Source organism: Paenibacillus sp. FSL M8-0212, from assembly GCF_038004645.1.
GTDB lineage: Bacteria > Bacillota > Bacilli > Paenibacillales > Paenibacillaceae > Paenibacillus.
Genome location: NZ_JBBORP010000001.1, coordinates 3459905 through 3517575, shown reverse-complemented (window position 1 = coordinate 3517575; position 57671 = coordinate 3459905). Strand labels below are relative to the sequence as shown.

General features: G+C 46.6%; 58 protein-coding genes (2 of these 58 running past the window's edge). 15 read left to right on the top strand and 43 right to left on the bottom strand.

Annotated features, from left to right (window positions below):
* A protein-coding gene (locus MKX68_RS15520) for a sensor histidine kinase (protein ID WP_091038507.1) crosses the window boundary here: on the bottom strand, positions 1-986 show its 5' portion. Its footprint begins 805 nt before the window's first position; the window shows 986 of its 1791 coding nt (coding positions 1-986); it begins with the start codon at positions 984-986; its stop codon lies beyond the left edge, outside the window.
* 218 nt (positions 987-1204) lie between these two features.
* Positions 1205-2383 carry an MFS transporter gene (locus MKX68_RS15515; protein ID WP_340912757.1) on the bottom strand — a complete coding sequence of 393 codons (1179 nt, stop codon included), beginning with the start codon at positions 2381-2383 and terminating at the stop codon, positions 1205-1207.
* Between the two features lie 143 nt (positions 2384-2526).
* Here MKX68_RS15515 and MKX68_RS15510 point away from each other — a divergent pair, with 143 nt between their 5' ends.
* On the top strand, positions 2527-3138 hold the full coding sequence (locus tag MKX68_RS15510) for a TetR/AcrR family transcriptional regulator (RefSeq protein ID WP_340912755.1): 612 nt from the start codon (positions 2527-2529) through the stop codon (positions 3136-3138).
* A 98-nt stretch (positions 3139-3236) separates the two neighbouring features.
* Here the strand turns inward: MKX68_RS15510 and MKX68_RS15505 are convergent, their stop codons facing one another.
* The 5 genes from MKX68_RS15505 to MKX68_RS15485 form a co-directional block, all read right to left on the bottom strand.
* Complete coding sequence (locus MKX68_RS15505) at positions 3237-3659, bottom strand: OsmC family protein (protein WP_036606882.1); 423 nt, start codon at positions 3657-3659, stop codon at positions 3237-3239.
* Positions 3660-3937: 278 nt separating this feature from the next.
* Positions 3938-4684, bottom strand: a complete 747-nt coding sequence (locus tag MKX68_RS15500) for an amino acid ABC transporter ATP-binding protein (RefSeq protein ID WP_340399495.1) — start codon at positions 4682-4684, stop codon at positions 3938-3940.
* A 16-nt stretch (positions 4685-4700) separates the two neighbouring features.
* The gene (locus MKX68_RS15495) at positions 4701-5345 is read right to left on the bottom strand and encodes an amino acid ABC transporter permease (protein ID WP_017692207.1); all 645 of its coding nucleotides are present in this window, start codon (positions 5343-5345) and stop codon (positions 4701-4703) included.
* 32 nt (positions 5346-5377) lie between these two features.
* Positions 5378-6229, bottom strand: coding sequence for a substrate-binding periplasmic protein (locus MKX68_RS15490; protein ID WP_338588572.1), 852 nt, complete (start codon positions 6227-6229; stop codon positions 5378-5380).
* 114 nt (positions 6230-6343) lie between these two features.
* Positions 6344-6976 carry a TetR/AcrR family transcriptional regulator gene (locus MKX68_RS15485; RefSeq protein ID WP_338588573.1) on the bottom strand — a complete coding sequence of 211 codons (633 nt, stop codon included), beginning with the start codon at positions 6974-6976 and terminating at the stop codon, positions 6344-6346.
* A gap of 214 nt (positions 6977-7190) precedes the next feature.
* Between MKX68_RS15485 and bacA the strand changes: the two genes are divergently transcribed.
* Entirely contained in the window at positions 7191-8000 is an 810-nt protein-coding gene (gene bacA / locus MKX68_RS15480) for an undecaprenyl-diphosphate phosphatase (RefSeq protein WP_017692204.1), read from the top strand.
* 289 nt (positions 8001-8289) lie between these two features.
* Here the strand turns inward: bacA and MKX68_RS15475 are convergent, their stop codons facing one another.
* From MKX68_RS15475 to MKX68_RS15450, 6 genes are all read right to left on the bottom strand, one after another.
* Complete coding sequence (locus MKX68_RS15475) at positions 8290-8469, bottom strand: hypothetical protein (protein ID WP_133387174.1); 180 nt, start codon at positions 8467-8469, stop codon at positions 8290-8292.
* A gap of 223 nt (positions 8470-8692) precedes the next feature.
* Entirely contained in the window at positions 8693-9019 is a 327-nt protein-coding gene (locus MKX68_RS15470) for a thioredoxin family protein (RefSeq protein ID WP_017692202.1), read from the bottom strand.
* A gap of 85 nt (positions 9020-9104) precedes the next feature.
* Positions 9105-10013: an aldo/keto reductase gene (locus MKX68_RS15465; protein WP_340912748.1), complete on the bottom strand. Its 909-nt coding sequence runs from the start codon at positions 10011-10013 to the stop codon at positions 9105-9107.
* 179 nt (positions 10014-10192) lie between these two features.
* Entirely contained in the window at positions 10193-10363 is a 171-nt protein-coding gene (locus MKX68_RS15460) for a hypothetical protein (RefSeq protein ID WP_165980418.1), read from the bottom strand.
* A 216-nt stretch (positions 10364-10579) separates the two neighbouring features.
* A complete protein-coding gene (gpmA, locus tag MKX68_RS15455; protein WP_074096492.1) occupies positions 10580-11323 on the bottom strand; it encodes a 2,3-diphosphoglycerate-dependent phosphoglycerate mutase in 744 nt (247 codons plus the stop codon).
* A 73-nt stretch (positions 11324-11396) separates the two neighbouring features.
* Positions 11397-11969, bottom strand: coding sequence for a DUF420 domain-containing protein (locus tag MKX68_RS15450; RefSeq protein ID WP_074096493.1), 573 nt, complete (start codon positions 11967-11969; stop codon positions 11397-11399).
* Between the two features lie 376 nt (positions 11970-12345).
* Here MKX68_RS15450 and MKX68_RS15445 point away from each other — a divergent pair, with 376 nt between their 5' ends.
* Together MKX68_RS15445 and MKX68_RS15440 are read left to right on the top strand one after the other, a co-directional pair.
* The gene (locus tag MKX68_RS15445; RefSeq protein ID WP_340912744.1) at positions 12346-13536 is read left to right on the top strand and encodes a cation:proton antiporter; all 1191 of its coding nucleotides are present in this window, start codon (positions 12346-12348) and stop codon (positions 13534-13536) included.
* Positions 13537-14455: 919 nt separating this feature from the next.
* Positions 14456-15109, top strand: a complete 654-nt coding sequence (locus MKX68_RS15440) for a transcriptional regulator (protein WP_340912742.1) — start codon at positions 14456-14458, stop codon at positions 15107-15109.
* 528 nt (positions 15110-15637) lie between these two features.
* Here the strand turns inward: MKX68_RS15440 and MKX68_RS15435 are convergent.
* From MKX68_RS15435 to MKX68_RS15390, 10 genes are all read right to left on the bottom strand, one after another.
* Positions 15638-16123, bottom strand: a complete 486-nt coding sequence (locus MKX68_RS15435; protein ID WP_211084435.1) for a DedA family protein — start codon at positions 16121-16123, stop codon at positions 15638-15640.
* Between the two features lie 13 nt (positions 16124-16136).
* Complete coding sequence (gene pssA / locus MKX68_RS15430; protein WP_339788822.1) at positions 16137-16682, bottom strand: CDP-diacylglycerol--serine O-phosphatidyltransferase; 546 nt, start codon at positions 16680-16682, stop codon at positions 16137-16139.
* Positions 16683-16703: 21 nt separating this feature from the next.
* The gene (locus tag MKX68_RS15425; protein ID WP_340912738.1) at positions 16704-18452 is read right to left on the bottom strand and encodes a sensor histidine kinase; all 1749 of its coding nucleotides are present in this window, start codon (positions 18450-18452) and stop codon (positions 16704-16706) included.
* Entirely contained in the window at positions 18449-19129 is a 681-nt protein-coding gene (locus MKX68_RS15420; protein ID WP_036606855.1) for a response regulator transcription factor, read from the bottom strand. The genes MKX68_RS15425 and MKX68_RS15420 overlap by 4 nt, the downstream gene beginning before the upstream one ends.
* Positions 19130-19379: 250 nt before the next feature.
* Complete coding sequence (gene thiD, locus MKX68_RS15415; RefSeq protein ID WP_017692191.1) at positions 19380-20192, bottom strand: bifunctional hydroxymethylpyrimidine kinase/phosphomethylpyrimidine kinase; 813 nt, start codon at positions 20190-20192, stop codon at positions 19380-19382.
* Between the two features lie 105 nt (positions 20193-20297).
* The gene (locus MKX68_RS15410) at positions 20298-20996 is read right to left on the bottom strand and encodes an ABC transporter permease (protein ID WP_339788817.1); all 699 of its coding nucleotides are present in this window, start codon (positions 20994-20996) and stop codon (positions 20298-20300) included.
* A complete protein-coding gene (locus MKX68_RS15405; protein WP_076253550.1) occupies positions 20989-21912 on the bottom strand; it encodes an ABC transporter ATP-binding protein in 924 nt (307 codons plus the stop codon). Before MKX68_RS15405 ends, MKX68_RS15410 begins: the two co-directional genes overlap by 8 nt.
* A 126-nt stretch (positions 21913-22038) precedes the next feature.
* Positions 22039-22971 carry a sensor histidine kinase gene (locus tag MKX68_RS15400; protein ID WP_340912735.1) on the bottom strand — a complete coding sequence of 311 codons (933 nt, stop codon included), beginning with the start codon at positions 22969-22971 and terminating at the stop codon, positions 22039-22041.
* On the bottom strand, positions 22968-23684 hold the full coding sequence (locus tag MKX68_RS15395; protein WP_340912733.1) for a response regulator transcription factor: 717 nt from the start codon (positions 23682-23684) through the stop codon (positions 22968-22970). Before MKX68_RS15395 ends, MKX68_RS15400 begins: the two co-directional genes overlap by 4 nt.
* 153 nt (positions 23685-23837) lie before the next feature.
* Positions 23838-24689, bottom strand: a complete 852-nt coding sequence (locus tag MKX68_RS15390) for a DegV family protein (protein ID WP_340912731.1) — start codon at positions 24687-24689, stop codon at positions 23838-23840.
* A gap of 305 nt (positions 24690-24994) precedes the next feature.
* Here MKX68_RS15390 and MKX68_RS15385 point away from each other — a divergent pair, with 305 nt between their 5' ends.
* The 4 genes from MKX68_RS15385 (at position 24995) to MKX68_RS15370 (ending at position 28333) form a co-directional block, all read left to right on the top strand.
* Positions 24995-25771, top strand: coding sequence for an ABC transporter permease (locus MKX68_RS15385; RefSeq protein WP_340912730.1), 777 nt, complete (start codon positions 24995-24997; stop codon positions 25769-25771).
* On the top strand, positions 25768-26568 hold the full coding sequence (locus tag MKX68_RS15380) for an ABC transporter permease (protein WP_105601914.1): 801 nt from the start codon (positions 25768-25770) through the stop codon (positions 26566-26568). Before MKX68_RS15385 ends, MKX68_RS15380 begins: the two co-directional genes overlap by 4 nt.
* Before the next feature lie 22 nt (positions 26569-26590).
* Positions 26591-27559 carry an ABC transporter ATP-binding protein gene (locus MKX68_RS15375; RefSeq protein WP_340915395.1) on the top strand — a complete coding sequence of 323 codons (969 nt, stop codon included), beginning with the start codon at positions 26591-26593 and terminating at the stop codon, positions 27557-27559.
* A gap of 96 nt (positions 27560-27655) precedes the next feature.
* Positions 27656-28333 carry a succinylglutamate desuccinylase/aspartoacylase domain-containing protein gene (locus tag MKX68_RS15370; protein ID WP_340912726.1) on the top strand — a complete coding sequence of 226 codons (678 nt, stop codon included), beginning with the start codon at positions 27656-27658 and terminating at the stop codon, positions 28331-28333.
* Between the two features lie 88 nt (positions 28334-28421).
* On the opposite strand, the gene MKX68_RS15365 is transcribed toward MKX68_RS15370, so the two are convergent.
* The 11 genes from MKX68_RS15365 to MKX68_RS15315 form a co-directional block, all read right to left on the bottom strand.
* Positions 28422-29477 (bottom strand): serine hydrolase domain-containing protein, encoded by a 1056-nt coding sequence (locus MKX68_RS15365; RefSeq protein ID WP_340912724.1) that lies wholly within the window; start codon positions 29475-29477, stop codon positions 28422-28424.
* 165 nt (positions 29478-29642) lie between these two features.
* A complete protein-coding gene (locus MKX68_RS15360) occupies positions 29643-30044 on the bottom strand; it encodes a MerR family transcriptional regulator (RefSeq protein ID WP_340912722.1) in 402 nt (133 codons plus the stop codon).
* A gap of 26 nt (positions 30045-30070) precedes the next feature.
* Positions 30071-31558, bottom strand: a complete 1488-nt coding sequence (locus tag MKX68_RS15355) for an alpha/beta hydrolase family protein (RefSeq protein ID WP_340912720.1) — start codon at positions 31556-31558, stop codon at positions 30071-30073.
* Positions 31559-31642: 84 nt separating this feature from the next.
* On the bottom strand, positions 31643-33205 hold the full coding sequence (locus MKX68_RS15350) for a glycoside hydrolase family 32 protein (protein ID WP_340912718.1): 1563 nt from the start codon (positions 33203-33205) through the stop codon (positions 31643-31645).
* A 40-nt stretch (positions 33206-33245) separates the two neighbouring features.
* Positions 33246-34073, bottom strand: a complete 828-nt coding sequence (locus MKX68_RS15345; RefSeq protein ID WP_315939444.1) for a carbohydrate ABC transporter permease — start codon at positions 34071-34073, stop codon at positions 33246-33248.
* The gene (locus MKX68_RS15340) at positions 34073-34957 is read right to left on the bottom strand and encodes a carbohydrate ABC transporter permease (RefSeq protein ID WP_340912712.1); all 885 of its coding nucleotides are present in this window, start codon (positions 34955-34957) and stop codon (positions 34073-34075) included. The genes MKX68_RS15345 and MKX68_RS15340 overlap by 1 nt, the downstream gene beginning before the upstream one ends.
* A gap of 146 nt (positions 34958-35103) precedes the next feature.
* Positions 35104-36429, bottom strand: a complete 1326-nt coding sequence (locus MKX68_RS15335) for an ABC transporter substrate-binding protein (protein WP_338588588.1) — start codon at positions 36427-36429, stop codon at positions 35104-35106.
* Between the two features lie 161 nt (positions 36430-36590).
* Positions 36591-37571 (bottom strand): LacI family DNA-binding transcriptional regulator, encoded by a 981-nt coding sequence (locus tag MKX68_RS15330; protein WP_091038467.1) that lies wholly within the window; start codon positions 37569-37571, stop codon positions 36591-36593.
* Between the two features lie 92 nt (positions 37572-37663).
* Complete coding sequence (locus MKX68_RS15325; protein ID WP_340912709.1) at positions 37664-38107, bottom strand: FixH family protein; 444 nt, start codon at positions 38105-38107, stop codon at positions 37664-37666.
* A gap of 19 nt (positions 38108-38126) precedes the next feature.
* A complete protein-coding gene (locus MKX68_RS15320; RefSeq protein WP_124118173.1) occupies positions 38127-38576 on the bottom strand; it encodes a disulfide oxidoreductase in 450 nt (149 codons plus the stop codon).
* A 189-nt stretch (positions 38577-38765) separates the two neighbouring features.
* Positions 38766-40388, bottom strand: a complete 1623-nt coding sequence (locus tag MKX68_RS15315) for a copper amine oxidase N-terminal domain-containing protein (RefSeq protein WP_445259884.1) — start codon at positions 40386-40388, stop codon at positions 38766-38768.
* Between the two features lie 336 nt (positions 40389-40724).
* Here MKX68_RS15315 and MKX68_RS15310 point away from each other — a divergent pair, with 336 nt between their 5' ends.
* Positions 40725-40931 (top strand): hypothetical protein, encoded by a 207-nt coding sequence (locus MKX68_RS15310; RefSeq protein ID WP_017692174.1) that lies wholly within the window; start codon positions 40725-40727, stop codon positions 40929-40931.
* A 203-nt stretch (positions 40932-41134) separates the two neighbouring features.
* On the top strand, positions 41135-42241 hold the full coding sequence (locus MKX68_RS15305) for a stalk domain-containing protein (protein ID WP_340912704.1): 1107 nt from the start codon (positions 41135-41137) through the stop codon (positions 42239-42241).
* Positions 42242-42363: 122 nt separating this feature from the next.
* On the opposite strand, the gene MKX68_RS15300 is transcribed toward MKX68_RS15305, so the two are convergent.
* The 3 genes from MKX68_RS15300 to MKX68_RS15290 form a co-directional block, all read right to left on the bottom strand.
* A complete protein-coding gene (locus MKX68_RS15300; protein WP_340912703.1) occupies positions 42364-43020 on the bottom strand; it encodes a hypothetical protein in 657 nt (218 codons plus the stop codon).
* Between the two features lie 35 nt (positions 43021-43055).
* A complete protein-coding gene (locus tag MKX68_RS15295; protein ID WP_340912701.1) occupies positions 43056-44108 on the bottom strand; it encodes a hypothetical protein in 1053 nt (350 codons plus the stop codon).
* A 90-nt stretch (positions 44109-44198) separates the two neighbouring features.
* Positions 44199-45914 carry a DUF6138 family protein gene (locus tag MKX68_RS15290; protein WP_340912699.1) on the bottom strand — a complete coding sequence of 572 codons (1716 nt, stop codon included), beginning with the start codon at positions 45912-45914 and terminating at the stop codon, positions 44199-44201.
* Between the two features lie 341 nt (positions 45915-46255).
* Between MKX68_RS15290 and MKX68_RS15285 the strand changes: the two genes are divergently transcribed.
* Positions 46256-46498, top strand: coding sequence for a DUF7662 domain-containing protein (locus tag MKX68_RS15285; protein ID WP_017692170.1), 243 nt, complete (start codon positions 46256-46258; stop codon positions 46496-46498).
* Between the two features lie 123 nt (positions 46499-46621).
* Here MKX68_RS15285 and MKX68_RS15280 read toward each other — a convergent pair whose 3' ends face one another.
* The 3 genes from MKX68_RS15280 to MKX68_RS15270 form a co-directional block, all read right to left on the bottom strand.
* Entirely contained in the window at positions 46622-48274 is a 1653-nt protein-coding gene (locus MKX68_RS15280; RefSeq protein WP_338588595.1) for an extracellular solute-binding protein, read from the bottom strand.
* Between the two features lie 142 nt (positions 48275-48416).
* The gene (locus tag MKX68_RS15275; RefSeq protein WP_340912697.1) at positions 48417-50009 is read right to left on the bottom strand and encodes a response regulator transcription factor; all 1593 of its coding nucleotides are present in this window, start codon (positions 50007-50009) and stop codon (positions 48417-48419) included.
* The gene (locus MKX68_RS15270; RefSeq protein WP_340912695.1) at positions 49987-51744 is read right to left on the bottom strand and encodes a sensor histidine kinase; all 1758 of its coding nucleotides are present in this window, start codon (positions 51742-51744) and stop codon (positions 49987-49989) included. Before MKX68_RS15270 ends, MKX68_RS15275 begins: the two co-directional genes overlap by 23 nt.
* A 162-nt stretch (positions 51745-51906) precedes the next feature.
* On the opposite strand from MKX68_RS15270, the gene MKX68_RS15265 reads away from it, so the two are divergent.
* From MKX68_RS15265 to MKX68_RS15255, 3 genes are all read left to right on the top strand, one after another.
* A complete protein-coding gene (locus MKX68_RS15265; protein ID WP_074096519.1) occupies positions 51907-52185 on the top strand; it encodes a hypothetical protein in 279 nt (92 codons plus the stop codon).
* A gap of 305 nt (positions 52186-52490) precedes the next feature.
* Positions 52491-53411: an ABC transporter permease gene (locus MKX68_RS15260; RefSeq protein WP_036668173.1), complete on the top strand. Its 921-nt coding sequence runs from the start codon at positions 52491-52493 to the stop codon at positions 53409-53411.
* 132 nt (positions 53412-53543) lie between these two features.
* A complete protein-coding gene (locus tag MKX68_RS15255; protein ID WP_017692164.1) occupies positions 53544-54422 on the top strand; it encodes a carbohydrate ABC transporter permease in 879 nt (292 codons plus the stop codon).
* Positions 54423-54486: 64 nt separating this feature from the next.
* On the opposite strand, the gene MKX68_RS15250 is transcribed toward MKX68_RS15255, so the two are convergent.
* Together MKX68_RS15250 and MKX68_RS15245 are read right to left on the bottom strand one after the other, a co-directional pair.
* Complete coding sequence (locus tag MKX68_RS15250; RefSeq protein WP_074096520.1) at positions 54487-54675, bottom strand: aspartyl-phosphate phosphatase Spo0E family protein; 189 nt, start codon at positions 54673-54675, stop codon at positions 54487-54489.
* 281 nt (positions 54676-54956) lie between these two features.
* Complete coding sequence (locus tag MKX68_RS15245; protein WP_338588598.1) at positions 54957-55667, bottom strand: MarR family transcriptional regulator; 711 nt, start codon at positions 55665-55667, stop codon at positions 54957-54959.
* Positions 55668-55889: 222 nt separating this feature from the next.
* Here MKX68_RS15245 and MKX68_RS15240 point away from each other — a divergent pair, with 222 nt between their 5' ends.
* Positions 55890-57464 carry an FAD-dependent monooxygenase gene (locus MKX68_RS15240; protein ID WP_340912691.1) on the top strand — a complete coding sequence of 525 codons (1575 nt, stop codon included), beginning with the start codon at positions 55890-55892 and terminating at the stop codon, positions 57462-57464.
* A gap of 84 nt (positions 57465-57548) precedes the next feature.
* Here MKX68_RS15240 and MKX68_RS15235 read toward each other — a convergent pair whose 3' ends face one another.
* Positions 57549-57671, bottom strand: partial view of a hypothetical protein gene (locus MKX68_RS15235; protein WP_340912689.1) — the end only. The gene runs 897 nt beyond the window's last position; the window shows 123 of its 1020 coding nt (coding positions 898-1020); the start codon falls outside the window, past its right edge; the stop codon is at positions 57549-57551.

The window sequence follows — 57671 nt, the reverse complement described above, 5'->3', positions numbered from 1 at the left end:
TGTTTACTCAGCCGGAGCAATCGGTTCGAAGTGAGGAACGAGATGATATATACGAATAACAGGGCAATAACCAGCACAAGGATAATGAAAATCATGCCAATCATGCTGACAGTGTTAGCGTCTTTGACGATATTTTTGGTGGCAAAAACCGAAATCACCTTCAGGCTGTTCATACTCGATCCAGGGCCCAACTCATCAATAACAATATTAGATGGTTCTCCCCGGAAATCCCCCTCTATGGTGCCTTTCGCCTGATTCTGCAGATCAACGCCAAAATCAAGCTCATCCAGCGTTTTACCCACCAGCTCGGTATTCTTGGCTGCAACCACATAACCCTGCTCGTCCGTAATCATCGTCTCAAACTGTTCCTGACGCAACAATCCATTCAGCTCATCCTGATTGATCACAATCATCAACACGCCCTCTGTCCGATACTCGGCAAAAGGTACTTTGCGCACCAGGCTGAGCTTGTGTACAGGATTATCTTCCTTGTCCGGAATGTAGAACCAACCGATGCTGGTTGTTTTCAGTGCCTGCTGGTACCAGTAACTCTCTTCCGTCTGCTTGTCTACCGGGATGAATTCGAGGTTGTTGATCAATGTTGGGTTGGTTGAGTAAAAACGAATGCCGGCTATCTCACGATACAAACGCCTGTACTCCTGAAAATCTTTGTATGCAAGATACGCTGAGGTTAGCTCCACAACGCTCTTGTACCGCTTATTCACGATCTCCTTGAGATCCGCATTAAACATTAAAAGATTGGATATATCGGTTGGTACACGCAGCATGGTTGCCGTCTGGCTCTTGATTTTGTCCACATTGATGATTGTCTGTCCTATCGCATTGTCCAGGGCTTGTTGGCGAAAATAACTGGTCACAGCAAGACCAACAATAAGGACCGGAATCATGACAACCAGTACATAGGAAATGAGCAATTTATGCTTTAATTTGAGATTATTAGTGGTTCGTATCAGCCTTTTAAACATGTCTGCACCTTCCGTCATCTGTATAAGCGCTTACATATAAACAGCAGGATCAGGATGTTCTGTCCTCAGAATTAATCATACCACATAACCGTCAGAATTCGGATTGTCATTGAAATGGGTAATATATTGCCGGGCAACAAGCCAGCCTACCTCTAGTAGAAGAGGTCGCCATTAACATGGCGACCGGGCTTACCGAATTATTTTCTACTGACAGAAGTTTAGTGACTCCTAGATGGGCGAAATCCATATCCTTTGGCACGCCATGCAACAATCAATGCCACCAATGTTAAAGCCAAGATGGCCCAGTTAAATGACGAAGCTCCCCATTGATTCAGAAGAACACCTCCCGCCATTCCCCCAAGGGCAATAGCCAAATTCCAAACGGTTGTATTAATCGGCATGACGAGATCCACACCTTGTTCCCCAGTAGCTTGAGCAAGTGCAGTCTGTAACAGGGTAGCCGCACCGCCAAATGTCAGACCCCACAGCGCAACAGAACCAAAGACGACAACAATGTGCTCACTCCAAAGACCTAATACCAGGGAAATCAAGGCAAAGCCCGCAAGGCTCATGAGAACCAGCATACGCAACCACCGATCAATGAAAATACCTGTAATCCAGATGCCCACCAATGCCATCAGGCCAAATACAAGTAAAATGAGTCCAACCTTGGATTCCAAACCAACATCGGCGAGAAAAGGAGCAATATACGTGTATAAAATATTATGAGCCAACATCCAGGCCAAAACGACAGTTAAAATGGGTATTACACCGGGGGTGAACAGTACTTGCTTGACAGAGATACGCTTATCCGCTGACTGCCCCGGATAGTCGGGTACTTTCCAGAGCACCCAGAAAATCAGTACAAACGCCAGCAACGACATCAGCCAGAACACTGAGCGCCAGCCCATCAATGAACCAAGCAGCGTACCTGCCGGAACACCAAATGATAAGGCAATCGGCGTTCCAATCATAGCCACAGCCATGCCTCTTCCCTTGAGATTATCAGGTACCATGCGTAATGCATAACCACCAATTAGGCCCCAGGAGACACCTGCTGCAACACCGGCCAAGAAACGAGCGAACAGTGTCAGTACATAGTTTGATGAGAGGGCAGTAATGGTGTTGAAGACAAGAAAACCGATAATAGACAGAAGTAAAAGCGGACGCCGCCGCCAACCCTTTGTCAGCACTGCCACAGGTATGGCAGCAACCAGCGACCCAACAGCATAAAAGGTGACAAGCTGCCCCGCCCCTGCCTCAGAGATCTGCAGCCCTTCTTTTATTTGCGGCAGCAACCCCGCAGGAAGTGTTTCGGTCATAATGGCTATGAAACCCGCCATAGCCAGGGCCAGCAACCCCAACCACGGAAAACGATGAGAAGATATATCCGACATCTGTGCAGCTCCTTTTAAGATAGTGTAGAACAAGTAATCGAATTATGGATCGATCATTCCTTATATTATTCAGACCGTCTCACCTTGTCAATGACTTTTGGATCGATTAGTATATAATTAAGAAAAAAGAGGGGGGAACTCTTATGGCAAGAACGGGACGTCCGCGCATTTTCGACCGGGATAAGGCCCTATTACAAGCGATGATGCTCTTTTGGGAGCAAGGTTTCGAGGCCACTTCACTACTTCAGCTTCGAGCAGCCATGGGGGATATTTCAGCAGCCAGCTTTTATGCAGCCTTTGAATCCAAAGAAGCGCTGTATAAAGAAGTGGTAGAACGATACATGGGAACGTTTGGACGTGTGACGGAAAGTTTCTCGGATCTCGCACTGTCACCCAGAGAAGCGATCGAAACAACTTTAAGAAGTACCGCAAAAATGCAAACAGACAGTACACATCCATCTGGCTGTTTAATCGTGCTGTCAGCCAGCACATGTTCTTCCAAAAACAATCATATCCGTGACATTGCCGCTGAGAAAAGAAAGCTGACTCGCAACCGCCTACAGGATTGTATCCAGCGTGCTGTCGATGTCGGTGAAATCCCCGCTTCCACGAATGTACACATGCTGACCACCGTATTTGATACCTTTATGCAAGGCATATCTACACAAGCCCGCGACGGTGTTCCTCATGCAACGATCGATCAGGCTATCACGGAATTCATGGGCATCTGGAACCTTGTTCAACATCCAGCCTGACTTAAACCTACGAACTTTTGATAGGTTAGAAAAGCCAAAAAAAAAGGCACTCCCACGATTGGAAGTGCCTTCTCAGAATAGAATCTGTATGTGTGCTATTAAGGACGAGGTGTACTTACCCCATTGAGGATCAGTTTAGGATGAATATCGGCACTCAGCGAAGCGGAGACTGCACAATATTTTTCCTCAGCCATCTGGATGGCTTTCCAGATGCGATAATCCGGAATATCCCCATCGACTTTGAAGATCAAATCAATGGATGTGAAACCTTTAGGCATCTCTTCACTGCGTGTGCCTTGCGCTTCAATCTCAATCGACTCAATTTTGTCCAGGAAAGCGTCCAGAATCATTGTGATATCGATTCCCATACAGCCGCCGAGACCAGCCAGTAACAATTCCATCGGGGTCGCACCCTTGCTGTCACCACCATAAGCAGCAGTGGCATCCATGCCAACAGCGTAGCCAGAGGGTCCTTCGGAAGTAAACGCGCGTTTGCCTTTCCATACGGTTGTTACATTCATGATGTTATCCTTCTTTCTTACAATAGTTTAAGTTCAAGCGAAAAAGGTTTGTACTTGCCACTCCGATGACAGAATAACCTTCCGATCGCTGTTATCCCCAGATTTTTTTGATTCCCTTCTTCAAGGGGAAAATCAGGAGATAAAGGCGCACGCTCCGCTTCTTCAGGTTTCTTCTGTCCTCTCCGTTCTTGTGCAAAAAGTTTAGTTGAACTGATATCGTTCACGACCTTAAATACCCGCTCCGGGTACGTTCGTTCTTCCGATTGCTGTTATCTTTATCAAAATTCAGTAATTTGTTGCAAGAAACGACGAGTGCGCTCTTGCTTCGGTTGTTCAAAGAAGGCTTGTGGACTCGCTTCTTCCACGATCGATCCATCCGCCATAAAGACAATTTTGTTCGCCACATTACGGGCAAACTTCAATTCATGCGTCACGACCAGCATGGTCATGCCTTCCTCTGCCAGCTCCTTCATGACGGAAAGCACCTCTCCGACCAACTCAGGATCAAGAGCAGAAGTCGGCTCATCAAACAACATCACTTCCGGCTCCATTGCAAGTGCACGTGCAATGGCGACTCGCTGCTGTTGTCCACCGGATAATCGGGATGGATACGCATCCTGCTTGTCCGACAAGCCGACCCGATCCAGAAGAATCCGGCCGCGTTCAGCCGCTTCGTCACGCTTGATTTTTTTCACCGTCACGAGACCTTCCATCACATTGCCCAGCACTGTCTTGTGCGGATACAGATTGAACTGTTGGAAGACCATGCCGGTCTGGCGACGAATCTCCAGTACCCGGGCACGCTGGACTCGCAACGGATCTGCGCTGTTAACCACAACACCGTTCACTTCAATCTGTCCTCCAGACAACTCTTCCAGTCCATTCAGGCAGCGCAGTAAGGTACTCTTGCCGGAGCCACTCGGTCCGAGCAATACAACAATATCTTTGGCATCGACATGAAGATCAATGTTCGTAAGTACTTCATTTTTCTGAAAACGTTTGGTAAGTCCAGTTGTGGTAATCATCGGTTCTCTCCTCCCATCAGTAAGCCCGGGCCAACCGGCGCTCCACTTGTTCCAGAATGGCCGAGAAGCCGATACTCATAATCCAGTAGATCACACCGATGGCCAGATAAAACGGCATATTCAATGCATATTGTGATACCAGCAGTTGCGCTGACCGTAATAACTCGGTAACACCGATCGCCGCCACAAGTGATGTTTCCTTCAACATGCCAATAAAGGTGTTCCCCATCGGCGGGATGGCAATCCGCACAGCCTGCGGGAAGATAATGCGTCTCATCGCCTGAGCCGGGGTCATTCCCGTTGCATATGCAGCTTCTGTCTGCCCTTTTGGTACAGCCTGAATGGCTCCACGGAACGTCTCCGACAGAAATGCACCTGCATTCAGACTCAGTCCCAGACATGCAGCCGTGAGTGATCCCAAGGTCACTCCATAATCGACCAATCCGTAATAAATAACGAATAATTGCACCAGCAGCGGGGTTCCCCGCATGATGGATACATAAAACCTTGCGATCAACCTAAGCCACATCGGTCCCTTTAGACGAGCAATCGCAACAAGCACCCCGATGATGAATGCAAAAAACATGGAGATCACAGTTACATACAGCGTATAGTAAGCCCCCTTCAGAAAGAAGGGGATATTCTCAAATACCAGTTCCATGGGTCAAATCTTCCCTTCGCCTTGCAGGTTCATTATTGCGCAGGCTCTTCACCAAACCATTTTTTGAAAATGGTATTGTACGTGCCATCATCTTTCATGCCTTTGAGCGCTTCATTCAGTGCTGCTACGAGCTCCGGATTATCTTTGCGAACAGCAATACCTGCCTGGTCACTCTTAATTGCTTCGCCTACAGCTTTGATCTTTAATCCATTGGCATCAACAATCGGTTTCAATGCGTACATGTTGTTGATTGTGGCGTCAATCCGTCCAGCATTCAGGTCTTTCAGTGAAGAGATGACATCGTCATAAGTTTTGATCGTGAAGTCTCCCACTTTTGGCAACACTTCATTACGCAGATATGATTCATCATTTGTACCCAGACCTACGCCAATCGTTTTACCTTTGAAATCTTCCAGCTTGGTAATATCGTTATTGTCTTCTTTTACAATGATTTTAACTTGGTTCGTAATATACGGATCACTGAAATCGAGTACTTTCTTACGATCATCGGTGATCGTCATCTGGCTGATGATTGCGTCCAGCTTTTTGGCTTGCAGACTCGGTGTCAGACCGGAGAACTCCTGGGATACAAATTCAACTTCAACCCCAAGACGCTTCGCAACTTCACGTGCGATATCAGCATCATAGCCGTCCATTTCTTTCTTATCGTTCAGGAAGTTGTATGGTGCGTATGTGCCCATCATGCCTACTTTGATCACGCCAGCAGACTTGATCTGCTCCAGTTCATTACTCGCCTGTGCACCATTCGTGCTTCCATTGTCTGTTGCTTTACTTCCACAAGCACTAAGTACCAGCACGGTCATCAGCAGAATCGCTGTCAGAGACCAGCCTTTACGAGTTTTCGATCCATATGTTTTGTTCATTACGTTAACTTCCTCTCATTCGTGTATTAATCTGGATGTACATTTGGTTACTTTATTGAGACTAAACCGCAGTTGTACCCATTATTCCCTGCTACTTGTTTAATCATGTGAATCTTATGTGCCTAGCAGTCCGTAAAACTCAAAGCTTGCTGCCTCAGCAGCCAGCGAAGAAGCTGTCATGGCTGAGAACTTGCTGTGCAACTCATCGGAGCCGAACAACCAGCGCGATATCATGCCTTCAATCATGCTTACCAACAGCGCTGCTCGAAGCGGTACATCCATGCCCTTAGGCAACATGCCGAGTTCGATGGCACGTTCCATATTGTGACGGAACGCTGTCTCGACAGCATTACGTGTCTCCTCAACCAGGCGTTGTACGGATTCTTCCGTCACGATACCTTTTAGCAACAGCTCCATAAAATAACGATTCTGCGCAGCAAATGAGAACAAGTCAGTGAACAGCCTTTCCGATGCTTTCACCATATCTTCTATCGATCCGGCATCCTTGCGGTACCCTTGTCCGATCGACTCAAGCAACTTCTCCTTGCCCGTTAAGACTATCTCTGAAGCAATAGCTTCTTTACTCTTGAAGTGCCAGTAGAATGTCCCTTGCGCCACACCAGCCTCGCGGACGATATCGGAAATTTTCGTCTGATGGTAACCCTGGGTTGCAAAACGCTCCATCGCTATGCGTATTATTTGGTCCCGGCGTTCTTCACCGGGTTCCAAACCGTTAATTTTGGTCATTCATGTAACCCTCCCGATTGATCAGTCAGTCAGTTAATTTATATCCTATGGGATAACTAGGTTTTTGTCAATATAGTTTTAAACAAATGGTTACAAGCATAAGTTGAAGTTGAGTGCATTTGTGATCATAATAGGTGATAGCCTTGTTCAAATGAACAGGCATGGTCAAGCAGGACAGCCTGTGCTGTCACCTGCATTTCAAGGAGGAAGAGAATTGGACATTATATCATCCATTATTATGGGCATCATCGAGGGTTTGACTGAGTTTTTGCCCGTGTCCTCCACTGGACACATGATTCTGACTGCCCACTTGCTGGGGTTATCGGAGGACAACGAGTCAGTCAAAACGTTTGAGGTGGTTGTTCAACTCGGAGCTGTACTTGCTGTTGTTGTACTGTACTGGAACAAATTCATTGATATGTTCCGCTTCACCGGAGGGAGCAGACCTTACTCCCGCCGCCTCAATCTGGGACATATCTTCCTGGCGATGGTTCCTGCCGTAGTCATCGGACTTGTATTCCGTGACTGGATCAAAGCACATTTGTTTGGTCCGGAAACAGTGCTGTACAGCCTCGTTATAGGTGGTATATTGATGATCGTAGCCGAACGCTGGAGTCGGAAGAGTGGGCGGATTACTACCCATGATGTCGATGATATTTCCTACAAACAGGCATTCGCAGTGGGTATATTTCAGATCTTGGCATTGTGGCCAGGCTTCTCTCGTTCCGGGTCAACGATCTCAGGCGGTCTCTTTGCAGGGGTGAGCCGTGTAGCCGCTGCGGAGTTCACATTCCTCGTGTCTGTGCCGATTATGATTGGTGCTACGGGATATGACCTGTACAAAAGTATCGATCACCTGAACGGCAGTGATTTCCCAATCTTTGCGATTGGATTCATCGCTGCGTTCATCGTCGCCATGCTGGCGATCAAGACGTTCCTGTCCATTTTGAAAAAATTGAGCCTGACCGTCTTTGCTGTATATCGCTTTGTCTTGGCAGCCGTGTTCTTTATTATTTTGATGTAATCATTACAATTCAAGTAATTAGACAGGCAAAATCAATGGCGGCCTCACGTTCCCTTGGGAAGTGAGGCCGCCATATTTTATATTTTTTGCTATACTTCCGTTACTTCATGATTCTGTTGGTTTATGATTCTTTTTCTGCTCCAGAGACAGGAAAATCCGTAATTAGAAGAAGTCTGATTCTTCATTACTTCCTTCTTTAGTGGGTTGGATCATTGGTGATGCCGACTAGGTTTACTATGTATCATGGACAACCATATTCATGTTCACTTCTAGAAAGCGGTCTGGCTTATTACCACTCTTTCACTTGAATACTCCGGTGTTTCTTACGATATTTTAATCTCTCACGCAGATTATATCTATTCTCCTTTTGTTCCTGCAGCAATTGCTTCACCCCGATCATCAACAATCGGTATCTTCGGTCATCATTGTGACTTAATTGGTGCATTTCTTCAAAAATTTCATTCTTCATACGGATCTTGTTCACTCCAAATATTCAGTTTGTTCTCACAGTATACATGGGAGCACTGAACAAATTCTAAACAAGCGTTGTTTCTCAACTTCAGTTATTCGAATGCATATATTAATGCACATCATGCGTGATGGAATGAAGCAGAAAAACCCCTTCCTGTCGCAAGACAAGAAGAGGCCTCCTTAGCTAAGTTAATTAAGCAAACTGCTGAGCCTTCGTACGCTTAAACTTTGGATTCAAGCGTCTCCAGGTACTCGGAGATTTGAGCAGGTGTTTTAGCCCATTTGCTATGCAGATGTGCGATTTTCTTGCCGTTCTGGAACACGAGCAGGCTTGGAATGCCGCGTACTCCATTCTCTTCGGCAAACGGCTGGAACTTTTCTGCATCCAGGGCATAGAAGGTTTTGTCCGTATGTTGGTCGATAACATCCCCGATAAAACGATCCAGGTTTTTGCAATCCGGACACCAGGTTGTATCAAATTTAATGACGGTAAAACCATCAGAGTTGATTGTATCCAAATATTGCTGTTCACTTTGAATTCTTTCCATATGTCTTCTCTCCCTTATATGTTCCTTTTTTGGCTGATCTTCATTGTACCTCGTATAGTTACAATTGAAAATAGGCTTAATGGAGTTAACGATGCTGCTTGTACAGATTAGCGGGACTGAGTTCTCGTATTTCCTGAATTTCAGCAGCGGTGAGTACAGGCGAATTCGAAGCTGCAATATTGTGCAGCAACTGTTCTCTTGAACTGGCACCAGGGACAACAGCTGCTACGGCAGGATGGGATAACGCGTAGCGAATAGCCGTCTGAGCCATACTGCGTTGGTCTGTAACAAGACGACTTAGCCCTTGCCGGATGGTATATAGTTGCTCTGGCGTGTAGTCCAGATAACCTTTGTCTGCCTTGGCAGATCCGGAATCGGCAAGCACACCGCTAGCTACGGGCCCACGGGCGATTATGCTGATCCCCTTTTGTTCCAATAAAGGTAGCACCTCTTCTTCCGCTCTGCGGTCAGCAATGCTGTACTGGTTCATCACACTGACGATGGATGCCCTCTTTACATACTCCCGAATCACATTGGGGCGAATGGAGGAAATACCGTAATATCGGATAAGTCCTTCCTTCTTCAATTCCTCAAACGCTTCGATCGTCTCTTCGATGGGGTCGTCCAAGGTCCCGCCATGCAGCTGATACAGATCGATGTAATCGGTCTGCAACCGCTTCAGACTTTCATGTACAGCCTGCTTAATGTAGGCTTTGGAGGGGTCCCAAGACCAGCCCTCCTTGCCTGCAATACGACGATTACCTACTTTGGTCGCCACAACGACTTGGTCACGACGTCCCTTAATAGCTTGTCCTACAATCTCTTCATTACGCCCTTCGTCATACAGATCGGCTGTATCCAGCAGATTGACGCCATGTTCCAAAGCCTCATGAATCAGGCCTATAGCTGGCTCCATTTCAGTTCCAAGTGACATACATCCCAGCCCAATCTCAGACACCATCAGTTCGGATGTACCCAGACGATTTTTCTTCATATGTGCATCTCCCTCCATACGTTCTGCAAGTATCCATTGTATCATTCTTGCTGGCAAAAATCGCATTACACACAAAAGCAAGGGATTGCTTTTGATTGCACAAAAAAACCTGGAACGACTTCATCTCCAGGTTTCTCATAATCATCATTTAATTCAATCGTTAGGTGAACTATCGAAATCTATTTCACTTCCACGCGTGGTCTGGTTTTACTTGTTCCATTGGACGAATTGGAGCTTTTCATCATACCCGAGACAGTGCTAAACAGTTTATCTCTTGCTTGTTTGTTCCTCATCAGATAAGTCACACCTGCGCCGATAGCCGTCATGAGTATTCCTCTTCTTTTAGACATGTGCTTCTCCTCCTTCAGGATAAATGTACATCGTGTCTTGTTTGACAATTACCCTGTGGGAGCAAAACGAAACGAAGTGCAGGCTTGATCGCAGAAAAAAAGATGACCTCCGAATTAAAATTCAGCGGTCATCTTGCAACCGTCCTGTTGAAACATCAACCGAACGAGATAAATCAAACAAGCTTTCATACAATCAAGACATACGTTCACGTCCGCTTAATCGGACGGTGTTGCCACATGGGTCATTTCTTCATGTTTGTAGGTCGAACCATCCGCGGTCAGATAAAAGTGTCCGATGGGATGCAGATCTTCATCCAATTCGTAGACAAGCGGAATGCCTGTCGGGATATTGAGCGCCATCACGTCTGCTTCGGACAACTGGTCCAGATGCATGACGAGTGAACGGAGCGTGTTCCCATGCGCAGAGATCAGCACTCTTTTGCCAGCAGACACCATCGGTTTGATCTCCGCATTCCAGTACTCCAGTACACGCTTTGAGGTATCCATCAGGTTCTCCGTAAAAGGGATGGTGCATCCGAGCCGCTTGTACTTGTCCAGATCCTGCACATATCGGTCATCGGTTTGGTCCAGTGCCGGGGGAGATACGTTAACGGATCGTCTCCATTCCTTTACTTGGTCTTCCCCATACTTCAGAGCAGTCTGCTGTTTATTCAGTCCTTGAAGCGCACCATAATGGCGTTCATTCAGCTTCCAAGTCTTCGTAATGGGAATCCACATGAGGTCCATTTCATCCAGCGCAATATCGAGTGTCCGGATAGAACGTTTCAGCACGGATGCATAGGCGTAATCAAAATCAAATCCCTGTTCCTTCATGATCTTCCCTGCTTTACGAGCTTCTGCGTAACCATCCGTCGTCAGATCCACATCTGTCCATCCGGTAAAACGGTTCTCTACATTCCACATACTCTGTCCATGGCGAATCAAAACAACTCTGTACATAAATGCGAACCCTCCTTCCATGGAAACATTACCCGCAACTCAAACTAATTAGCACAGTGAAACGTTCATCACATTAATAATATGGTGCCATCATGAGATATACTACAACACCTGTAGAGCTGACATATAACCAGATTGGCATCGTCCAACGTGCAATTTTGCGGTGTTTCTTCAATTGATTCGTCCAACCCCATACAAGTGTGAACAGCGCCAATGGAACAATCAGAGCTGCCAGTATACTATGGGTAATCAGAATGAAGAAATAGATCGAACGAATGATGCCCTCGCCGCCGTATTTGGACGTTTCTGGTGAGAGGTAATGAAACGTCAGATAGGTCACGAGGAATAACAGTGTCGTTGAGAATGCAGCAAGAATAAATCGTTTGTGCAGCTTCACATTCCGCTTGATGATAGCAATAAGCGCTGCAAGCAGGAAAATGAAGGTAAAGCTGTTAAACACGGCATTAAACCGCGGCAACACCGTAATATCAAAGGTTACATCACCTTTGTAACCAATCGACGGTGCGAAGAACAATAATAAAATAATGACATTAGCGAGAATGGAAATCGTGATAATGATGCCTGCGAAATTTTTATTACTCGTCGGGGACTGGATGTTCGGTTCCCCTTTGTTATTTTTGCCCAATGCAAAATCCTCCTCATATCCTAACTTCTATGTTCTATATCATTATATCTCGGCAATTCCGGGCTGTTAAGTGACAACACTCTGAACAAAAACCGCTGCACTCCCCTATAAAATGCCCCTTTATGGTCGTTTTCAATCAAATCCAAACCGGCTGCCATTTACCCGAGTCCACATTTGTGGTATAATTAATGCAATTAATCACATATGCGTTGAAACTGGAGGAGCCTGTCACCAAGGGCCCCTCTTTGTCTTTTTCAGGCACAGAACGGCACTTTTCTAAATGCCGTTCTGTGCCTTTTTGTCTGATTGAAGCAGAGGATGGATCGCCCTTGGGTTGGTTAACCTATAGACGCTATTACTGGAGGGAAGAACATCTATGGAATTTATTTTGGTTCTTGCACTTATTTTAATCTTTACCAAACTTGCTGGTGATCTTTCCGTAAGATTGGGTCAACCATCGGTTCTGGGGAAGCTGATTGTGGGTGTCATCCTCGGGCCTGCAATTCTCGGTTGGGTTCAGCAAAGTGATTTCGTACATTATATGGCTGAGATCGGGGTATTGCTGTTAATGTTCATCGCCGGATTGGAAACGGATCTGGAGCAGTTGAAGAAAAACTGGAAGGCGGCCTTTGCTGTGGCCGTCGGTGGTGTTATTTTACCTTTTGTCGGGGGATACGGTTCGGCCATAGCATTTGGTATGTCGCAGACACACGCGCTTTTCTTCGGGTTGTTGTTCTGTGCAACGTCAGTCAGTATCTCAGTTCAGACATTGAAGGACATGAATCAGCTGAGTTCACGTGAGGGCACTACAATCCTGGGTGCAGCCGTTGTCGATGATGTACTCGTGGTAGTTCTGCTCGCCGTTATGATGAGCTTGCTCGGCACTGGTGCGGGGGATGTCTCTATTGGATGGTTGATTAGCAAGAAACTTCTATTCTTCGTCATCATCTTTGCAGCAAGCTGGTGGCTTGTACCGCGAATCATGAAATGGATGGCCCCGCTTCGGGTCACCGAAACTGTGATTACAACCGGACTCATTATCTGTTTTGGATTCTCGTACTTTGCTGAGTGGATGGGTGTTGCTGGCATTATCGGTGCTTTTGCAGCAGGGATTGCCATCTCTCAAACCACCTTCAAACATGAGGTTGAAACCAAAATTGAGCCGATTGCTTACGGAATTTTTGTCCCGGTATTCTTTGTTAGTATCGGCTTAAATGTCACGTTTAATGGTGTGGGTTCACAAATTTGGTTTATTGTTGTTATCAGTATCATCGCTATTGTTACCAAACTTATCGGTGGTGGAGCTGGTGCCCGGCTGACCGGGTTCGACCGTTCCTCTTCGCTGGCTATTGGGGCAGGCATGATCTCAAGAGGAGAGGTTGCCCTGATTATCGCTTCAACGGGACTTGCTTCCGGATTGCTAGATTCGGAGTACTTTACCAGCGTTGTAATCATGGTTATTGTGACTACACTTGTTACTCCGCCACTTCTCAAAATCACCTTTGCACGCAAAAAGGGTGAACAGCGGGTTGAAAGAGGAATTGAGGAATCACATTTGAACGGGTGAGGGTATGTCTCCGTTCAAAACTTAACAATAAAGATTCCAGTGTGGCACTCTGAACACTAGACTTCAGTTGTGTCCCTAGAATTATTAGGATTGTCTTGCATCTCAGGTAAGCTGTGTCTTGATGATGTGCTGCACTTTTCGCATTTCGCATTTGGCACACCCAAGGTACCCAGTCGTCACACATACTAACACGGTCTTGAAGCATCAACGGGCGTAAAATTCCTGAAATGTAGGCCGGCTGCGCCTTAAGAATAAACCCTTCATTTTTTCTAAGGAACCCAGGACGTCTTATTTGGTTCTCTGGCTCTCTTTTTTAATTGTAAGAAACATCAGACACCTTATTTCCCTAATATCCATAGCAAAAACGCTGAAAATGGCTGTACATTTCGATATAACGTTTCTCAGGTTCCTTACATTTTTGCCAGTGCTTCAAATCCCTGAATAAGATGTCTCAGATTCCTTAGCTCTTATTGCCTCCGCTCGCTCGACGCTTTTTACAAGTATGAGTGAGGGACGACGCATACCCGCAGTACGAGGAACTTAATTAAATGTAAACCGCCTTGAAAGGGAGAATAATCTACTTTTCAGCGTCTATATCGCTTACTCGCGCATTAAGAACGCGTTATTACACGTTAAAAGTGTAACACTTGCCAGCTCGGAATACGCGCAGTCTCGTTTGGGCTTTTGCCAAGGCTTGAGATATGGTCTAGTTGAAAGGTATTGAAATCATTCCATATTTAAAGCTATACTTGATTTAGAAATGCAATATATCGGTCGTGAAGCACACGCCGCTTTGATCTATTCTTCCCCTTCGACATGAAGGTTGGAGATGGTCAGAGCGGCTTTTTGTATTTTTACATGACGACCTGAAGCCCCGTTCGCGTTAGTTCTATTTTATTTTTAGAGGAGATGTAAGACGATGAGCATTGATTTTGATGAGGCTTATGAAGTTTGGATACGCTCCCTTTTGGAGAAGGAAACAAACCCCAGAGTGCTTTCCAGACTAGAAAATGGACTTGAACATGGCACATTGGAATTTTTGCGTTCAGTCTGGTTTCCGGTGATGAAAAACTTTAACCATTTGCAACCCGAATGGGAAGTTCGAGACTTTCATAACGGCTATCGGTATCTGGATCTGGCTTATCTGCCAGGTAACGGCGTTAAAGGAGGTATTGAGATTCAGGGATACGGCCCACATGCCCGTGATCTGGATGTACGGCGTTTTAAAGATTTATGCTGGCGGCATTGTCTGCTAACGCTTGAAGATTGGATTTTTCTGCCGATCGCTTATCTCTCCATTAAAGACGAACCGAAACGGTGCCAACAGCTTGTGCTCTCTTTTATGGGAAAATTCATTGCTACGGACGTTCCGACATCCTTAAATTGGCTTGAAGCCGAGACTGTACGTTATGCCAGACGCATCATCCGTCCATTCGCCCCCTCGGAACTAGCAACGCACCTGCGAATCACGGATCAGCATGCTCGAAGAGTTCTTCACAGCCTGATTGATCAACACGTATTACATGTCGCTAGTGGCGCTCAACGATATCGAACGTATATCTTACGAACATGAGACACTCTATTTCGCCGATATGGTACATATCCATTTTTTAACGAACTCAGGACACCTTATTGTGATGATATGGAATAAATCTGGGCACTTTTTCGGGCCTTTTCGTGAAATAAGATTGCTTAGATTCGTTAGAATTCCAACATGCCTGTTATCTCGATAATAAGCTCACCTGGGTTCGTTAGAATTTTGGAAATGACATCGAAACTTTTGGAGTTACTACTTTAACTTTTGGAGCTACTACTTTTAAACCTAATTGCGATCCACTTTAGATACTGGAGTATCAGATACTTGGGTCAATAACGAGTTACATGGAGAGTTACATGGAAATTTACACTTAGAATTAGCTCTGAGCTTGAATGGACTTGGAATAGCTTATGGGCTAGCCTACAGTTCCAAGGGGAAGTTACTTTTAGTCGATTAAATTACTCAGAATGAGGTCTCCAACCATATATAGAAAAACAAAAAAAGACCACCTTACACTCAAGAGGTCTTCCATCCTTGCCTGTTGTTACAACAGGCTGTCCCATTTTAAGTTAACACACCAACATAAAAGCCAATTGAGATAAAGACAACACACCAGACGAATGCACCGATGCTGGATACAACTACGTACCTGCCAATCGCCATGCGGCTAATCCCGGAGAAACAGCACATGAGATGACGAATACCTGGAATGAAGTAACCCAGGATGATGGACCAATACCCATATTTGAGGAACCACGACTCCACCCTGCTGAATCGTTTGGCATTAACGCCGACCCACTTGCCGTATTTTTCAACCAGCGGCCTGCCCGCTTTCTTGCCAATCATGTAGCTAAGCAGCCCTCCGGTAAATGCCCCCCCGAAACTGACGGCGATGGATACAGAGTAATTCAATACCGAGATGGAGGCGAGATAACCGACAAAGGTCATCATCACCTCATCCGGAATTGGCATGCCAATAACGCCAAGAGCCAGTAGTCCGTATATTGCGAAATAACCATATTGACCAATAAATTCTTTTGCAAATTCCATACTGACTCGCTCCTTATTTCGGTTCCACAATATCCTTCTCATGTGAGGCTAGCACTTGTTTTAGAGACGGGAATCGGATTTGGCTCACCATGAGACCGGATAATACAATAATGACAAGATAGGCTACACCATGTGTGAAATAAGGACTCCAGAGCGCGAAAAAGGACATCAGACCGCCAGCAAATGTAATCGGCATCCCGACAAAACCACTGCTTGCTGTCTTCTGACAGTTATAACGGGCCAGACGCAATGCACCGCAAATCGGAAACAATGCAGTCAGTGCCATCCCCAGCACACTCACTTCAAGCATGGAATTCAGGTACAGAATCAGCACGGGTGCTGTTCCGAATGAAACTACATCCGCAAGCGAGTCCAGGGACTTGCCGAACTCACCCTCACAATGCAATTTACGAGCCGCAAATCCGTCAAACAGATCAAAGAACATCGCTACCCATATCATCATCACAGCCAGGGCAAATTCACCATGAATAGCCATAATGACTGCCAGCATGCCTGAACTCAGATTCCCCAAGGTTAAAATCGATGGTAAAGACTTCATAAGAGTTGACTCCCTTTCGTACTAGGCTTTAGGAAAAATAATATAAAAACGGACTCCATCCGGTGTATTCTCTACTCCATAACTGCACCCATGCAGATCAAGAATCTGCTTCGCAATGGCCAGACCGAGCCCGGTCCCCCCCATTTTGCGATTACGTGAGCGCTCTACCCGATAGAACCTCTCCCATATATACTGCCGCTCAGCTTCAGCAATCTGCTCGCCCTTGTTTTCAATGGAAATATGGACAAAACCTTCACGTCTGCTGATCTCAATAGTTATATCGGTATGTGGTATCGCATGACGTATAGCATTCATCATGATATTAAAAATAACTTGCTCCAGCTTGCTTCGGTCACCCTCAACCGTCTGTTCTGTTGTGGATACAAGCACCACATCCAATCCTTTGTCCTTCAGTTGCGGACCCAGACGGCCGGCGATATCTTCAATCATGTCAGCCAGTGCAACCGCATCCGTATTCAATTGAACCGCTGAGGATTCCAGTCGCACCAGATCCAGCATCTCTTCAACCATCGTTTCCATTTTGATCGCCTCATCGGCAATGATCTCAATGTAACGCTCCCGTTTGGTCTCACTCACGCCATCCTTCAGCCCTTCAGAATATCCCTTAATAATGCTGATTGGAGTCTTAAGTTCATGTGATGCATCGGCAAAAAACTTGCGCTGACGCTGTTCAATCTCCTGCTTCATTTCCATATCTGTACGCATCTGCGTGTTGGCCTGCCTCAGCTCTTCCAGCGTCTGACCCAAGGTTCCTGATAAGGCATTGAGGCTGTTAGACAGACTGCCGATTTCATCATTACGCCGGATGGGTGATTTCACCGTGAAATCCAGCGTAGACATTTTCTTCGCGACATGGTTCAAGGCCAAGAGCGGCTTCGTTACAATTCGGGACAGGAGTAACGCCAGTAACAGAATCAATATAAATGCCCCAATGCCAAAATACGCATAGAACAAACGTGTTGCCTCATTCGCTTCCCTCATCTCCTGTAGAGAGGTAAGCGAGAAGATCAGTTGCTGCTCGGGGCCGGAACGATGCACTGGAGCAATGGTGATGACATTGCGAACACCGCTCCAGCTATCCATCCATTCTTCATTGAGCATTTTGCCATTCGCCAAGGCCAGTTGGTCTTCGGTGGACAAAGGGAACCGGCTATCCAGTGCTTGCACCAGCAGTCCCTGCCTCTGACTCCACGTTGCCAGATTGGGAAGAACGACCTCGGTCAATACACCTGACCATTCCTTTACCGGTTCAATTGATTCCTGAAAGCTTTCAGTTCCCCATGCGGCAGAAGTGGCATCCTGGATTTTGAATGGATAGACCATGTTCCCGCTGGCCGGACCTCGCACCGTCAGTTCTTGCCCATATTTCAGATGGGATGTAATCCAGCCAGCATTCTCACTATTGATAAACAAGGACAAGGACACCTTCACGTGACTCCCATCCTCTTGAAGCAACGTAATGTGGAAAGGGTCATTAACCAATCTTCCGGTATTCGTCAAAATGACCAGATGTGATTGATTCTGACGCATGAACTTCCCGGTCTCCTTGGCTAGCTGTAAATCACTCCAATGCCCATTGGAGTATTGCTGTTCAAACTTGGACAGCTTTTTCTTCATACTGCTGACCTTTTGATGCTGATAGAAGTCGGGAAACCAGACCAACTGGGCAAAAACCGTCGTCCCATATAGAAGAACCAGACATCCTGCCATGACCAGGAAAAGCTTCATCGTTACGCCATTTCTTCTCATGCTTCTGCCTCGAAACGATATCCGGTGCCAATCACCGTCCGGATACACTTGGCTTCATCACCCAATTTGCTGCGCAGCTTCTTGATGTGGGTATCTACAACACGTGAGTCCCCTTCAAAATCAAATCCCCAGATCCGATTCAAAATGGCATCTCGGGACAACACAATGCCTGCATTGCGTACCAAATAAAGCAACAGATCATATTCCTTTGGTGCAAGTTCCACTTCAATTCCGTCCTTCTCCAGGCGTCTGGCCCATGGATCAAGGGTTACCTGTCCGAAGCGAATCACACCCTGCTCTCGTCCAAATGCACCTTCAACACGCTTCATTAATGTCTCTGCACGTGCAACCAGCACACGTGGGCTAAACGGCTTGGTAACGTAATCGTCTACGCCCAGCTGAAATCCATGAATTTTATCGTCATCCTCGGACCGTGCAGTCAGCATGATAATAGGTACGGTGGATTGGGATCGAATATGCCCACATAACGTCCACCCATCCATTTCAGGCATCAAAACATCCAGAATAACCAGATCCACCTCATGCAGAGCCAACAGTTCCAGTGCCTGTACTCCATGTTCTGCTTCTATGACGTTCCATTGTTCTTTTATGAAATAATCGGCCACAATCTCACGAATGCGGCTTTCATCTTCCACCAGAAGCACTGTTCTGATCATGGCCGACTCTCCTTTTTAGATTTCTGATGATAACATACCTATTCCATGTGTCGTCCATGTGTCCATACATGTTTTGGAATACTCCCATGATATATACGATTAATATAAGCCAAAAGTTACTAATTTTTATAAAAATTCGCACAAAAAAGAAGCCGTCAACGAGCAAGCTCCAGCTCATTGACAGCTACTTGAATGAAATCGAAGTGTGTTATCCAGAATTGATACGCTACTGCGCGCTCCCTGGCAACACTTAACGTTGTTGCTCCAGACGGTGTGCCACATGCAGTGTCGGGCCAACAAAACGGTTCAGCGGGAATCCGCCGGCAATCGCTTTGGTCACGAAGGCTTTACCTTCACGAACAGCCTCTTTCACTGAAAGACCACGAGCCAATCCTGCGGTAATTGCCGCAGACGTTGTGCAGCCCGCACCATGCGTATATCCGGAGCCGACAACATCGGCTTCAAACCATTCGTAGTTGGTTCCATCATAGAGTAGATCCATTGCTTTACCCGGGCTAATGACACCTCTGTCTTTGATCAGGACATGTTTCGAGCCATGGGCATGAATTGCTGCTGCCGCTGCTTCCATCTGTTCCTTGGAGCGAATCGGTCCACTCTTCGCCAGTTGGGATGCTTCGAACAGATTAGGTGTAACCAGATCAGCACCTGGCAACAGGAATTCGATCATCGCTTCCGTATTTTCCGGTTGCAGTACTTCGTCTGTACCTTTGCAGACCATTACCGGATCGATAACGATCTGTGGCAGACCGCTGCGGCGAATATGTTTTGCTACCAGTTCAATAATATCTACAGAACCGAGCATACCTGTCTTCATGGCATCAAAACCGATGCCGTCCAGAACAGTGCGAAGCTGTGCTTCAACTACATTTAATTCAACAGGAAAGACCTGGTGATCCCATGTTTCGGGTTCCATTGCCACAACCGTAGTCAGTACGGTCATGCCATACACACCCAGCTCCTGAAAAGTTTTCAAATCAGCTTGAATACCTGCACCGCCGCTCGTGTCCGAACCAGCTATTGTTAATGTTTTTGGAATCGTCATGGTAGTTGCATTCTCCTTCGTGTCTCAGTTGACATTATCCTATCCCTTGTACGAGCGGATGTCAATGGCATCTGAAGCCATACAGAGCATGGTTTTCCGAATGATTCAGTTCACATCTTTTGTCTCCAGACGAACCATGGACATCGAAGCAATCCATATCCCTATTGCTCCAAGGGTCAGAGGGATAATAATAAGCGAATGAATGGAAACTTCCGACCCGTTGAATCCGGAGCAGACAATCGAAACTAGCAAAATGGACGAGACCATTGTCGCTGTAACAGAATGCTTACGCATACCGAAGAATAGGGGAATGAGTGCCATACACGCAGCCGATAAAGAACTGATACTGTACTTCACCAGAAGTCCCAACATATCCCGATTGCTCAGTGATTCAGGAATGAAGGAGTAGAATTGATTAACAATCAACAGCAGTGAACCCATCAACAGATCGGTAACCATAATCATCACAAATGTAAAACCAAACACGATAATCAATTTGGCCGCGATGATTTTATGACGCTGGATGGGATAGGTGAACATGACGTTCATGGTTTTATTTCGATACTCACTGATCACCAGCTTGGATAATAAAGCTCCTGCAAATATGATGAAGGTCGCTCTCACAAATGTATCGATAATTATAAAGGCGGTCTGGTAATCGGCATAGGCATAATCTTCTGCTCCCACATCCATGAATCCAATCATAATCAGGAAAAGAAGAATGGCTATGTTGGCAATACCTGCACCTGCAAAATTACGTGCAAAGCGGTGCTTCCGCATCTCAAGTCTGATTAGTTTAAGCAACGTCTTCATCCCCTTTTACCAACTTCATGAAGTGTTCTTCCAGGGAATGAGCCCGTTTGGATATCGATTCGATCTCAATGCCGTGTTGAATCAGCTTGGTGTTCAGTTCCGATGGAATGATTCCCGGATCATAGATGCGTAACGTTTGGTCATCGACCAGTTTATAATTACTCAAACCAAGCTGGTGTTCAATGACATAAGTCGCTTTGCGGATATCTACCGCCTGTAACTCGATGTACTCATTTTGACTTCCACGAATGCTCTCCATCGATACTTCCTCCACCAAGCGACCGCCGCGAATGACACCAACCGTGTCAGCAATTTGCTCTATCTCGCCAAGAATGTGACTAGAGACCAACAGGGTAATGCGATACTCATTGCTAAGGCGCTTGAACAAATCTCGCATCTCCCGGATCCCTACAGGGTCCAATCCGTTGATCGGTTCATCCAAAATGAGCAGTTCGGGTGTGGTTATGAGTGCACGAGCCAATCCCAGCCTCTGTTTCATACCCAGAGAGAAGTCCTTGACCGGTTTCTTGCCCGTATCCTTCAGCCCTACCGTTTCCATCGTGTTGTCGATGATCTTTTTGTTGTGAAACCCCATGTATTCACAGTGAAGCTCCAGATTCTCGCGAGCAGACAGCCTATCATAGAAAAAAGGATATTCAATAATGCTGCCCATTCGTTTCAACACTTCATAGGATGTAGGTGTAAGCTTCTCCCCAAACAGTTCAATTTCTCCTGTTGTTGGTTTAACCAGATTGGTCAGCATCTTCATGATGGTTGTTTTGCCTGCACCATTCGGACCGAGAAATCCATAGATCTCACCTTGCTTAATACTCATATTGACGTTAGATACAACCTCTACCCCTTCATATACTTTGGTCACATCTATCGTTCGTGCGATATAAGTCATCGTCTTGTTCTCCTTTACGTCCCCTGTCCGGGTTCCTATATCTGTATTGTAAAGAGAAAAGTCTGCTTTTTTATTAATCAAATCTTACAAAAACCTTAAGCTTGACCGAAAATGCCAAAACAGGCTCTACCTGGCCTTTAAGGTAACCGAAAATACAGTCCGTTGATGTGGCACACTATGTAAATGAATGCTTCCACCCATCCGCTCAACTAGCCGCTTCGTGATCGTCAGACCAAGGCCACTGCCCTGATAGAGTCGATTGCGGGAATCCTCCAGCGTATACATACGTTCGAACACACGACTATGCTCACTTTCAGGAATTCCCTTCCCTTGGTCCCAGATTTGTAGCGTCACAGGTCCACCTTTCGAATGTTCGAGCGTTAGCCCCAGCACCTTACCCTCTGCTCCATACTTCATCCCATTGGTAATGAGATTATCCAGCACACGGTCCATTGCTTCTTCATTCGCTTGCACGAAGATATCCCCGTCAGGTATCTCCAACTGCACATGCAACCCGAGATTGGTCAACATTTCATAAAAGGAGATCATCTTCAACCGGCATAATTCGCTTATATTAACTCGACTAAGCACCAGCTCAGTGTCTCCAGATTCCAGCTTCGCCAGATCGAAAAAGGAATGAATCAGACGTAGCACTTCCTGCGCCTTATCTTGTATTTTCTCCGTCATAATCTTTCGTTCCTGATCGGTCAATGATGGACTGTGCAGCAAGGTCTCACTATAACCCAGCACAACCGTAAGCGGCGTTTTCAGATCATGCGAGATGTTGGAGAGCATATTGCGCATCTCCTTCTCCTGGTTCGCATAACCGGCCGTCGCACGGTGCGCATGGTCCAGCAGCTGGTTCATGTCTTTCAGAAGTTGGCTAACTTGATCATCACTGTTGAATACGAGCAAGCGCTCAAAGGTGCCTTGATCCAGGATATCGGATATTTTGTGATGAATATAGGACAGGTGTTGACTGCGTTTCCGGAATTTCAACCATAATACAATGAAGGCAATGGCCAGAATACCCGTTGTGATGGCAAAAATCAGTGTCATCCCTGCTCCGCCTCCAGCTTATACCCGATGCCCCAGAGTGTCTTGATATACTGGGGAGCCGAAGGATCTGCCTCCAGTTTCTCACGCAGACGACGCATATGTACGTTAATGATATTTTCGTCTCCATAATACTGATCGTTCCAGACCGAAGCGTAGATCTGAGCCTTGGTGAACACTTTGCCAGGATGAGTAACCAATAACTTCAGGATGCCAAATTCCTTGGACGTCAGCTTGACGGGTGTACCTTCACGCTCCACCTCGTACGTCTCCATGTCGACCAGAAGTCCGCCAATGCGAATACGCTGATCTTTAGCCACTTCAGTCACAGGCAGAGCAGTATAATTGGCGCGGCGAATCGCAGCTTTAATGCGGGCAGTCAATTCGATTAACGAGAAAGGTTTGCTCAAGTAATCATCTGCACCGAAGCCCAGTCCTAATGCTTTGTCCACCTCCCCATCCTTCGCAGACAGAATGAGCACAGGTACCAGACTGACTGCCCGAATGGTTTGCAGCACATCCATCCCACTTTTGCGGGGCAGCATCAGATCCAGAATAACCAGATCATACCCCGGTTGTGACTGGCTGAACTGACGTTCTGCCTCTAAGCCGTCATATGCATAAGTGACGTCGTAGCCCTCTTTTTCCAAGTATGGCCCGACCATCTCACTAATTGAACGATCATCTTCAACAAGCAACAAGCGGTGACTTAACACATGTTTCCCTCCAACATGAACAGTTTTCTTTATTACCTCACAGTTTGTTTGAATTGGCAATGACATACGAAAAAACCTGACAGGATCACCACTTTGGGATAAAGTGTGCTTCCTGCCAGGTCTATGAGTGTCTGTAGATCAATGCTGGTGCTTCTATTCTCTATATCCGTTCTCACTGTGGATCCAGCACAGTCCAATGGTTCCTGCACCTGCATGAATACTCACCACAGGGATAAACGGCATGATTTCGGTCTTTAATTTGGGGAGCAGATTGGCAATCTGCTTCTTGATCGTGACGGCTTCTTCCTGATTGTTCGCATGCATAATGCACACATGCTTTACTTTCTCCATATCAAGCTTGAGCATATCCAGCATGCGATCTTTCGTCCGCTTGAACGTGCGAATCTTCTCATTCACAACCACTTTGCCCTCTTCAAATCGGAGCAGCAGATGGATCTTGAGCAGTTGACTGATGATTAGCTGTGTGCCCGACACCCGTCCACTGCGATGAAGATGCTGAAGACTGGCCGGTATGAGGTAAAAGGACATGTTATCAATCATCTGTTCAATGTTTACTTTGATCTCGGCAGCTGAACATCCCTGCTTCTGCCATTCCAGTCCTTGCATAATCATCTCACGGTGAGGATAGGCACCTGCCTTTGAATCAATTGCGGTCACCGTCACTCCTGCAATCTCTGCAGCCTGCATGGACGTATGCAGCGTTCCGCTAAGCTCTGTAGAGCAATGAATCGTAATAATCTCATCGTACTTGTCTTTGAGCGACTCATACAGTTCAATGAACTCGCCAATGGGTGGCTGCGAACTGCTCGCACGTGAAGCCTCCGCAAGTTTCTCATAGAACATTTCAGATGTAATGTCATCGGTTTCCCGGTAACATTCCTCTCCAAATAAGATGCGCAGCGGTACGATGTAGATATGATTTTGCTCCGCAAAAACGGGATCCAGTGTACTGGTACTATCGGTGACCCATGCAATTTTCTTCATGACATCCTTCTCTCTTGCCGGATTGTTCGTTCTGTATCCTCAATCGTCAAGCACAAGCCCGGCGGTTTATTTAAAATTTGAATATTTCACATTGTAAACGTTTGCGATACTACCTCTCAATTATAAATGAACGGACAGACCGTTGTCTTGTGGCGCAATCATGAACACCCCTGTTAATACCATTATTAGCTAAAAAAATGTCTTGCCTGTGAAGGAATAAATTGGTATGCTGTTGTCCTTCTCTCTTTTTCGCCTTGACTGAAGTGAACGGAAACGCCGTTCAATCCACTTATCGGAGGTGTCACATGCTTTATTTCACTCTGGCTTCCAAAGCCTACTCCCGGAATCTGCAATACCGCGGGGCACACATGGTACATAACTTGGCAAGCGCCATGTTTGGTTACATGTATGCCTGCCTCTGGATCGGCATCGGGGCCGACCATACGCTCGGTGAATACGGGACACAAGGGATGATCAGTTACATTGCGTTCACGCAATCCTCTCTCTGGATCTCGGGTTTTCTCACGAATGGATTGGGTATTCCCCTATCCGTCAGGACAGGGCAGATCGCACTGGACCTGATGAGGCCTGTTCATCTGTTCACCCACCTGATGGCACGCGAATGGGGGCAGATTGCCTACCAGTTTGTGTACAAAAGTATCCCGATCTACCTGCTCTTCTCCATTGTCTTTTCCCTACATTGCCCCTCAGACGTTTCAACACTATTCTATGCCGCACTTGGTCTTGCCGGCGCCGCATACTTGTCCATCTGTATGAACTACATCATTGGTGCCACGTCGATGTGGACCACAGAGTCCTCCTGGCTTCACTGGGGCAATCACGCGATGATGAATCTGCTGGCTGGTTTTTTCATTCCGCTGGAATGGCTACCGAACTGGCTTGAACAACTTGCCTGGATATCACCCTACCCTTTCCTGCTCTATGTACCTACCCGAATCTATCTTGGTTTCGAAGATGGCTCCTTGTTATGGGGAACCTTGCTTTGGTGTGTCTTTATGACGTTGATCTGTCTTGCGATCACCCAAGTGTTACGTCGTAAAGTGGAGGTGCAGGGCGGATGAAGCGAACTTCCTGGTTCAATTTATATAAAATGCTCATTCGAACAAGCATCCGCAGCCGGATGCAATATAAGTTCAATTTCATCATGGCGTCCGTATTGGCCGCTTTAATTCAAATATCCGAGTTTCTGATGGTTGCTCTCGTGCTGCACAAATTCGGAGCCATTAAAGGCTGGTCCCTCCATGAGATCGGTTATCTCTTCGCCATCATGACGTTATCCAAAACACTGTATCGAACGTTCGGAAACGAAGTTCACCATCTGGAAAAATATCTGGTTAATGGGGAGCTTGATCAACTTCTAACACGTCCCATGCCTGTATTGCTGGCACTGCTGCCGCAAAACTTCCGCATTATGGCTGGAGAAGTCCTGCAAGGCGGGTTCATTCTCTGCTGGTCTTTGGCAGGCATGATGCACAGCGGACAGATTGGCTGGACTGCCATTCCCTTCTCCCTGCTCATTATCCTGACGGGCGCAGTCATTCTCTTTTCCATCGGACTTGCTACCGCCACACTCGGATTCTGGACCACACGTATTGAAGAATTACAGACGATCACTGAGGATGCCGCACGAACGGCTGCCCAATATCCGCTAACGTTATATCCCAAATGGATGTCTGGTATTCTGCTGACGGTAATTCCCGTGGGATTCGTCAACTACATTCCGTCACTTTACCTGCTACGGGGTGAAGGAGGAGCGTGGATTCTTGTTGCTGTTGCGGCGGTTGCCGTACTGAGCTTGGCTGCAAGTCTGCGTTTTTGGCAATTCGGCATGACCAAATATCAAAGTACAGGTAGCTAAGGAGGCGAAACGAATCATGAACATGATCACAGCACGGCATCTGCAAAAGGAATTCAAAACTCCTGTTATTCGCGAAGGGCGTTTCTCCGGTTTACGTACGTTATTTTCACGTGAGTATGTGTCCAAGGAAGCGGTACGTGATATCAGTTTTGATATCGGCCCTGGGGAATTTGTGGGTTACATCGGTCCGAACGGAGCTGGCAAGTCTACCACGATCAAAATGCTGACAGGTATTCTGCACCCAACCTCGGGTGAGGTAAGGCTTGACGGTATGAACCCACATCAGGACAGGCGCAGGACCGTTGGTCGACTGGGCGTTGTGTTTGGGCAGCGCAGCCAGCTCTGGTGGGATCTGCCCGTGAAAGATTCATATGATATTTTGGCCGAGATGTACGGTGTCCGTGCCGAGGACAAAAAGAAACGGCTGTCCCAGTTCGCCGAACTGCTGGACCTTGAATCGTTCTGGGCCACGCCTGTCCGCAAGCTCTCGCTTGGACAACGCATGCGTGCGGATCTCGCAGCTTCCATGCTGCATGATCCCGAACTGCTTTTTCTCGATGAACCAACAATTGGACTTGATGTGAACGCAAAGCGGAATATTCGTCAATTTCTACGAACATTAAATGAAACGTTTGGCAAAACGATTTTACTGACCACACATGACATGGACGACATTGAGCAGTTATGCAGCCGGGTCATGGTGATTAACCATGGTCAACTGACATATGACGGCACGATCTCATCACTTCGCGAAACCATCGGACTACCTACGCTGATTCGGGTAACGTTCCGAGGAGCGTTTCACATCCCGAATGTTATATCGTCCGCGATACATATTACAGGAGTGGAAGGGCAGATTGTCACCGTCGAAGTGAACCGGAAGGAATGGAGCACAATGGACATTCTGAAACAGTTGGAGCACTGGGGTGAGATTGAAGATGTAGAGATGAAAGAACCCGATTTTGAAGATATCATTCATCGGGTGTATTAGTCGGCCCATTTTGTGAGGAAATAGGATGAAGACCTGTTCTTACGCCGTTACATGAAAGAGGGACATGGCGTAATGTAATAACGGAGGTGAAGCGTCATGCTTGTGACCAAACATGTCCTTGCAGCATCCAGCGTACACGCCACTCCCTACTTCATCGTACGTGGCATGATGCCGGGACCCTTGATGTTCATTACATCCGGGGTTCACGGGAATGAAACGGCGAGTATGGCCGCTGCGCAAAAACTCGCAGATGATATTGCGACAGGTCGTCACGCCATTCAGCGAGGGCTGTTAATTATCGTGCCACGCGTGAACCAGCAAGCCTACGCAAAGAAAATCAGAGGCAAGCCAGATCTGAATCGTACGTTTCCACGCCGTATGTCAGGCAAGGCCAAACATCCGCTCGCTGCGGCGGTTTTTCAGTTGGCCCGTGAACATCGGGCCGACTGGTGGCTCGATCTGCATGAAGCTAACGGCCTATCGCAGCTTAGTTCGCGAGTGCTTGGACAGACATTGATCACCAATCCTGGCAGTCGCACCATTCCAGTTTGCAGAAGAATTATCGAACGGATGAATCGGTCGATTGCCATTCGTGATCGTCATTTTAACCTCAAGCAGCATGAATTGCCGGGATCTGCCCGTACAGCGGCTTCAAGACTATTACAAGCCCGTTCCGTCACGGTGGAGACCTGCTGGAGTCTGAAACGCTCGACCCGTATCAAGTATCAGACGGAGATTGTACACCATTTTCTGCGTGAAGCGGGTATGTCATGATTGAGATCATTAAGATAGAACTAAAAGAAACCTCGAACAGAGAGCGTCCGAAATACATCTTTAGGTGCTCTCTATTAGAGGTGTTTTTTTATCTCTGCATCATGGCTTCCAGTATTTTATTACCCACAGGGTCCAGCGGCATGAGTGGATAAAGGTCTTTTTTAGTTATAAACTTGAATATCGCATCCAGATACTCATCCACAATAGAGGCAGATCCAAAACAATAATTGGACAATAATACGACGCCTATACTCTGTTCCTTATTTATAGCCAAATAACTGGAGAAACCAAATGTGCCACCGTTATGCCAGAGAATATTCTGATCTGAGATATTATCACTAAACCAGGCGTAATGATGGGTTGAATCTCCAATCATCACAGGCATGTGACTTTGTTGTATTGCAGAGACTGGCGGATGATCTTCATTCAGGTTGGCCTGTACAAATAAACACATATCGTGAAGAGATGACTTGATCGCTCCTGCCCCTTCATGTACACCCGTATCCCAGTGAGGCATCTTTTTCCCCGTTGACGTATGTCCATCTACAAATCTGCCGTTCTGTTCTGCATTCAGCATAACAGCTGTCTCTGTCATGTTTAATGGACCTGTGATATATTTTTTCAGCAGATCGTCATATGTACTTCCTGATACTTTACATAGGATATAGCTAAGTAAACCCACGCCGGTATTGGAATACTCAAATGAACCCATCTGATCCGTAAAGTCAGCATCGGATAAAAAAGCAAGTAAATCATCCGCCGTATAATTCGAATACGGATTGTATCGGTTTTTCTTCGAGGACAGGTTTGTGGCAACTCCGGGTAAGCCAGAGGTATGCGTCGCAAGACTTTTTAAGGTAACCTTATTCAAATAATCGTTTTTGCCATTGTGTATGTACTTGCCAACCGTGTCATCCGTGGAAAGCTGCTGTTGACGCTCCAATTCTAACAGAAGGATCGATGTAAAAAGTTTGGTTACAGAGCCGATTTCGAACAACCTGTGTTCAGGAGAAGCCACGCTCTTCTTTTTGGGATTGCCCAATGAATGATATTCGATATCTCCCTTTGTAATAACGCCAATCTCAAGGTGCAGATGTTTCTTTCCTTTAATGTAATCGGATACAAAACCTTGTAAATCCCTCATAGAAAATGTTACTCCTTTTGTGGTGTGAGTTTCATTATTGAATTATTGAAATCACGTTTACCACCATTATGTATTGGCAAACTACACTATGTATTCGTTTTAAATATCCGATTCCCTGCTCAGTAGTCCACGCCTGTTTTCTCCTAAACAGGAAAAGAGCCGCGATTACGGCTCTTTCTTTTGCACCCTGAACGATTGAATATAATTGTCGATATCGTCCTCCGGTGTATGTAACAGTCGTGCCAGATGAATCTGCATCTGTTCCAGATGATCGATATGCTTCTGAATATCAGTGATTCGGTCAGAAACGAGTGTTTTTAACGTATCACTTTCCATATCTTCCTGGCTGAGCAGTTGCAGGGTCTCTTGTATTTCCTTTAAGGAGTAACCCAGTAGCTGGGCATCCTTAATGAACTTAATTTTGACCAGATAATCCTCGGTATACACCCGATATCCGTTGGAGGAACGACGGGGAGCAGGCAGAATTCCACTATCTTCGTAATAACGGAGGGTTGCCATACTCACGCCGGTACGCTTGGCCAACATTCCTCTTGTCATGGTTTCCATGTCTACTCCTCCACCTTTCTGCGGACTTATTGCGTTTGTTTGTTGCGTATCTTGGTATACGTGGCATCATAGGTGACCTCGGGAAATTGTGCTGAAGCTCCTTGCAGCAATGACTGCTCTTCCCCTTTCAGATAACGGTCAAAGAATGCCAGCGCATAGGATCTGGTTATATCCACATTATGTTCTGGCGTCATGCCTCTGGCGAATAGTTTCGGTGAAATCAACGATATATCCGTAAAGCTTTGATGGAAGAAATTATCCACCGTCAGATAATAGGTATCATTCAGACTACTTGTCATCACTCGATCCAGATCAGGCTTAAACTCTGGATAGGCTACTTTTTCCGTTTCGGTGGCATCCGGTTCCAGACTTTTGGCGGTTCCACCCGACATGATATACATAAACGGCTGTTTCAGGGCTGTCGTGGATACTTTTCCCCAGAATCCTCCCTCCAGGCTAAGTCCTGCCTGGAATCTTTCATCCTGCGCCAGTGCTTCCGCTGTTGTTGCCCCACCATACGAATGTCCTATGATGCCAACGTGATCCAGATCAAGTTTGCCTTGGAGCAGTTGATTCGGATCATGTGAATTCCACTGGGTAAGCATATCGAGAACAAAGCTTGCATCATCTGCACGTATGCCTATACCTTCTACATTATATTGATATAATTCCGCTGACGTTGCAAATTCAGGGTCAGCCTGATAGGAGACTTCACGTCCATCGGGAAATGTCACTTGTGCTGACGTATACGGGTGATCTATCCCCACGACAATATAACCATGGCTAACCAGTTCCTCAATCATCGTCATGCTCTGAAAACGGGCTGAGCGGACACCCGGCGAGAATAGCAGAACCGGATACTTGCTTTGGACGGTGGACATCTCAGCTCCTTGCACCACATGTGTTGGAATGGTATCCAGATAACTGAACACCTGAGACGGAATGCCAAACACCAGACTGATCGCTTCTCCCAGTTCACTAGGGTAATGCGCCAGCGGCAGCCCTTGGGCGGCCTCCTGATCCACCGGGTACCATACATTAATCATAAGTTCACGCTTGTCCCCCGCGTCGGGTGTTTGGGTCTCTTCACGAGATCCATCCACCAGGTGCTCAGAGAACGTGCCAATGGCATAGGTGCCGGTTGGTTCAGGCATCGTAAAGGCAGGTAACAGCCAGGTAAGTATGATTGAACCTGCACTGAAGGCCAGAACCAGAATCGATACCAGTGTCATCTTGATTTTTGAAAGACGGTTGGGTCTTCGCGCGCTCTGAACATAACGGCCACTACGGTATGATTTCATGAGTTGAATGATTAACGTAATGAATAATACTAGACTAACAAGATAGGTTGGTATCATCTGCACGCGAAATGAATTGATCAAGCCATGCAGAAGCACTGCCAGAATCAGAGCTGTGAGTGTCTCCATTATCATTGCCCGGCGCTTCGGAAACACCAGCATAAATACCGTAGCAGCTACGGTTACCAATACCAAAATCCATTCTAAAATTCTCATTATTCAGCCTCCAATATTTCTTGATAAAAAAAGAATAAACCTTGAAGTATACTTCAAGGTCAAGGCTGAATTTTAGATAGAATTTTATCGGGGAATTCGTAAATCCCATTTGTGAAGCTCGGTCAACGTACACGTTCCAGACGAGAAAGCCTTGATACCTGTCGAGTTCGGCCCAGGATATATTCGCCCTGTCATGACCTGCTCTCCCTGCTGAATGAACACCTCAACGGAGCTGACATCCATAAAAATATGAAGTTCCAGTTTCCCGGCAAGCAGTTCCACTGTCACAGCTCGTTCTCCGCCCGGCCCTTGTCCGGCATGCTCGCGATTTAAGCATAAACGACGCTGCTCTACATCATAGGAAATCACGGTTTCTTCATCCTCACCCGTACGCAGCTTCAATCCGAAGTGTCGTGCCTGTTCCGCTTCGAATACAGCATACAGTTCGTAACAGTCTCCACTGATTCCAAGATCAAGATCATGTCCGTCACCACTTAAATGTATACCATACTGCTCGGTGCCTTCCGACCTGTACTGTATAAGTTCGGGAAGCGGCTGGAATATCAATTGTTCTCCCCTGCGAATGAGTTGTCTCGGCAACGTCATCGCTCCAGCCCAGGCATGAGACTGTTGTGTCGGGATTTCCGTTTCCCACGTATCCATCCAGGCCACCATGATTCGTCGTCCCTGTGCATCCTCCATCGTCTGGGGCGCGTAAAAGTCGAAGCCACAATCCAGCGGAACGTACTGCTCGTACTTCAGCACACCTTGGTCTTCATCCAACGTTCCCATCATATAAACGGTCGAATGCAAGTTGCGATAGTTATCTCCCTGAGCAGGCATGCGCTGTGGAGACATGATCAGCACATCTCGGCCATCCAGTGTGAACAGATCTGGACATTCCCAATTGTCACCAAGCGTCCCGTCACTCTGGGCCATGATGTTAACATAACTCCAATCCAGCAAGTCCGTTGAACGGTATAACAGAATGACACCTTTGCCCGCAGCATCATTTGAGCCAAGGACGCAATAGTACACACCGTTTCGTTCAAACACTTTTGGATCACGGAAGTCCTTGGGACTGGTATACGCTGGGATTTGATCCAGCCGTATAACCGGATTCATCGCGCTTTTGACAAAATCAATTCCATTGTCCGAGACAGCGATATTCTGTGTCTGCAAGTAATCGTTATCCTTGTCGGGTCCAGTCACAACATGCCCCGTGTACATCAGCACCAATTTGCCATCCTGCACGATTGCACTTCCGGAGAAACAACCTCCACTGTCGTAGCTCTGATCGGGCGCCAGTGCAACAGGCAGGTAAGACCACGTAACCAAATCACGGCTCACCGCATGGCCCCAGTGCATCGGCCCCCATACCGGTTCATAGGGATAATGCTGATAAAACATATGATACATCCCACCAAAGTATATGAAGCCGTTGGGGTCATTCATCCAGCCTACCTCCGGCATCAAATGATAGGCCATTCGATAGGTTGGATCAACTTGATGTCGATGCTCCTTGATATATGCATTGGCCCGGGCGAGTGTATAACTCTCCTTCGTTTGAGCCGAAGAACTCGTCAGTCCAAGGTCTGTCTCTTGCCTTGTGTCTATTTCCTGCTGCTCGTATCGTTCCTGGTTCATATGCTTCACTCCTGTCTCTCTCTATATCACCCAGCTGAACTTATTTGATAGCCCCTTGCATAACCCCCTGAATAATGTACTTCTGCGCAAACAGATAAACGATCAGTACAGGCAGCAGGGTCAACACCAGACCAGCCATCAATGGGCCGTAATCCACGGTATATGTTCCATAAAAATAAAACGTGGACAGCGGCAGCGTACGCTGCTCGGATGAAGTCAGCACCAAGGAAGGCAGCAAAAAATCATTCCATATCCACAATACATTCAGTACGCTAATCGTTACGGTTGTTGGCAGTAACACCGGCAGTACGATGCGAAAAAAGGTCTGCACTCTGCCGCAGCCATCCATGAGAGCCGCTTCTTCAAGCTCCAGAGGAATACTTTTGATAAAGCCATGGTAGATAAATACGGCGAGCGGACTGCCAAAGCCAATATACATGTAGATCAGCGACCACTTGTTATCCAGCAGGCTAAGCGAGCCGTATATTTTAACCAATGGAATCATAATGGCCTGGAACGGAATAATCATCGCAGCTACCATCAGGAAAAAGAGATACTGATTCAGTTTGCTTTTGTGACGAACAAAGTAATGGGCTGTCATCGCCGCAAAAAGAGCAATCAGTAATACACCTGCAATGGTAATAAGCAACGAATTGCTGAAGGCGGATACATATCCCATTTTGTCAAACGCATTGACGTAATTATCGAATTGAAAGGAGCTTGGCAAGCCCAGCGGATCGGAGGTAATTGCCTGGTTAGCCTTGAACGAATTGACGATTAGAAGTACAAACGGAAATACAAACAAAATCATCACAACGATTAATGCAATAAACTTCATCCAGTTGAGAATGCGCGATTGTCCAGCCATCATGCCTCGACCTCCAGTTTTTTGCTGAAATAGACCTGGAGCAATGTAATGGCGGCTACAAGGATAAACAGAACAAAGGCTTCTGCCTGACCCAATCCGTAGTCACGAGCAAGAAAGGCCTGCTCATAAACATGCATGGATACCATCTCTGTGCTCTTGAAGGGCCCACCACTGGTCAGGGAGACGTTCAGATCATACACCATGAATCCCCGTTGCAGTGACAAAAAGATGCAAACAATAAACGAAGGAACCATCAGTGGCAATACAATGCGCGCCAACATTTTGCGATTACTTGCCCCATCAATGCTGGCTGCTTCCATAACATCCTTCGGCACATTCATCAGTCCTGCAATGTAGATAACCATCATATAGCCGGCATACTGCCAAACGGTCACCACAATGAGTGCCCAGAACGCTTTATCAGGGTCAGCCAGCCAGGAGGTGGAAAACAGCGTGAGATTCATTTTTTGTCCTGCAAAAACGAGTACCTGATTAAAAATAAACTGCCAGATGAAACCAAGCACGATTCCGCCCACCAGATTCGGCAGGAAAAATCCGGCCCGAAACCAGCCCTGTGCCTTCATTCCCCGAGTTACAGCGTAAGCGAGCAGGAAAGCAACCGTATTGGTCAGCACAACGGTAATAAATACGTACTCCAGCGTCATCCCGAATGATTTCCAGAACACCGTGTCCTTGAACACACCGATGTAATTATCCCAGCCAACAAAGTTTTGATCGACTGCAATACCATCCCAGTTCGTAAACGTCAAATAAATACCATACAAAAATGGAATAATCATCACCGTAGCAAACGCAAATAATGTCGGGCCAGTAAAGATCAGGCGAGTGCGCAGACGTGTCCATAATCCTTTTTCGGTCAGCATTGTCATCCTCCACTCTATCCAAATGATTAGCCTGGCGGTTATACCGGAAACAAGTTGAACGGACCTCATGTGGAAGCTGTACATTCATCATCTCCGGCTACCGCTAGTCTCTCTCTATGTGCTGCACAGGGCTATGATTAATTCCTTTATTTCACGTTGCTCCAGTATGCCTGAATTTCACTGGCAAGTCCGGCACGGTCAATGACGTCAGCCAAATATTTCTGCATGGATGCACCCAGTTTGGACCAGTGATCCGCGGGAAGTGTGCTCATTGATTCCTCGATTTTGCCTGCCTTGATGTATTCACTAATGGATTTGCCAAGCGGATCTGTTGGCTCTAGTGTAATGTTGCTGAATGCCGGAATAATACTGGCTTGATTCACCAGGAAATCCTGACCTTTTTCGTTATAAACGATCCATTCCAAAAATTTCTTCGCTGCTTCCTGCTGCGCTGGTGTGCTCTTCTCCTTATCCAGCAATATTCGTTTGGATACGGCAGCAGAGATTTGTGTATTACCGAAATCATCCGGATTATTGCTCACAGGTACCGGGAGGAAGCCATATTTTCCATCTGCTGTATCAAAGCTTGAAATTTGTGGCCATGCCCAGTTGCCCTGGAACCAGATGCCTACCTCACCCTTGCCAAGGACCTCAGGTCCACGCTCATAGGTTCCGGACAGTGGAGAAGCCTTGTCGATATTGTAGGTTTTCATCAGGTCAAATGTATCTAACAAGCCATTAAACACGGCGTTGGAAGCAAGGTCCACTTGACCTGCCTTCAGATCCGTAATGAATTGATCCACCTTCGCACGGTCCGCCGACTGGCCACCATATGCAAGCCCCAGATAGTGCGCACCAAGCGACCAATCCATCGGAGATACAATCAAAGGTGATTTTCCAGTAGCAGCGATCTTTTGGAACAGCTCATCGAGCTGTGCAGTGGTCTGTACAGACTTCGGATCGAATGTCCCACCTACTGCCTGATCCAAAACATTCTGGTTATAAATGAATCCATATCCTTCAATAGAGAACGGGAAGGCATAGTTTTTGCCATCAAACGTTGTAGCCGCTGTGCTGTTCTCCACGGCATCCTTCATCCAAGACTCGGATGTGAGATCCAGAACACGATCCTTGAATTTCTCTACATCCCCTGTATCCAGCATCATCATCGTTGTAGGGCTGCCGGAGGCATACAAAGCAGACGCTTTTTCAAACGGAGACTGTCCACTGCCTACAGGTACAATTTCGAGTGTGATATTTGGATTTTCGGCATGGAAGTCTTTAGCCGCTTGCTCCAGCTGACTGTTAATTTCCGATTTGGAATTGAGCATGGTGATTTTGACACTCTCACTGCTGCTACCCTCTGAGGAGGAGTTGGACTCCGTCGTTGCTTCACCTCCACATGCTGACAATACAAGCATTATAATCAATGACAATACCGATAATTTCATCCATTTCCGTTCTCTTTTCATCTTGTCATGCCCCCTGATCAATAGTATAAAAGGAAACGCTTACAAGACGAATTATAATGTCAAAGGTTTAACATGTCAATCGTTTGACATACTATTTTAAAAAAAATAACGTGCCTTGATTTTTCTGTTGCAAAAGGACGAATAGAAAAAAACGACCTTTATCAGGTCGTCTCTCTCTCCACGATGGTAACCGGCAAAATATGCTCCATTTCGATCTTCTCTTCCGCAAGTTGGCGCCGAATCAGATCAATTGCCAGCTTAGCCATAGCCTCCACCGGCTGCCTGATCGTTGTTATGCCAGGCACCGTATACGCTGCCGCACGACTGTCATCATAACCTATAATAGCGATATCGTCGGGTACCTTGCGCCCACCTAACACGATCTGCTTCAGCGCATGCACCGCCATCAGATCACTCGTTACAAAGAGCCCGTCCACCTCGGGGTGTTGTGCAAGCAGCTTATCCACTAATTCCGTATACTGATGCTGATCAAACACATTCAGATCGGTTTCATGAATCATGACCGGTTTGACTCCATGAGCCTGCAATGTATCAACGAAACCTGTCGTCCGGCGATTGGACAGCATTTGCAATTCCAAATTACCGCAGATATGTGCCAGATTCCGTCTGTTCTTCGAGAGCAGCAATTCAGCAGCCATAACCCCTCCCTGATAGTTATCAGATGAGATAAACGGGATGTCTTCACCGATCTTACGATCAAAGGTCACGATTGGGGAATGCAGATTCATATACTCATCAACTTCCAGTGTATGACTTCCCATAATAATGCCATCCACGCGATTACCCTTAAGCATTTCCACATATTCACGCTCTTTGGAAGGGTCCATGTGGGAATTGCATAACATAATTTTAAATCCATTCTGGTAAGCATGATACTCAACATAGCTAGCCAGTTCTCCAAAAAACGGATGGGATACATCAGGAATAATCAAGCCTATAACATTGGATTGCTTACGCAGAAGAGAACGGGCAATTTCATTGGGTCGATAATTAAGTTCGTCCATGGTTTGATACACTTTGTCCCGAGTCTTCTGACTGATATATCCCCGGTTGTTTAATACACGCGAGACGGTAGTTACAGAAACTCCTGCCCTGAGTGCAACATCATGAATAGTTGCCATAACACCCTCTTTTCCTACAACATTCTTCATACCTTTAACATTATAAACCCATTGCTAACCCTGAACCAAACCCTTGGTACCCGCCCATTGCTTCATTCCGCTACAATTCTCGCTCTCGGCATGCTATGCATAGCTCCGTGCGTAACATGGACCTGTACCACATACGTACCTGGTTCTTCAAAGGTATGCTGGATTTCATACAGCCCTTCCTCTGACTCAGTGGCAGTAATAGCCCCCTGATTCTCCAGTTCGTCCGCTGTCATCATACCTTGTTCCGGAGATACAGAAGGCGGATCATCAAGCTCATTCCAGATCTGGAATTGCACATGATCAGCCTGACGTAACGGTGCATCTCCCTGTGTAAGCTTCACCTGCAACCTTGTTGGTTTATGAAGAGAAGCCTTCTCTGGAACGTCAAGTTTCACTTTAATCATCTCTGGCATCTCGCCTGATTGTGACTGTTCTTCATAATAGCATCCAACCGTCAGGAGGAGCAGAATAATGAAGGGCATGAACCAACGAGCTTGTCCGCTCATCACCATCTATCCTTTCTTATTAAGAAGATTTTGGTGTTTTGCCGATACCCCACAGCATCACGATGATGATAATAAAGGCGATCAGTGCCAGTAATGGAATTGTGATGAAACCAAACCAATTCAAATAGTCGGTATAACATGGAACCTTACCGCACGCCACGGCATTACCTGTAGCCGAAAAAATACGCTGGATTGTTACATGATATAACGAAATGCCGCCACCGACGAAGCTAAGTGGGAGTACGTATTTGGTGATGCCCACGTCATCCTTAAAGTAGGCAATGCCCAACAAGATGGTTAGTGGATACATGAATATACGCTGGTACCAGCATAGATCACATGGAAGATATCCCTTGATCTCACTGAAATAGAGACTCCCCCCTGTTGCAATAACGGAAACGGCCCAAGCAACAAATAACCGGGTATCCACATTTCTCGCTGGACGCTCCGATTTTGATGATGTACTCATTCTTCTGTCCCCCTCTTCATTTTGCTTATACCAAATTATCATACATCATTCTAGACTCCATCGGCTATTCAAGCTGTTATGTAGGTCATTACTCGATGATTATACCAAATATTTGGAACTTTTGGGTGAATACAAAAAAGCTGCCGTATGGGGCAGCTCTTTTTGTTTTAAACTTGTTTCACTCTACTATTACATCGATTTCGTCAGCGTAATGGAACCATCTTTTTGTGCCCATTTCACGTCCCAGTTCAGAAGTTCAGCAATGAAGCGCAGAGGTACTTGCGTACGTCCATCTTTGTTAACAAATACCGTTGCACCCACGTTTTTCTTCACGCCGTTCACTTCCATAACGTTGTTGTTCACCCAGAATTCAAGCGTATCATCGCCAGCCATTACCGTTACTTGTTGTGCCTTTTTGTCCCATTTCACCGTTGCACCAATACCTTCACTCAAGAAACGCAGTGGAATGTATGTTGTGTTTTTCCAAAGCACTGGTGTGGTGTCCATGTTGGTTGTTTTGTCGTTAATTTTCAGCATTTTGCTGTTCAGTTGCATCCACACCGTTGTCATTTCTGGCGCTGGTGCAGGTGTTGCTGGCTCTTGGAATTTGTCATTGAATTGAGTCACGATGGCATTACCAAGGGCTTGACCTACACCAAACATCACTTTGAAGCCTTCACGATTTGTTGTGTAAGAAGCATCATAGTTACCTGCTGCATATTGATTCAATACGTTTTGTACTTGATTTTCATGCGTTGTCAGCGCTTGTTGTCCTGCTGCTTTTGGCAGATTGCCAGCTGTTGCTGAATCCAGGAATGTAGCGAACTCTGTTGTAAATCCATCAATACGTTTCTCTACTGCCGCACGAGCCGCAGCATCGTTGTTTTTAACAGCTTTTACATAGTCGCTTTGTGCATTAACGTGGTTCGTTACCCAAATTTTCTCGAAAGCATTGGCACCATCGTTACCGTAAACGGAAGCAATCGCTGCTTTGAAGTCAGCTGTGTTTCCAGCTTCAGCTGTAATCAGTGCGTTGGAAGCGGCTGTACGTCCATCAAATTCCTCTTGCATTTGCAGAGCCGAAAGCGCAAAGTGTTCGGAAGCCAAGTGGTTGAGTGCAGATCTCAGATCGGCTGCTTTTGTATCCGCTTTGGTATTTTCGAATTTCTCAGGCATTTGTGTAGTAATAGCTGTGGAGAGTGCCTTACTTACGTCGAACATTTCTTTGAAACCTTCACGATAAGCCTTGTATGCATCAGCGTAATCTCCAGCTACATACTCATCGAATACTTTTTGAACGAGATCTTCATGTACTTTCAGTGCCTGTTTGGCTGCTGCTTTTGGCAACTTGCCTTCGGTAGCTGTGCTCAGGAATGTGGAGAATTCATCCACAAAACCGTTGATGTTTGCTTGTGCTTGTTTGATCCCAGCCTGGTTGCCCATTTTGGTTGCTTTCACCAGATCATCTGTGTATTTGTTATGAGCGCGGAAGATGCGTTCGAATTCTTTGGCACCTGCCTCACCGTATAGGGAAGCGATGGCTGGTTGCATATCCAGTGCATTCTGGTCGAGTGCTTTGTAGGCTGCATCTGCATCTTTTGCTCCGTCATATGCTTTTGCCATGGCCGTTACTGCGAGTGCAAAGTGCTCGGACAGCAGGTGGTCCAGGTTTGCTCTCAGGTCAGCCGCCGGTGTGTTCACGGATGCTTTCATCATTGTCATTGGTGTCTGTGGTGCAGAAGCTGCTCCAGCGATCCCCGGCATTAACAGTGTCAAGCTAAGTACAGGTGCGATAAACTTCTTCATTTTCATTTTCATTACTTGTTCACTCCTCGATTATGTTTTGTGTATAATTTCTTTCCTCGTCGTCGTCTTCATAGGGTGTAACGCAGGGTTCTCTATTCTGGATCACTCTGTGGGCAAAAAAAATTCGCAACCTTCAGTGAAGAAAGCTGCGAATGCCTGTTGTATCAAGGTTTTTTAATATTAAAAAATAATAAAATTATAGTGATCTTTCTGCTCCAAGACTACATACATACTGTAAGACAGATACTTCATTTCCCTTATTTTCTCAAATGAAGCTTACATCAAAGGTTAACTTGAAGTACAATAAAGACATATCATATTATTCGCAAAGGAGGTCCATTCATGACCTGGTTGCCTTATGTTTTAATTGTGGGTATTGCCTTATTTGGAGGTATTGCTACCATGATCATCGGAAATTCCAAAGCCAATCAGACCAGCAACCCCGAATATGACCGCCGCACAAAGCAAAACCTAAGCAAACTTTCCTATGTGTACGTTGGTGCGATTGTACTTGGTTTTGGCGGACTAATCCTCTATCTTTTTAACTAAAATGTTTCGATTCGGCAAAGAATATGTTCAAACACACCAAGCAGCTTCAGTTTTTGTTCTACATTCTCAGCATATATACACATGTTTACAAGTTGGAGATAATTCAGAATTATTCTGGATATGTTCGGGGTTTAATATAAAGCCATAAGGGACAGCGAGCCCATTAAACAAAACTAAACCCCAACTTGAAGGAGAGATATATGATGAAAAAAAACATGAAGAAATCCGTAGCAACGATGATGGTACTGGGCATGACATTAACAGGAGCAACGGGCGTATTCGCCGGAACGCAGCTGGAGAAAATCTCTGCATACCTTAATCATGGAATCAGCTTTAATGTTGATGGGGCGGCTTACTCACCAAAGGATAGTAATGGCAACAAACTTGCTCCAATTACCTATAACAACTCCACTTATCTGCCTGTACGTGCGCTGGCCGATGCGTTGCATGTACCCGTATCCTATGACGGCAAAAAAGGGCAGGTTATTATCGGCCAAGCTACGAGCAATCCATCAGCTCTGACAAATGTAACGTATAGTGCAGCACAAAAAGAGGCCATTCAAAAGGCTTTTGCACAATTCGATGGGTTTGAGACCGCTTATGCACCTCAGCAGATGATCGCAGGTGACACGTTCAAAAGTGTAGGAGCGGGTGGCGATGGTGTTAGCTTTATTTTTAGCCATATGAAAGTGGATGTATCTCCAAGAGATTATTCGGACGGCTATGCGAGTAAAGACGTGAAACTGTCCAATGGCGTTATCGCCAAATGGTACACACCCGATCAAACGGGCATGCTCACGTTCCAACTGGATGATCGCTACGTTACGCTTAGCTCCCCGGATCATAAGCTGAGCCAAGCTCAGTTGCAACAAGTCGCTGTCTCTGTTCAGAAGGCAACTGGCAACAACGATCAAGGGATCACTGCATTTGCAGATGTGAACTATAGCAAACAACAATTGGATAACATTCGTAAGGCATTTGCGAAGTTTGACGGGTTCACCACAGCCTATGCTCCCCAACATATGGTTGCTGGAGATACGTTCAAAAGCGTAGATGCAGGCGGTGATGGTGTAAACTTTGTTTTCAATCGTATGAATGTCACGGTATCCCCTAAAGACTACTCGTTCAGCTATGATGGCAAAACGGTAAAACTGCCTAATGGCGTATCAGCCAAATGGTACACACCAGATCAAACGGATATGCTCACATTCAAACTGGACGATCGTTATGTAACACTCAGCTCGCCAAATAACCAATTGACTCACACTCAACTGGAGCAAATGGCAGTATCCGTACAAAAAGTGAAATAAACAAAAATAAACACACATCATTTCGGTCCCGCTCTATGAGCTGGGGCTGATTTGATGTGTGTTTTGTATGCTCAAACTCTGCTGCAAAGACCTCTTCCTGTTCGTCTGTCCCTATCCTGCAATTAACTCTCTGCCTTATTCATGATCTGGCGAAGCCAGTAATACCGATGCAAGTCCATGATAAAATGAAACACCACAAATGCCAGCATAATGTATACACACATTAGCACAACAGCCACAGTCTGCTGTGTAACAAAGGCCAGTGAAATATTGGCCAGAAGATATGCTCCGCCCGTAATCATCGTTAATGTGGCAACAGGCATACCTGTGCTTTTATCCCTTTTTTTACGCTGAGGGGGCTGCTGCAGCTTACGCAAACGAAACTTCACGTATTGGAACAAAGCAAAACCATATACCACAAATGATCCAATGGCGTACCAAGGTGTTGTCAGACCAATTGTCCCGTAAGCAAACTTCTGTATAATCACCATAAATCCCACAGAACAAACGATGCCAAATACGCCTCGGAACAATACATAATTCAGTTGGAGTCTACGTGGGGCAGCAATCAGGGCAATCGCCCATATATTCATAAAGGCTAGCGGTGGCACGAGAATATACGCATACAGTGATTGGAACGGGACACTGAACACGGGAATAAGCAGAAATACGTTAAGAAAAAACAGGACAAGTATGCCTGCACTCAGCCGAATACCATCTACCGCATAGATTATATAAAGTGAATCATCATACGGTTTTAAACGTTTATTGTTCGCCATTATAGCTCTTCCTTGATAGATTCGTTTTGTCATGACTACAATGCCAGTTCAGCCAAACGAACAACCCTGCGATAGACCATCGCATCCATCAGATCCTCCCAGTCGAGTTCACTGGCATTAATGTCTCGATAATATACCGCAGCAGCAGGCAAGAAACCAACCAGCGGCCCTGTACCACCGCAAATCAGACTTCCGCCGTCTCCGCCTTTGGGCATCACATCCCCAGCTGAATCGAGGGTAAGCTCATACTTGTAGGGATCACCAGCAAATTGCACCCCGAAGAAATTTGGCAGTTCCAGATCATAAGGACGATCATCCTTTTCTTCAACCCGTGTAGAGTCTAGATCTGCCGATCCATCCACAATCTCATCCACGCCTTCCAGACTGCCAAAGTGCTTCAATCTCATCGTATAGTCGAAGCTGTCACCCCAGGGAAATAACGTGCGACAACCGCCGCCATAGATATACTCCCATTCGTCTTCGGTCAGCAAACCAAAACCCGCCGCAGCTTCCTCCCTCACGACGTCCTCCAGTTCTATTCCTTCATTGAACCACAGGATTCGGACTTCATCCTCACTTTGGCGAATTAGACGGAATTGTTGATGCAATTCATATTCACGTATTTCCGATTGCTTAAACTGCTCCAGGGCTGACGGGAAATCAGGATCTTCCTGTGCAAATGCTTCCTCCTCGGACACTTCAATCCAGCCAAGCGAGATCAGTTCGCATTCCACAAGCATCGGCGCAATAGTAACTTCTCTCACAGGTGACATTTGACTCGCCAGAAACGAATCTACGTCCTCCACACCATACTCACTGACCGTTTCATGCAGGTCGGCTGATGTCTCTTCGTTCATACCATGCTGCCAACGATCCCAGCCTAGTGTTACTTGATCCCCAGGGACAAACACAAATCTCAGCCCATCCTCAGTAAATACACCCGTCTCCATCCGCTGACCGAATCGTTCAAATGTCTCGAGACCCTCATAATGCATACCATCTGGTAACTGATGAACCAGCTTACGCATCCAAGCCTCTTTGTCCTGAGCATTCAACCCCTGCCACATGTCTCGTCTCAATGCCTCCATGACTCTCCCCACCTTTCCTTATGCACTTTCACTTCTCTAAAATGCTCTACTGACTCGCACATCACAATCTTATTTGTCTTGTGTACATCTTCATTTCCCTGCGGCTTGCAACAGTTCCATCAATAATTCCTTCCGTCTTCCCTCGGCCTTGCGAGCGAGTGTTGAGATCTTCTCCACCTTGCCAAAGATCGGATAGACTACATGTTCCGCTTCACTACGTTCGAGTCCTTGAATCTGTCTAACCAACAGTTCGAGTATTTCATCATTCTCCAGCACGGACTGAATCTTCAGCTTCAGACTATCGGTCGAACGACGCAAACTGGCGACTAACGCAGGTATGGATTGAGCCGTTACACCCTGTTGTTCTACAAATGCCGCAATGAACTTATCCTGAATCAACTGATGTTCATCATCTACTTCGCCCATGTAATATTCAACCAGCGGGAAATACCGCTCATCCACAAGCCCCAGTCCAAAGGTTGCATAACTGCCTGGCATACAGCTTTTCTCTCCCTCGGTATCCTCGTAGAACTCAAACTCCTGGATAGCCTCACGCGCATACTCTTCCAGGAGTGGATGCAGCTCCGGGTATTCCAGTGCATTCGCAAAGAATCGGTGGGTATCCGACTTCGCGAGTCCCTTGATCGGCAAATACTGCTTTACGGCAGATTTCAGCTTGATCTTATAACCTTTTGGAAATCCCTGTTTCAATAAATGAATGATAAAGGTAAGTGCCTGTTGATAGGCACCCGCCTCCTCCTTACGAATGTGAATGGTCATCAGAGCAAATACATCATTTGCTTTGCATTCTACTTCTTCCGTTTTCACATGAATATCGTCCTTCGCATACGTTCCGCTGCCTTCTGTCATCATACGTGCCGCACGTTTGCTACCGAGTTGCTTCGCGAGTTCCAAGAAAGTCACACCTTTGGGTTTGCTATAACTCGGCTCAAAACGCAGAATCATGACCGCCGTGTATAACAGCAAATCTATTGGTTGAGTCCCGGGTGTTTGCGCCTTCCCCTGCTCATCCGACGGTTGGCCTGTCTGTGATTCAACGTCCCATTCCAACGTTGCTCCTGGCTTAAGCGAATATTCATTGGTACGATAAGCCGAAGACTGTACATCATAATACTGTGGCAAAAACTGATTCTCCGCCCATGCCGTCACCGCACGAGTAATCTCACCCCGATGTTCAGCAAGTGCCTCCGGACGACCCTGATTCAACTCTAGAATCCGGTCATACTGCCTGATGGTCCATGCTACATCCAACTCCGGGAACAGCTTTGGATCGAGCAGATGACTCGTCAAAAAGAAGGATTCCAATGGCTTTGTTGGATATGTACTGTTCTCCAGATTCTTGTCTACATAGGTATGAATACGCTCAAGGAGCAGCTTTCTTTTCTCTTCGTTTATCCATTCCAATAAATTCAGTTGCAGCTTGCCTTCGGTTGTTGGGAATTTCCCACGCAAGGTGAAGCGGTAGTCAATCAACGGAGTATCTGCCAGCTTGTCCAATCTTTCCTGAACAACCTCTACAAGTTTAGGCCCAATCTCGTTACGTACTTGTTCCTCGGTAAAGGCTCCTGCCTGCTTTGATTTCACATCATCATCCAAACCCAGATCCACGCTGTCTACCGTGGTCCGTCCAGGTTTGTAATCCAGCACAATATCATTAACAATGCCCATTTGCAGCGTGGTTCGCTTCACAACACTTTCCAAATCATCCCGCTTTTCCTGTTCATCAAACCATTCATGAATCGTCGTTATCATCTCTTCCATCGCCTGATCATAAAGTGTACTCATCTAATCTCCTGCCTCCCCATGCATCTTATGATGTTCATCAACCACACTTGAACCTCTATGAATCCCGGATCAATCCGGGGCATCTATGTTATAAATACGTATTGATGTTCGTATACTACCTATTATTTTACTCTCTCCAGCACACCCGGAACAATAAGGCAGCAGGGGGAGAAAAGGTGGTGAAAGATGCCCATAAGTGGTATTTAAGACATGCCCTAGTCAAAGAGATCTACGGATACGGATTCCTTTTTTTCATATCTATGTACACTCTCGGCTTGCCCTCGCTATCATCATCCCTACGTTGTATAATTATTGTATTCCTTTTCAGGAGGTTCGAATAAATGAGCTACAGCAAATACTTCCCCTTGGAAAACTATTTGAATCAGGTTTCAATCACCCTTACATATGCAGAGCTTGAGGAAATTCTCGGATTTACGTTACCCCCTACAGCGTATAATCGCGAACAATGGTGGGTGAATAATTCCATGAATCATACACAAGCATTATCCTGGTTAAATGCCGGATGGAAGGTGGATAATGTGGTTTTAGGAAAAAACGTTACTTTTGTCCGCTGTGAGTCATAGCTGATCTGTCCGATATAGATTGGTAGCTATAACTCCTAAGACTCTATTTTTCCATAAATGTTATTCGAGACAAAAAAGTAGGGTAGATCCGATGAATGCATCGTTCTACCCTGCTTTTGTTTATTAATTGACTGTCTTATACCACTCGTTCACTTCGGCGGTAATATCATCCCCGCCCATGGATTTCCACTTTGTCACAAACGCATCAAATTCCTCAATGCCTACCTGACCATAGATGATCTTGCTGAACGTATCTTTCTCCAACTTGTCGATTGCGTCCTTCTTCATTTTCATCGTCTCGGTTGGTGCCCCGGTGAACTTGTTCTTGATCGCGTTATCTTTATTCGCAACGACGACTTCAGCGGCTACAAACACTTCCGGTTTGTTGGCAATTTTCGTATTTTTCTCAAAAGGAGTCTCCGGTTCCTTGCCCTTCGCAAGTTCCGCCAGCGTATCCATCATAAGATTCGGAATTCGGGCACCATCATACGTAATTGTATATTTGAGTGGTGATACGCCGTCCTTCACTTCGGCTTCACCAACAACTTTGCCATCCACGATGTCATAGTCATATCCTTGTGCAAAGCCATGTTCGAACTCGCTGCCCACTTCCGGGTTGGCAAAGTTGTCGAACAGATAATTTTGATACGTGAAGAAAATCTCCGGGTTCGCCATGTCCTTGTTAATCAGCACCACCCCGTTGCTTGCCCCTGAACCATGTTGGTGGCTCTCGCCTGATGGTCCTGTAGGTAAGGCAATGGCCTTATACGTGGCACCGTCCACATTTTTCTTCACATCATCAATCGGCCAGTTTGGCATCCAGTGTGGCCCCACAATAATGCCTGCTTTACCTGCGGTGAACAATTCTGCTGCCTTGATCTCGTCATAGACACCCGCTTCTTTGGGCAAATAACCTTTGGACAACCAATCTTTCATCGTTGCAAGACCTTCCTTCACGCCTGGCTGAATGGAGCCATATTGCAGTGTTCCGTCTCCGGCATCATTCCACTGTCCAGGCATTGTGTTGTACATGCCGAAGATCCAGCCGGATTCCGTCATCCAGGTATTGAGCGCATTTTTCATGCCGACGGTCAGACCATACGTATCTTTTTTGCCGTTCCCATCCGGGTCTTGATTCGTAAAAGCATCCATGACCGTAACCAGCTCATCCATGGTTTTTGGTTCTTCCAGTCCCAGCTTCTTCAGCCAGTCTTCCCGGATAAACATGACCGAATCGCCGTTGTAGGCATAATCGAAGATTGGAATGCCATAACGCTCGCCCTCATACATGTACGGATACCATTCCTCCGGCGCCGATTCAGATGCCTGTTTCCATGTGTCCGAAGCATACTTGTCAAACAGCTCGCCTGCATTCGCAAACTTGCCGGACTCAATTAATTCCCGTACCAGATTGTAGTCTCCCCGAATGGATACGATATCCGGCAGTTCTTCGTTAGCGGACAGCGACAAGCGTAATTTCGTGTAAAATGCATCATTGGTCACCGATACAGCCCATGGTGTGGTCAGATCGATGCCAAGTCGTTCCTTGGCCCATTTGGTATGCACATTGTTCTGTGCCGTTTCCCCATTCTTGAATTTCGTATCATCATTCCAGGCCCGCAAATAACTCATCTGTACCGCCGGTTCATATTTCCCGTCTTGCAGAGCAAGTGGTGCAGCGGCTTCCTTGGCCGGTTCTTCCTTGGCCCCCGAACTGCATGCCGTTACAGCAACCATCGTTATTGCGAGTAATGCCGTCATCATTTTTCTATACATGAACTAACCCCTCCTCAGGTAACTTGGATACCCTTATATGCCAAATGCACCTCTGCATGTGGCATTATGCACCTTACATGAAAAGGATAGTGCAGCCGGGGAGGCAAACATATATCACAATTTCAATGTTCATATTGATTTGTTAACCGTTCCGAAAATCCTGCGGGGTCAGTCCATAATGTTTGCGGAAAACCTGAATGAAATAAGGCGTGTTGTTGTATCCCACTTCCTGACCAACTTCATAGATCTTCATTGCCGTATGCTTCAGCAAATGAACCGCACGTTCCATTCTGGAACGGATAATATAATCACTAATGCCCTCACCTGTGGATTGTTTGTACATTTTCGACAGATATACCGGGTGCAGATGCACCTCTCCGGCAATGACCTGCAACGATAGATCCTCACCCAGATGATGGTCAATCCATTGCTGCACCTGCCGAATCAGCGTTGATCCGGCATCCTGTCCCGCATCGCTTGTACTCTCTTCCCACTGCTGCATCACACTTCTGGTCCACGTTTCCAGACTACGCAGCGAGATGCCATAACCATCCTTGAGCAACTGCTGGTACTGCTCGCCAAGCACTTCGGCTAACTGCCTTCCTTCCCGATGAGCCATATAGGAGAATGCCGCCGCCAAATAATGAAAAGCCACATACACATGCTCCGGGAACACACTGTTCGACAGCTCGGCAAAGATCTGATCAATCTTACGGTGTGCATCCTCCATGCGCCCGGCTTCCAGCAACGCCGTTAGACCCGGCGGTTCATACAGCGCTGCAAGTGACTTCAACGTGGCCCCATTGGTTCCCGCAGCCGCATTCAGATGTAATCCTTTGCCCGCCTCGGCTTGCTTGCGAAGTGCACTCACAGCTTGATGATATAGCTGCGGCACCTGATCTGGGAAACGTCCCATACGACTAACGGATAGGGAAATGGTCGCGTTCAGATACTGCCTCACACTGTGGATCAACCGCTCTCCAAGTCGGCCCATTAACATTTCAGGTTCGGCCTGAGTTTGTTTGGGACTGGCCATGAAGACCAGATCATCATAGGCGTCATCTGTATGGCAGAGATGATAGGTACTGCCGTAGATCTCTTCCACTACATTCGAGATGGCGTACTTCATCAGTCGAAACGCTTTATGTGTGGGTTGATGGTCATCATACCGGATGAGCAGCAGTTGCATTTTATCCTGTGGACGGAACCCGATCTCCAGTTGCTCCAGCTTGCCTTCGAGTTCAGCATCCGCAAATTTATGCCCTAACAGTACATCCTTCATCAGCTCCGCCCGCTTCTCGGGCAGATGTTCCCTTACCGAATACATCGCCCGCTGATGCAGCATTTGTTTCTCACCCTCCAGGCGAATCTGCACAGCGGCCTGCTGCACGGATTCGATCAGTTCTTCATCCCGGACCGGTTTGAGCAGATAACTGACTGTCCCATGTTTGAGCGCCTGCTTCGCATAATCGAAGGAAGCATGCCCCGACAAAATAATACATTTCGTCTGTTCCCACTTTTGCCTGATGTGACTGACCAGATCCAGACCGGACAGACCCGGCATGCGAATATCCGTGATAATAATATGAACCTGTTGTGATGCCATATGTTCCAAGGCTTCTTTGACTGAATAGGCTTTGAACACCTGACCAATCCCGTGTTCTCTCCATGGTATGGAGACAGCGATCGACTCTACTGCGGAATGTTCATCATCAACGACCATCAGATTCATCATGCGTTTGTTCCTCCTCAAACCATCGAATTTCTACACTAAGTCCCCCATAGGGAATCGCTCCAAAATGAAGACCAGACGACAGCCCATATCGCGTAACGAGACGCTGGTGCACATTCCATGTGCCTGTTCCAATCTCCTCACCCATCGGCTCATTGATCTCCCGTTCCAATTCCGCAATCTCTTCCGTTGTCAGCGTGACACCGTCATTGTCAACAAACAGGCTATATCTTGTATATTTTCGTCCCTCAATATGTTCGGGTACCGCCATCCCCGTTACGACGACATGCCCACTGCCTTCCAGCGGCTCAATGCCATGGATCACCGCATTCTCTACGATGGGCTGAATGAGCAGTCGCGGAATGTGAAGCTGCATCAGTTGCTGCGGTACCGCGATCTCGTAGGTCAGTCGGTTGGTCCGCATCTGTTGAATGGACAGATAATGGTCCAGCAGCCGAATCTCTTCTTCTACTGTCGTCATGTCATTCTCGCCCCGCGTAATGTAGCGATAGTAGTCTCCCAGACTTAGCGACATGGCAATAACCGCTTCACGGTTGCCAAGCTGGGTCATATTTTTGATATAAAACAGGCAGTTGTACAGGAAATGTGGATTGATCTGTGATTGCAGATGTTTCAGTGTGGCTTCCCGTGAGCGGATACGTTCCTCGTATACCTTCTCAATTAGTTCCTGAATCTGCTCTGCCATATGGTTGAAGCTCTGGGTCAGGTACGCGAATTCATCACGGGAGTGATCAACTGGAATCCGAGTGGACAACTGCCCTTTGCGAATCTGTTGCAGCCCTCTCATCAAACGATGGATGGGCACCTGGACTTTTCGATACAAAAGCAGTGCAGCCCCGATACTCAGCACGAGCAGTAACAGAATGGAGGTAATAAACATATTCCGGCTCTTGTCCATTGGGGTTAGTAAATCATCCAATACCACCGGGTTCACGTATACCGCTTGCAGTTGTTTCGAGTGTACGTAACTGACCAGATACTGTTTGTCACCCACCTCCAGCTGATGATTACCTTCCCGCTCCGGTCCGTCAAAGGGGATATCTCGCATAATGGCTTCGACCAGTTCGGGGTCCGCCGTACGGTTCAGCAACGGATCTTTACCTGGTACGAGCAAGAAAGGATCTCCTCCCTGCGTTTCTTTGAAATCATCCAACATGGCAACCACGTTCATCGGGTCAAAATTAATCTCCATCACCGTTCGCACGCCTGTGTTCACCGGTTTTTCATTCCACTCATAGTTATCCGTGAAAAAGTAGGTGAAACTCCCCTGCTCCAGCTGCCATTGGCCCGGTTGCGGAAACGTCAACATCTTCTCATCGTAGACCGTCCGGCTGGACATGGTGGACAACACAAGTTCCGCTTGTGGCAGCACAATGGTAATATCATTCTTCCAGCGGCTGGTGGACTGGTACAACGATAATTTGTCGAGAATATCCAGATAGATGCTGTTTTTCTCATATTGGCTGGTGGAGTCCGTCATGTAACGATAGTGCAGGATACTGGGATCTCGCAGCAATGTCAGGCCATACAGCGAAAGCTGCTCGATATTTTTATCCACCTGGGAACTGAAATAATTGAACTGATTCAGACTCGACTGTTGTTTCTCTTCAACGACCATGTCCACATTTGCCTGGTTCGCGTATGTATACAGCAGCAGAATGGGTACCAGCAGGCAGATTAAGAGAATGACCGTCTTCGCAAATACTGTGAATTTCATCGTTTCACCCTGTCCCTGAATTTTGAAGTCTTTCTATACCGAAGTCCTATTTTATATTGAAAGCCCTTACAATTCTATATGATTTTTTGTTCTTCCGCTTTCCTGTGACTGGAAATCCTCTTATACTGGGAGTGAATCGACATTTCGTGAGGGGGCTCTGTGATGCAACTGACAGAACAAGGCATTTTGCACATTGAAGAAGACGATATCTCCAGCTTGTATTGTTACCGGGATCAGGATGGCATGGGTTTTGAAGCTTCCTTCCTGTTTGAATTGCAGCTTCAGGGCTTAACGTTGACACAAGGCAGCGTTCGGGCAATTCAGTTTGGTTTTGAGGAAGAGGAAGCCCCCCTCTATGAAGAACGGGAACGTCTGGTGGCCGAGGTACAGTCAGCGGTTCGTACCGTTGATGCGCAGTATGATGGCTCCATAGTGAAATGATATAGGTACGTTCAGCACGAAGGGCATATCGGAAGCAGATAACATATGGCCGGAGCACAACCTGAAGACAGGGCATTGGACTTTACAGTCGGATGCTCCTTTTTGTCGTTTCCATCAACAAGTTAATATTTCAACATCCGCATTGAAATGTTGTTCTATAGTCCGCCCTTTTCCATTGCTATAATTCAGTTGCTCCACTCTGCGCAGAGGCTTGCTCGTCTCATCATGCCGGAGCTGGACGAGATAAAGGAGGGACCCTGATGGCTATCGAACAACCGTTAACAACCAATACGCCGGTGCGAAAAATGACACCCCATCCACGCAAACGTACCCGCTGGAATTTCAAACGCACGTGGCCGCTGCATCTGATGCTGCTGCCTGCTGTACTGCTCACATTGCTGTTCGCCTATGTGCCCATGGGCGGCATTATTATTGCTTTTCAAGACTTCAAACCGTGGCTGGGATTCACTGGCTCCAAATGGGTGGGCTGGGACAACTTCCGGTTCATGTTCGAATATCCCGACAGCGTTCAGGTCATCTGGAACACGGTGCTAATTGCTTCGATGAAAATTGTAGCCGGACTTGTGGCCCCCGTGGTGTTCGCCATTTTGCTAAACGAGGTTCGGAACTCTACGTTCAAACGTTTCTCACAGACCTTGGTGTATCTGCCCCATTTCCTCTCCTGGGTTGTACTGGGCGGCATTCTGCTCGATATGTTATCACCGGAAGGTGGACTGGTAAACCAGGTGTTAGCGGCGGCTGGTGTTGAACCGATCTTCTTTTTGGGGGATGGCGACTGGTTCCGTGTAACGGTAGTTGTCAGTGATGTGTGGAAGGAATTTGGATTCGGAACGATTGTATTTCTGGCAGCACTTGCGGGTATTAATCCCGCATTGTATGAGGCTTCCGAGGTGGATGGGGCAACACGACTTAGACAGACATTACATATTACCCTGCCTGCACTCGTGCCGATGATTATCGTGGTAGGTACGTTATCGCTGGGCAATATCCTGAATGCAGGCTTTGACCAGATCTTCAACCTGTACAATCCGCTGGTATATGAGAAAGGTGATATTATCGATACCTTTGTCTACCGGATGGGAATTCTGAATGGCAAAATGAGCTTTGCGACCGCCGTTGGGTTATTCAAATCATTTGTCGCGATGTTCCTGGTCATCTCTGCGTACCGGATGGCATACAAAATCGCTAATTACCGTATTTTTTAAGGGGCATTTTGCATACATCCAGACAGCGACTTTCAATCAGCAAGATATAGATCGAAATGGTTTAGTTCGTCTATATCTTGTACACGCGAGCGATTCAAATCGAATTATGCAAAATGCAAAGGAGGAATTAAGGTGTATCACAAAACAACCGGGTACCGTATATTTAATGGCTTCAACCTGATATTCATCGCGGCCGTCTCGATCCTGTGCATCCTGCCGCTGGTCCATATTCTGGCGGTTTCCTTCAGTGGTAAAGCGGCAGCATCCGCCAATCTGGTGACACTTTGGCCGATTGATTTTACGGTGGACGCCTACACCAAAACATTTGGTAACAGTAACTTTCTAAGTGCACTCTGGATTTCAGTCCAACGTACGGTTCTGGGTACACTGCTCAGTATGACACTTGTCTTCCTGACGGCTTATCCGCTATCCAAGGAGAGTCTGCACTTCAAGGGGCGCTCGTTATACGCGTGGTTTTTCATCTTCACAATGCTGTTCAGCGGGGGATTAATTCCATCTTATATCTTGATCCAGAAGCTTGGACTGATTAATACGATGTGGGCTCTGATTTTGCCAGGAGCGGTGGCTGTCTGGAACCTGATTCTGATGATGAACTTTTTCCGTAACGTGCCAAAAGAGCTGGAAGAAGCCGCATTCATTGATGGAGCCAACCATATCACGACCCTGTTCAAAATCTATCTGCCTGTATCCATGCCCGCCATTGCCACGATCTCCTTGTTCACCATGGTAGGTCAATGGAATTCCTGGTTCGACGGGCTGATCTATATGAATGATGCTTCCAAATATCCACTCGCTACGTTGATGCAGACCATTATCGTTCAGCAGGATTTCTCCAACATGAACGTGGATGCAACGCAGCTTCAGAACATGTCTCAGCGTACGGTTAACGCGGCTCAGATCTTTATTGGCGCTCTGCCGATTCTGCTCGTATATCCGTTCTTGCAGCGTTTCTTCGTAAAGGGAATTGTGCTCGGGGCGGTAAAAGAGTAAGGCAAACACACGGAATCCCTTCATGGGATTCTTCTTCATTTTATAAATGCATTCTATACGTTCATTATTTCAGTTGATTCGAATTTGTTCTCCCGCGAGTTGCGTTGTTATATTCATTAATTAACTCATCCAGCACCATGGATTGGCGAATAACCTCCGGATGCCACAGTTCCGCATATTGAGCTGCAATCTGGTAGAGCCTTTGCCGTGCATGTTCGATACATTCCTGAATGGTTTCCGGATTATGTACCATACTCCCGCCCCCTGTTGTCCTTGAATATCCATCATCCAAAAAAGACCATCTAATATAATATTCGGAACAATAGGGGGTTTGGATTACCCCAAAATTAAAATTTTGGTTATTTTTTCTTGTAAAATTTATTATTAGCGTGGATCACATAACCTGATGTGCATATATGTTGAATGCAAATAAACCGGATCGGCTGCAGCCTGTCCGGTTTTATAGCGTTTATTTTTTGCAGAACAACTTCGTATGCCGAGATGAATATGAGCATGCTCAACAGCTTACTTACGCTAATCCTCATATTTCGTAAAGAAAACATCCTCAAGAACGGCCTTGGCCTTCTTCAGATCACGGGTATTCAGCGTATGAAGCATCCCCATAATTTCATTCATTTCCTCGTTAACGGTTAACTCTCCTGTGGTCTCATTAAGTTCTGAGTCATCTTCAGGATAAGCCCCCCCATCACCAGAAACGATGGATGGCCCATCTTTTTCCGAATTGAACCAGGACGCCTGTGCCGTATCACGGAGAGCATGCGCTAAGAACTGCAATTCATCTTCGGTATATCGCTGCAAAAAACGATTTGCGCCAAGATCAATTTGTTGATGCATGGCTTGATGTAAACGATAGATGTCTTGACCCCGTTCTGTCATGCGAAACAATACTTCTTTTTTATTATCCGGCAGGTATTCAGGCAAAATGATATTTTTCTGTACCAGCCTCTTGGTGATTTTGGAAACCGTGCCTTTGGAAAAGCCAAATTGTTTTGAAATGGTTATCCCATTTACAGGTTCAAGTGTTCCGATAGCATCCAACACATGTAACATCGTAACCGTCATTTCTTCGATTAACTCTTGAACTTCCGGATCAGGGCTGTGCTTAAGCAACCATTCCTTCTCTTCGTCATCTTCCGCTTGGAATTTAATCTGTATATCTTTCACAGCTTCCAGCACTTCATCAATCAGGTGCTCTTTATTGTGATAGTTTGATGGCTTGATCATCCTTTTTCCTCCAACACTAATGAACTTCATCCCAGTATATCAAGGACAGGTTCACAATTAAAGTTTCCAGGAAACAATATTGACAAAAGAATAGAATTTAAACTAATATTGTTGCACGGAAACTTATTGTTTCTAAGAAACAATAAGTTGTAATTTTCATAGTCCGTTAGTTATTAGAAACAGAACTTTATTTCAGATCCAATTTAGAGAGGAACATTACAAATGACAGCTATACGATTCAAGCCATTGCAAGAGAAGCAACAACCGGATGTGAGTCCATCGAGGGAAGATTACGATATCGACGTATTGGTTGCAGGTGCTGGCCCGACCGGATCTACATTAGCAGCAGATCTGTTGCGCCGCGGCCTTCGTGTCCGGCTGGTCGACAAGGCTCCCCATGCCTTTAAGGGTTCTCGTGCCAAGGGGGTACAGCCGCGAACCCAGGAGGTTTTTGAAGATCTAGGCGTGCTGAGTGATGCTCACACAGAGGGAAGTTCTTACCCGCTCGCAGGTATCCATCTAGGTCCGATCACTGTGCCGTGGCGCATGCAGCAGCGAAATAAACCTACACCAGATCTGCCCTATCCGAATATTCTTCTGCTGGCTCAACACCGCACGGATGCCATCCTGCACCGCCTACTCGAACGTCAGGGGCTGAATATTGAATTTAACAACGCGGTAGATACTTTTGAACAGGATGCCGATGGGGTGACGGTGACGCTCTCTTCAGGGGAAAAGATTCGCAGCAGATATCTGGTGGGGGCAGACGGGGGTTCCAGCACCGTTCGTAAAGGTACAGGTATTCGATTTGTTGGAGAGACCAACGAATCAGATCGTATGCTCATCATTGATGGCACAATCGATGGCTTGTCTCGCAATCGTTGGCATATGTGGCCCCGCACAAAAGGTAAATTTGTAGGAGCATGCCCATTGCCACACTCCGACCAGTTTCAGGTCATGATCAGGTTGGGAGCAGACGAGAACCCAGATCTGGACGAGGCTGTACTTGCCGCTCAGTTCTACAAGCTCACTGGTTTACGACTCTACGACATTACCTGGAGTTCCGTATTCCGTCCCAACGTGCGACTTGCTGAGCATTATCGGTCGGGCCGTGTCTTCCTTGCAGGCGACGCAGCCCACGTCCATACCCCAGCCGGTGCGCAAGGGCTCAATACCGGTGTACAGGACGCTTACAACCTCGGCTGGAAGATAGGTCAGGTCATTGCTGGCGCACCGGATCGCCTGCTTGACACCTACGAAGCTGAACGTCAACCTGTTGCCGCACGCGTTCTTGGAAAATCCAGCGAGTTGTACGCCAAGCTCGATAATAAACGTCTCGCCAGTCTCAAACGCGGTGATGAAGAACGACAGCTCTCACTATCGTATCATGGTGGTCCACTTAGCTCTGAGCATGCATCAGCGACCAAGTCACTTCAGGTCGGAGATCGAGCACCTGATGCTCCATGCATCGGCCCAGGCGGTGTAAGACGACTGTTTGAGATCCTTCGTGGACCACAATTCACATTGCTTGCCTTTGGAGCCAATACCGCTCATATTCTCCCAGAGTTGATCTGGCCAACCAGCGGTGCCGAATTGCACAGATACATCGTTAGTACCGGCAATGAAGCCGAACAGAATGTTATCAACGATACCACCAAAAAACTGACCGAAATCTATGGCATTCACAGCGACACGCTGGTACTGATTCGACCCGATGGTTACATCGGCAGCATCATCAAGTGCGACTGGCAGGCGGAATTTGAGAATGCGGTCAGCATGGTTACCCCGCCAAGTTAAGTGAGAAATATTTAAACTGCGCTTCTAGCATCAAATGGAACTTCGACCCGGGGGGTATCACATCAGATAAACTACTTGTTATATTCATCTTAATCCAACATCCTTAAACCGATTGCCTATCGTCTCTGGAAAGGCAAGTTTAATGGCATCAATGGCACGTTGTTCCGTAGCCCCTGCCTTCCGGATAAGCTCAATCAAGCTTTGCAC

What these genes read in the sequence shown, in the direction of transcription:
- MKX68_RS15515 (WP_340912757.1), bottom strand. Translation starts at nt 2,383, where the DNA reads ATGTCGGATATATCTTCTCATCGTTTTCCGTGGTTGGGGTTGCTGGCC.
- MKX68_RS15510 (WP_340912755.1), top strand. Translation starts at nt 2,527, where the DNA reads ATGGCAAGAACGGGACGTCCGCGCATTTTCGACCGGGATAAGGCCCTA.
- MKX68_RS15505 (WP_036606882.1), bottom strand. Translation starts at nt 3,659, where the DNA reads ATGAATGTAACAACCGTATGGAAAGGCAAACGCGCGTTTACTTCCGAA.
- MKX68_RS15500 (WP_340399495.1), bottom strand. Translation starts at nt 4,684, where the DNA reads ATGATTACCACAACTGGACTTACCAAACGTTTTCAGAAAAATGAAGTA.
- MKX68_RS15495 (WP_017692207.1), bottom strand. Translation starts at nt 5,345, where the DNA reads ATGGAACTGGTATTTGAGAATATCCCCTTCTTTCTGAAGGGGGCTTAC.
- MKX68_RS15490 (WP_338588572.1), bottom strand. Translation starts at nt 6,229, where the DNA reads ATGAACAAAACATATGGATCGAAAACTCGTAAAGGCTGGTCTCTGACA.
- MKX68_RS15485 (WP_338588573.1), bottom strand. Translation starts at nt 6,976, where the DNA reads ATGACCAAAATTAACGGTTTGGAACCCGGTGAAGAACGCCGGGACCAA.
- MKX68_RS15475 (WP_133387174.1), bottom strand. Translation starts at nt 8,469, where the DNA reads ATGAAGAATGAAATTTTTGAAGAAATGCACCAATTAAGTCACAATGAT.
- MKX68_RS15470 (WP_017692202.1), bottom strand. Translation starts at nt 9,019, where the DNA reads ATGGAAAGAATTCAAAGTGAACAGCAATATTTGGATACAATCAACTCT.
- MKX68_RS15465 (WP_340912748.1), bottom strand. Translation starts at nt 10,013, where the DNA reads ATGAAGAAAAATCGTCTGGGTACATCCGAACTGATGGTGTCTGAGATT.
- MKX68_RS15460 (WP_165980418.1), bottom strand. Translation starts at nt 10,363, where the DNA reads ATGTCTAAAAGAAGAGGAATACTCATGACGGCTATCGGCGCAGGTGTG.
- gpmA (WP_074096492.1), bottom strand. Translation starts at nt 11,323, where the DNA reads ATGTACAGAGTTGTTTTGATTCGCCATGGACAGAGTATGTGGAATGTA.
- MKX68_RS15445 (WP_340912744.1), top strand. Translation starts at nt 12,346, where the DNA reads ATGGAATTTATTTTGGTTCTTGCACTTATTTTAATCTTTACCAAACTT.
- MKX68_RS15440 (WP_340912742.1), top strand. Translation starts at nt 14,456, where the DNA reads ATGAGCATTGATTTTGATGAGGCTTATGAAGTTTGGATACGCTCCCTT.
- MKX68_RS15435 (WP_211084435.1), bottom strand. Translation starts at nt 16,123, where the DNA reads ATGGAATTTGCAAAAGAATTTATTGGTCAATATGGTTATTTCGCAATA.
- pssA (WP_339788822.1), bottom strand. Translation starts at nt 16,682, where the DNA reads ATGAAGTCTTTACCATCGATTTTAACCTTGGGGAATCTGAGTTCAGGC.
- MKX68_RS15425 (WP_340912738.1), bottom strand. Translation starts at nt 18,452, where the DNA reads ATGAGAAGAAATGGCGTAACGATGAAGCTTTTCCTGGTCATGGCAGGA.
- MKX68_RS15420 (WP_036606855.1), bottom strand. Translation starts at nt 19,129, where the DNA reads ATGATCAGAACAGTGCTTCTGGTGGAAGATGAAAGCCGCATTCGTGAG.
- thiD (WP_017692191.1), bottom strand. Translation starts at nt 20,192, where the DNA reads ATGACGATTCCAAAAACATTAACAATAGCTGGTTCGGACACGAGCGGC.
- MKX68_RS15405 (WP_076253550.1), bottom strand. Translation starts at nt 21,912, where the DNA reads ATGACTTATATCGCACGAACGATAGATGTGACCAAAGTATATGAAGGG.
- MKX68_RS15400 (WP_340912735.1), bottom strand. Translation starts at nt 22,971, where the DNA reads ATGACACTGATTTTTGCCATCACAACGGGTATTCTGGCCATTGCCTTC.
- MKX68_RS15390 (WP_340912731.1), bottom strand. Translation starts at nt 24,689, where the DNA reads ATGAAGAAAATTGCATGGGTCACCGATAGTACCAGTACACTGGATCCC.
- MKX68_RS15385 (WP_340912730.1), top strand. Translation starts at nt 24,995, where the DNA reads ATGCTTTATTTCACTCTGGCTTCCAAAGCCTACTCCCGGAATCTGCAA.
- MKX68_RS15380 (WP_105601914.1), top strand. Translation starts at nt 25,768, where the DNA reads ATGAAGCGAACTTCCTGGTTCAATTTATATAAAATGCTCATTCGAACA.
- MKX68_RS15375 (WP_340915395.1), top strand. Translation starts at nt 26,591, where the DNA reads ATGATCACAGCACGGCATCTGCAAAAGGAATTCAAAACTCCTGTTATT.
- MKX68_RS15370 (WP_340912726.1), top strand. Translation starts at nt 27,656, where the DNA reads ATGCTTGTGACCAAACATGTCCTTGCAGCATCCAGCGTACACGCCACT.
- MKX68_RS15365 (WP_340912724.1), bottom strand. Translation starts at nt 29,477, where the DNA reads ATGAGGGATTTACAAGGTTTTGTATCCGATTACATTAAAGGAAAGAAA.
- MKX68_RS15360 (WP_340912722.1), bottom strand. Translation starts at nt 30,044, where the DNA reads ATGGAAACCATGACAAGAGGAATGTTGGCCAAGCGTACCGGCGTGAGT.
- MKX68_RS15355 (WP_340912720.1), bottom strand. Translation starts at nt 31,558, where the DNA reads ATGAGAATTTTAGAATGGATTTTGGTATTGGTAACCGTAGCTGCTACG.
- MKX68_RS15350 (WP_340912718.1), bottom strand. Translation starts at nt 33,205, where the DNA reads ATGAACCAGGAACGATACGAGCAGCAGGAAATAGACACAAGGCAAGAG.
- MKX68_RS15345 (WP_315939444.1), bottom strand. Translation starts at nt 34,073, where the DNA reads ATGGCTGGACAATCGCGCATTCTCAACTGGATGAAGTTTATTGCATTA.
- MKX68_RS15340 (WP_340912712.1), bottom strand. Translation starts at nt 34,957, where the DNA reads ATGCTGACCGAAAAAGGATTATGGACACGTCTGCGCACTCGCCTGATC.
- MKX68_RS15335 (WP_338588588.1), bottom strand. Translation starts at nt 36,429, where the DNA reads ATGAAAAGAGAACGGAAATGGATGAAATTATCGGTATTGTCATTGATT.
- MKX68_RS15330 (WP_091038467.1), bottom strand. Translation starts at nt 37,571, where the DNA reads ATGGCAACTATTCATGATGTTGCACTCAGGGCAGGAGTTTCTGTAACT.
- MKX68_RS15325 (WP_340912709.1), bottom strand. Translation starts at nt 38,107, where the DNA reads ATGAGCGGACAAGCTCGTTGGTTCATGCCCTTCATTATTCTGCTCCTC.
- MKX68_RS15320 (WP_124118173.1), bottom strand. Translation starts at nt 38,576, where the DNA reads ATGAGTACATCATCAAAATCGGAGCGTCCAGCGAGAAATGTGGATACC.
- MKX68_RS15315 (WP_445259884.1), bottom strand. Translation starts at nt 40,388, where the DNA reads ATGAAAATGAAGAAGTTTATCGCACCTGTACTTAGCTTGACACTGTTA.
- MKX68_RS15310 (WP_017692174.1), top strand. Translation starts at nt 40,725, where the DNA reads ATGACCTGGTTGCCTTATGTTTTAATTGTGGGTATTGCCTTATTTGGA.
- MKX68_RS15305 (WP_340912704.1), top strand. Translation starts at nt 41,135, where the DNA reads ATGAAAAAAAACATGAAGAAATCCGTAGCAACGATGATGGTACTGGGC.
- MKX68_RS15300 (WP_340912703.1), bottom strand. Translation starts at nt 43,020, where the DNA reads ATGGCGAACAATAAACGTTTAAAACCGTATGATGATTCACTTTATATA.
- MKX68_RS15295 (WP_340912701.1), bottom strand. Translation starts at nt 44,108, where the DNA reads ATGGAGGCATTGAGACGAGACATGTGGCAGGGGTTGAATGCTCAGGAC.
- MKX68_RS15290 (WP_340912699.1), bottom strand. Translation starts at nt 45,914, where the DNA reads ATGAGTACACTTTATGATCAGGCGATGGAAGAGATGATAACGACGATT.
- MKX68_RS15285 (WP_017692170.1), top strand. Translation starts at nt 46,256, where the DNA reads ATGAGCTACAGCAAATACTTCCCCTTGGAAAACTATTTGAATCAGGTT.
- MKX68_RS15280 (WP_338588595.1), bottom strand. Translation starts at nt 48,274, where the DNA reads ATGTATAGAAAAATGATGACGGCATTACTCGCAATAACGATGGTTGCT.
- MKX68_RS15275 (WP_340912697.1), bottom strand. Translation starts at nt 50,009, where the DNA reads ATGATGAATCTGATGGTCGTTGATGATGAACATTCCGCAGTAGAGTCG.
- MKX68_RS15270 (WP_340912695.1), bottom strand. Translation starts at nt 51,744, where the DNA reads ATGAAATTCACAGTATTTGCGAAGACGGTCATTCTCTTAATCTGCCTG.
- MKX68_RS15265 (WP_074096519.1), top strand. Translation starts at nt 51,907, where the DNA reads ATGCAACTGACAGAACAAGGCATTTTGCACATTGAAGAAGACGATATC.
- MKX68_RS15260 (WP_036668173.1), top strand. Translation starts at nt 52,491, where the DNA reads ATGACACCCCATCCACGCAAACGTACCCGCTGGAATTTCAAACGCACG.
- MKX68_RS15250 (WP_074096520.1), bottom strand. Translation starts at nt 54,675, where the DNA reads ATGGTACATAATCCGGAAACCATTCAGGAATGTATCGAACATGCACGG.
- MKX68_RS15245 (WP_338588598.1), bottom strand. Translation starts at nt 55,667, where the DNA reads ATGATCAAGCCATCAAACTATCACAATAAAGAGCACCTGATTGATGAA.
- MKX68_RS15240 (WP_340912691.1), top strand. Translation starts at nt 55,890, where the DNA reads ATGACAGCTATACGATTCAAGCCATTGCAAGAGAAGCAACAACCGGAT.